52 protein-coding genes (1 of these 52 running past the window's edge) are annotated in these 57,671 nt (G+C 54.4%); 29 read left to right on the top strand and 23 right to left on the bottom strand.

Annotation, left to right across the window (positions count from 1 at the left end; translation table 11 throughout):
- Positions 1 to 167: the start of a glycerol-3-phosphate dehydrogenase gene (gene glpD, locus ACS603_RS18880; RefSeq protein ID WP_182062819.1), read on the bottom strand. Its footprint begins 1,342 nt before the window's first position; only the first 167 of its 1,509 coding nucleotides appear in the window; the start codon lies at positions 165 to 167; its stop codon lies beyond the left edge, outside the window.
- A gap of 249 nt (positions 168 to 416) precedes the next feature.
- On the opposite strand from glpD, the gene glpE reads away from it, so the two are divergent.
- Genes glpE through ACS603_RS18865 form a run of 3 tightly spaced genes read left to right on the top strand, consistent with a single transcriptional unit; the run spans position 417 to position 2,407 of the window.
- Positions 417 to 749, top strand: a complete 333-nt coding sequence (glpE, locus tag ACS603_RS18875) for a thiosulfate sulfurtransferase GlpE (RefSeq protein ID WP_014072135.1) — start codon at positions 417 to 419, stop codon at positions 747 to 749.
- A gap of 52 nt (positions 750 to 801) precedes the next feature.
- Complete coding sequence (gene glpG, locus ACS603_RS18870; RefSeq protein ID WP_182062818.1) at positions 802 to 1,632, top strand: rhomboid family intramembrane serine protease GlpG; 831 nt, start codon at positions 802 to 804, stop codon at positions 1,630 to 1,632.
- A 16-nt stretch (positions 1,633 to 1,648) separates the two neighbouring features.
- Entirely contained in the window at positions 1,649 to 2,407 is a 759-nt protein-coding gene (locus ACS603_RS18865) for a DeoR/GlpR family transcriptional regulator (RefSeq protein ID WP_182062817.1), read from the top strand.
- A 175-nt stretch (positions 2,408 to 2,582) separates the two neighbouring features.
- Here ACS603_RS18865 and malT read toward each other — a convergent pair whose 3' ends face one another.
- Positions 2,583 to 5,288 (bottom strand): HTH-type transcriptional regulator MalT, encoded by a 2,706-nt coding sequence (gene malT / locus ACS603_RS18860; RefSeq protein ID WP_182063486.1) that lies wholly within the window; start codon positions 5,286 to 5,288, stop codon positions 2,583 to 2,585.
- A 583-nt stretch (positions 5,289 to 5,871) separates the two neighbouring features.
- On the opposite strand from malT, the gene malP reads away from it, so the two are divergent.
- The gene (malP, locus tag ACS603_RS18855) at positions 5,872 to 8,265 is read left to right on the top strand and encodes a maltodextrin phosphorylase (protein WP_474944714.1); all 2,394 of its coding nucleotides are present in this window, start codon (positions 5,872 to 5,874) and stop codon (positions 8,263 to 8,265) included.
- Positions 8,266 to 8,274: 9 nt separating this feature from the next.
- Positions 8,275 to 10,362: a 4-alpha-glucanotransferase gene (gene malQ / locus ACS603_RS18850; RefSeq protein ID WP_474944713.1), complete on the top strand. Its 2,088-nt coding sequence runs from the start codon at positions 8,275 to 8,277 to the stop codon at positions 10,360 to 10,362.
- Between the two features lie 85 nt (positions 10,363 to 10,447).
- Here the strand turns inward: malQ and gntT are convergent, their stop codons facing one another.
- The 3 genes from gntT to gntX form a co-directional block, all read right to left on the bottom strand.
- Complete coding sequence (gene gntT, locus ACS603_RS18845; protein WP_182062814.1) at positions 10,448 to 11,764, bottom strand: gluconate transporter; 1,317 nt, start codon at positions 11,762 to 11,764, stop codon at positions 10,448 to 10,450.
- Positions 11,765 to 12,148: 384 nt separating this feature from the next.
- On the bottom strand, positions 12,149 to 12,724 hold the full coding sequence (gene nfuA / locus ACS603_RS18840; RefSeq protein ID WP_014072124.1) for a Fe-S biogenesis protein NfuA: 576 nt from the start codon (positions 12,722 to 12,724) through the stop codon (positions 12,149 to 12,151).
- A gap of 61 nt (positions 12,725 to 12,785) precedes the next feature.
- A complete protein-coding gene (gene gntX, locus ACS603_RS18835) occupies positions 12,786 to 13,469 on the bottom strand; it encodes a DNA utilization protein GntX (protein WP_474944712.1) in 684 nt (227 codons plus the stop codon).
- Positions 13,470 to 13,505: 36 nt separating this feature from the next.
- Here gntX and bioH point away from each other — a divergent pair, with 36 nt between their 5' ends.
- Both bioH and ACS603_RS18825 read left to right on the top strand, forming a co-directional pair.
- Complete coding sequence (bioH, locus tag ACS603_RS18830) at positions 13,506 to 14,279, top strand: pimeloyl-ACP methyl ester esterase BioH (RefSeq protein ID WP_474944711.1); 774 nt, start codon at positions 13,506 to 13,508, stop codon at positions 14,277 to 14,279.
- Between the two features lie 112 nt (positions 14,280 to 14,391).
- Positions 14,392 to 14,661 (top strand): YdgH/BhsA/McbA-like domain containing protein, encoded by a 270-nt coding sequence (locus ACS603_RS18825; RefSeq protein WP_014072121.1) that lies wholly within the window; start codon positions 14,392 to 14,394, stop codon positions 14,659 to 14,661.
- A 37-nt stretch (positions 14,662 to 14,698) separates the two neighbouring features.
- Here ACS603_RS18825 and feoC read toward each other — a convergent pair whose 3' ends face one another.
- The 5 genes from feoC to greB form a co-directional block, all read right to left on the bottom strand.
- Complete coding sequence (feoC, locus tag ACS603_RS18820) at positions 14,699 to 14,935, bottom strand: [Fe-S]-dependent transcriptional repressor FeoC (protein ID WP_474944710.1); 237 nt, start codon at positions 14,933 to 14,935, stop codon at positions 14,699 to 14,701.
- 11 nt (positions 14,936 to 14,946) lie between these two features.
- Complete coding sequence (feoB, locus tag ACS603_RS18815; RefSeq protein WP_474944709.1) at positions 14,947 to 17,265, bottom strand: Fe(2+) transporter permease subunit FeoB; 2,319 nt, start codon at positions 17,263 to 17,265, stop codon at positions 14,947 to 14,949.
- A 30-nt stretch (positions 17,266 to 17,295) separates the two neighbouring features.
- A complete protein-coding gene (gene feoA / locus ACS603_RS18810; protein WP_014072118.1) occupies positions 17,296 to 17,523 on the bottom strand; it encodes a ferrous iron transporter A in 228 nt (75 codons plus the stop codon).
- A gap of 319 nt (positions 17,524 to 17,842) precedes the next feature.
- A complete protein-coding gene (locus ACS603_RS18805) occupies positions 17,843 to 20,176 on the bottom strand; it encodes a Tex family protein (protein WP_474944708.1) in 2,334 nt (777 codons plus the stop codon).
- An 87-nt stretch (positions 20,177 to 20,263) separates the two neighbouring features.
- On the bottom strand, positions 20,264 to 20,737 hold the full coding sequence (gene greB / locus ACS603_RS18800; protein WP_474944707.1) for a transcription elongation factor GreB: 474 nt from the start codon (positions 20,735 to 20,737) through the stop codon (positions 20,264 to 20,266).
- Between the two features lie 233 nt (positions 20,738 to 20,970).
- Here greB and ompR point away from each other — a divergent pair, with 233 nt between their 5' ends.
- The gene (gene ompR, locus ACS603_RS18795; protein ID WP_001157751.1) at positions 20,971 to 21,690 is read left to right on the top strand and encodes an osmolarity response regulator transcription factor OmpR; all 720 of its coding nucleotides are present in this window, start codon (positions 20,971 to 20,973) and stop codon (positions 21,688 to 21,690) included.
- Positions 21,687 to 23,030 carry a two-component system sensor histidine kinase EnvZ gene (gene envZ, locus ACS603_RS18790; RefSeq protein WP_182062808.1) on the top strand — a complete coding sequence of 448 codons (1,344 nt, stop codon included), beginning with the start codon at positions 21,687 to 21,689 and terminating at the stop codon, positions 23,028 to 23,030. Before ompR ends, envZ begins: the two co-directional genes overlap by 4 nt.
- Positions 23,031 to 23,156: 126 nt before the next feature.
- Here the strand turns inward: envZ and pckA are convergent, their stop codons facing one another.
- From pckA to ACS603_RS18765, 5 genes are all read right to left on the bottom strand, one after another.
- On the bottom strand, positions 23,157 to 24,776 hold the full coding sequence (gene pckA, locus ACS603_RS18785) for a phosphoenolpyruvate carboxykinase (ATP) (RefSeq protein ID WP_315687098.1): 1,620 nt from the start codon (positions 24,774 to 24,776) through the stop codon (positions 23,157 to 23,159).
- A 362-nt stretch (positions 24,777 to 25,138) separates the two neighbouring features.
- Entirely contained in the window at positions 25,139 to 26,017 is an 879-nt protein-coding gene (hslO, locus tag ACS603_RS18780) for an Hsp33 family molecular chaperone HslO (RefSeq protein ID WP_182062806.1), read from the bottom strand.
- Between the two features lie 25 nt (positions 26,018 to 26,042).
- Positions 26,043 to 26,444, bottom strand: coding sequence for a ribosome-associated heat shock protein Hsp15 (gene hslR / locus ACS603_RS18775; protein ID WP_182062805.1), 402 nt, complete (start codon positions 26,442 to 26,444; stop codon positions 26,043 to 26,045).
- A 2-nt stretch (positions 26,445 to 26,446) separates the two neighbouring features.
- The gene (gene yrfG / locus ACS603_RS18770; RefSeq protein WP_474944706.1) at positions 26,447 to 27,124 is read right to left on the bottom strand and encodes a GMP/IMP nucleotidase; all 678 of its coding nucleotides are present in this window, start codon (positions 27,122 to 27,124) and stop codon (positions 26,447 to 26,449) included.
- A 65-nt stretch (positions 27,125 to 27,189) separates the two neighbouring features.
- Positions 27,190 to 29,328 carry an intracellular growth attenuator family protein gene (locus tag ACS603_RS18765; protein ID WP_315687097.1) on the bottom strand — a complete coding sequence of 713 codons (2,139 nt, stop codon included), beginning with the start codon at positions 29,326 to 29,328 and terminating at the stop codon, positions 27,190 to 27,192.
- 325 nt (positions 29,329 to 29,653) lie between these two features.
- Here ACS603_RS18765 and nudE point away from each other — a divergent pair, with 325 nt between their 5' ends.
- Entirely contained in the window at positions 29,654 to 30,214 is a 561-nt protein-coding gene (gene nudE / locus ACS603_RS18760; RefSeq protein WP_315687095.1) for an ADP compounds hydrolase NudE, read from the top strand.
- Positions 30,215 to 30,309: 95 nt separating this feature from the next.
- On the opposite strand, the gene mrcA is transcribed toward nudE, so the two are convergent.
- On the bottom strand, positions 30,310 to 32,862 hold the full coding sequence (mrcA, locus tag ACS603_RS18755) for a peptidoglycan glycosyltransferase/peptidoglycan DD-transpeptidase MrcA (protein ID WP_474944705.1): 2,553 nt from the start codon (positions 32,860 to 32,862) through the stop codon (positions 30,310 to 30,312).
- 120 nt (positions 32,863 to 32,982) lie between these two features.
- Between mrcA and ACS603_RS18750 the strand changes: the two genes are divergently transcribed.
- The 12 genes from ACS603_RS18750 to trpS all read left to right on the top strand — a co-directional run bounded on the left by ACS603_RS18750 (position 32,983) and on the right by trpS (position 42,953).
- Entirely contained in the window at positions 32,983 to 33,762 is a 780-nt protein-coding gene (locus tag ACS603_RS18750) for a type IV pilus biogenesis protein PilM (RefSeq protein ID WP_474944704.1), read from the top strand.
- Positions 33,759 to 34,256 (top strand): PilN domain-containing protein, encoded by a 498-nt coding sequence (locus ACS603_RS18745; protein ID WP_474944703.1) that lies wholly within the window; start codon positions 33,759 to 33,761, stop codon positions 34,254 to 34,256. Before ACS603_RS18750 ends, ACS603_RS18745 begins: the two co-directional genes overlap by 4 nt.
- A gap of 78 nt (positions 34,257 to 34,334) precedes the next feature.
- Positions 34,335 to 34,721, top strand: a complete 387-nt coding sequence (locus ACS603_RS18740) for a HofO family protein (protein ID WP_474944702.1) — start codon at positions 34,335 to 34,337, stop codon at positions 34,719 to 34,721.
- Complete coding sequence (locus ACS603_RS18735; RefSeq protein ID WP_182062798.1) at positions 34,711 to 35,115, top strand: HofP DNA utilization family protein; 405 nt, start codon at positions 34,711 to 34,713, stop codon at positions 35,113 to 35,115. Before ACS603_RS18740 ends, ACS603_RS18735 begins: the two co-directional genes overlap by 11 nt.
- Complete coding sequence (gene hofQ, locus ACS603_RS18730; protein WP_182062797.1) at positions 35,027 to 36,265, top strand: DNA uptake porin HofQ; 1,239 nt, start codon at positions 35,027 to 35,029, stop codon at positions 36,263 to 36,265. Before ACS603_RS18735 ends, hofQ begins: the two co-directional genes overlap by 89 nt.
- A 276-nt stretch (positions 36,266 to 36,541) precedes the next feature.
- A complete protein-coding gene (gene aroK / locus ACS603_RS18725) occupies positions 36,542 to 37,063 on the top strand; it encodes a shikimate kinase AroK (protein WP_010436374.1) in 522 nt (173 codons plus the stop codon).
- 57 nt (positions 37,064 to 37,120) lie between these two features.
- Entirely contained in the window at positions 37,121 to 38,209 is a 1,089-nt protein-coding gene (gene aroB, locus ACS603_RS18720) for a 3-dehydroquinate synthase (protein ID WP_014072102.1), read from the top strand.
- A gap of 92 nt (positions 38,210 to 38,301) precedes the next feature.
- A complete protein-coding gene (gene damX / locus ACS603_RS18715; protein WP_474944701.1) occupies positions 38,302 to 39,603 on the top strand; it encodes a cell division protein DamX in 1,302 nt (433 codons plus the stop codon).
- Between the two features lie 67 nt (positions 39,604 to 39,670).
- On the top strand, positions 39,671 to 40,483 hold the full coding sequence (dam, locus tag ACS603_RS18710; RefSeq protein ID WP_474944700.1) for an adenine-specific DNA-methyltransferase: 813 nt from the start codon (positions 39,671 to 39,673) through the stop codon (positions 40,481 to 40,483).
- A 41-nt stretch (positions 40,484 to 40,524) separates the two neighbouring features.
- Complete coding sequence (rpe, locus tag ACS603_RS18705) at positions 40,525 to 41,202, top strand: ribulose-phosphate 3-epimerase (RefSeq protein WP_014072099.1); 678 nt, start codon at positions 40,525 to 40,527, stop codon at positions 41,200 to 41,202.
- A complete protein-coding gene (gene gph / locus ACS603_RS18700) occupies positions 41,195 to 41,956 on the top strand; it encodes a phosphoglycolate phosphatase (RefSeq protein WP_182062795.1) in 762 nt (253 codons plus the stop codon). Before rpe ends, gph begins: the two co-directional genes overlap by 8 nt.
- On the top strand, positions 41,949 to 42,953 hold the full coding sequence (trpS, locus tag ACS603_RS18695) for a tryptophan--tRNA ligase (protein ID WP_182062794.1): 1,005 nt from the start codon (positions 41,949 to 41,951) through the stop codon (positions 42,951 to 42,953). Before gph ends, trpS begins: the two co-directional genes overlap by 8 nt.
- A gap of 108 nt (positions 42,954 to 43,061) precedes the next feature.
- Here trpS and ACS603_RS18690 read toward each other — a convergent pair whose 3' ends face one another.
- The 4 genes from ACS603_RS18690 to nirB form a co-directional block, all read right to left on the bottom strand.
- Positions 43,062 to 43,232, bottom strand: coding sequence for a DUF4223 family protein (locus ACS603_RS18690; protein WP_182062793.1), 171 nt, complete (start codon positions 43,230 to 43,232; stop codon positions 43,062 to 43,064).
- 142 nt (positions 43,233 to 43,374) lie between these two features.
- Positions 43,375 to 44,748: a siroheme synthase CysG gene (gene cysG / locus ACS603_RS18685; protein WP_474944699.1), complete on the bottom strand. Its 1,374-nt coding sequence runs from the start codon at positions 44,746 to 44,748 to the stop codon at positions 43,375 to 43,377.
- A 136-nt stretch (positions 44,749 to 44,884) separates the two neighbouring features.
- Complete coding sequence (nirD, locus tag ACS603_RS18680; RefSeq protein ID WP_182062791.1) at positions 44,885 to 45,211, bottom strand: nitrite reductase small subunit NirD; 327 nt, start codon at positions 45,209 to 45,211, stop codon at positions 44,885 to 44,887.
- Positions 45,208 to 47,751: a nitrite reductase large subunit NirB gene (gene nirB, locus ACS603_RS18675; RefSeq protein WP_474944698.1), complete on the bottom strand. Its 2,544-nt coding sequence runs from the start codon at positions 47,749 to 47,751 to the stop codon at positions 45,208 to 45,210. The genes nirD and nirB overlap by 4 nt, the downstream gene beginning before the upstream one ends.
- 241 nt (positions 47,752 to 47,992) lie before the next feature.
- On the opposite strand from nirB, the gene ACS603_RS18670 reads away from it, so the two are divergent.
- Positions 47,993 to 49,294, top strand: coding sequence for a cytosine deaminase (locus tag ACS603_RS18670; RefSeq protein WP_182062789.1), 1,302 nt, complete (start codon positions 47,993 to 47,995; stop codon positions 49,292 to 49,294).
- An 18-nt stretch (positions 49,295 to 49,312) separates the two neighbouring features.
- Here the strand turns inward: ACS603_RS18670 and tsgA are convergent, their stop codons facing one another.
- A complete protein-coding gene (tsgA, locus tag ACS603_RS18665) occupies positions 49,313 to 50,497 on the bottom strand; it encodes an MFS transporter TsgA (RefSeq protein ID WP_182062788.1) in 1,185 nt (394 codons plus the stop codon).
- A 278-nt stretch (positions 50,498 to 50,775) separates the two neighbouring features.
- On the opposite strand from tsgA, the gene ppiA reads away from it, so the two are divergent.
- From ppiA to argD, 5 genes are all read left to right on the top strand, one after another.
- Positions 50,776 to 51,348, top strand: coding sequence for a peptidylprolyl isomerase A (gene ppiA / locus ACS603_RS18660; RefSeq protein WP_182062787.1), 573 nt, complete (start codon positions 50,776 to 50,778; stop codon positions 51,346 to 51,348).
- A 105-nt stretch (positions 51,349 to 51,453) separates the two neighbouring features.
- Positions 51,454 to 51,621 carry a YhfG family protein gene (locus tag ACS603_RS18655; RefSeq protein WP_182062786.1) on the top strand — a complete coding sequence of 56 codons (168 nt, stop codon included), beginning with the start codon at positions 51,454 to 51,456 and terminating at the stop codon, positions 51,619 to 51,621.
- Positions 51,611 to 52,213, top strand: coding sequence for a putative adenosine monophosphate-protein transferase Fic (locus ACS603_RS18650; protein ID WP_014072087.1), 603 nt, complete (start codon positions 51,611 to 51,613; stop codon positions 52,211 to 52,213). Before ACS603_RS18655 ends, ACS603_RS18650 begins: the two co-directional genes overlap by 11 nt.
- Before the next feature lie 30 nt (positions 52,214 to 52,243).
- Positions 52,244 to 52,807: an aminodeoxychorismate synthase component 2 gene (gene pabA, locus ACS603_RS18645; RefSeq protein ID WP_182062785.1), complete on the top strand. Its 564-nt coding sequence runs from the start codon at positions 52,244 to 52,246 to the stop codon at positions 52,805 to 52,807.
- An 86-nt stretch (positions 52,808 to 52,893) separates the two neighbouring features.
- Positions 52,894 to 54,114, top strand: a complete 1,221-nt coding sequence (argD, locus tag ACS603_RS18640) for a bifunctional acetylornithine/succinyldiaminopimelate transaminase (protein WP_315687071.1) — start codon at positions 52,894 to 52,896, stop codon at positions 54,112 to 54,114.
- 14 nt (positions 54,115 to 54,128) lie between these two features.
- Here argD and ACS603_RS18635 read toward each other — a convergent pair whose 3' ends face one another.
- Together ACS603_RS18635 and crp are read right to left on the bottom strand one after the other, a co-directional pair.
- A complete protein-coding gene (locus ACS603_RS18635; protein WP_315688721.1) occupies positions 54,129 to 56,216 on the bottom strand; it encodes a YccS/YhfK family putative transporter in 2,088 nt (695 codons plus the stop codon).
- A gap of 57 nt (positions 56,217 to 56,273) precedes the next feature.
- On the bottom strand, positions 56,274 to 56,906 hold the full coding sequence (crp, locus tag ACS603_RS18630) for a cAMP-activated global transcriptional regulator CRP (protein ID WP_000242758.1): 633 nt from the start codon (positions 56,904 to 56,906) through the stop codon (positions 56,274 to 56,276).
- 310 nt (positions 56,907 to 57,216) lie between these two features.
- Here crp and ACS603_RS18625 point away from each other — a divergent pair, with 310 nt between their 5' ends.
- Positions 57,217 to 57,621: an OsmC family protein gene (locus ACS603_RS18625; protein ID WP_010436331.1), complete on the top strand. Its 405-nt coding sequence runs from the start codon at positions 57,217 to 57,219 to the stop codon at positions 57,619 to 57,621.
- The last annotated feature ends 50 nt before the right edge of the window (positions 57,622 to 57,671 follow it).

Below are 57,671 nucleotides of genomic sequence, written 5' to 3'. Positions count from 1 at the left end.
AGGTAGCGCAGGCCACCGTGGATCAGTTTTGAGCTGGCGGACGATGTCGCACACGCGAGATCGTTAGCTTCCAGCATCAGTACGGATAAACCGCGTCCTGCGGCATCGACCGCAATACCGGCACCGTTAATGCCACCGCCTATCACAATCAGATCTTTGGTTTCCATGTCACCCTCACACACTTTCGTTAAAGCTCAGAAATGTTCGATATCGCTCATAATAGCAAACGAACGCGCTTTTGGTAACATCAAAAAAACAATTTAGAGTGATATGGATAACATAATGGCGTTTACCCGCCGCCAGGACGTACACTACGGGGTAAAATAGTGCGACTAACTTTTCCCCCTCTCCCGTGGGAGAGGGTTGGGGTGAGGGCATCAGCGCGCACCCAACCTGAGCAACCGAAAGAGAACACCATGGATCACTTTGAATGTATTAACGTAGAAGAAGCCCATCAGAAGATGCACCAGGGAACGGCGGTGCTGGTGGATATCCGTGATCCGCAGAGTTTTGCAATGGGCCACACGCCAGGCGCGTTCCATCTGACCAATGACACGCTGGGTGCGTTTATGCGCGATAACGACTTTGAAACGCCAGTGATGGTCATGTGCTACCACGGCAACAGCAGTAAAGGTGCAGCGCAGTATCTGCTCCAGCAGGGTTACGACGCAGTATATAGCGTTGATGGTGGCTTCGATGCCTGGCATCGCCATTTCCCGGCAGAAGTTGAGCACGCGTTTGGCGGCTAATACCATTCGCTCTATACTGTCCCCTTTTGTGTGGAAATAAGCGACTGTTGCAATGCTGATGATTACCTCTTTTACCAACCCGCGCGTTGCCCAGGCGTTTGTCGATTACATGGCGACGCAGGGCGTTATCCTGACCATTCAGCAACATACGCAAACGGATGTCTGGCTGGCAGATGAAAGCCAGGCTGAACGTGTGAATGCCGAACTGGCACGCTTTCTTGAGAACCCTGGCGATCCGCGATATCTGGCCGCCAGCTGGCAATCCGGCCATACGGGCAGCGGATTGCACTATCGTCGCTTTCCTTTTCTTGCCACCGTGCGTGAGCGAGCGGGGCCATTTACCCTGCTGCTGATGGCCGCCTGTATTCTGGTGTTCATCATAATGAATGTGGTGGGCGACCAGAGTGTGATGATAGCCCTGGCATGGCCGTACGATCCCTCTCTGGAATTTGACGTCTGGCGTTACTTTACCCATGCGCTGATGCATTTCTCAGTGATGCATATCCTCTTTAACCTGCTGTGGTGGTGGTATCTTGGCGGTGCAGTGGAGAAGCGGCTTGGCAGCGGAAAACTGATTGTCATTACCCTGATTAGCGCCTTGTTAAGCGGGTATGTGCAGCACAAATTTAGCGGCCCGTGGTTTGGCGGGTTATCGGGTGTGGTCTATGCGCTGATGGGGTACGTCTGGCTCCGGGGAGAGCGTGACCCACAAAGCGGCATCTATCTGCAACGCGGTTTAATAACCTTTGCGTTAATATGGCTTATTGCCGGATGGTTTGATCTGTTTGGCATGTCTATCGCTAACGGTGCACACGTTACCGGGCTGGCCGTTGGGCTGGCGATGGCCTTTGCCGACACGCTCCATGCGCGTAAACGAACATAATTTCCAGGGATATTTCATGAAACAAACACAACGTCATGACGCTATTATCGAACTGGTTAAAAAACAGGGATACGTTAGCACCGAGGAGTTGGTAGAGCAGTTTGCCGTCAGCCCTCAGACCATTCGCCGTGACCTGAACGACCTTGCCGATCAAAGCCGTATCCTGCGCCACCACGGTGGAGCCGCGTTACCGTCCAGTTCCGTCAACACTTCGTGGCACGACCGTAAAGCGACGCAAACGGCAGAAAAAGAGCGTATTGCCCGTAAAGTTGCCAGCCAGATCCCGAACGGGGCCACGCTGTTTATTGACATCGGCACTACGCCTGAAGCGGTCGCGCACGCACTGCTGGATCACGAGAATCTGCGGGTAGTGACCAACAACCTGAACGTGGCCAACACGCTGATGCAAAAAGACGATTTCCGCATCATCCTGGCAGGCGGTGAATTGCGCAGCCGCGACGGTGGGATCATTGGCGAAGCGACGCTCGATTTTATCTCTCAGTTCCGTCTGGATTTCGGCATTCTGGGGATCAGTGGCATCGACACCGACGGCTCACTGCTGGAGTTTGATTACCACGAAGTGCGCACCAAGCGCGCGATTATTGAGAACTCCCGCCATGTGATGCTGGTGGTGGACCACTCTAAATTTGGCCGTAACGCGATGGTGAATATGGGCAGCATCAGCATGGTGGATGCGGTGTATACCGACGTGATGCCGCCAGCGGGTGTGATGCAGGTGATTAAAGATAATAACTTGCAGCTGGAACTGTGCTAACGGTTGTGTCGGGTGGCACTGCGCTTACCCGACCTACAAATTGTTCGCCCTCTCCCTGTGGGAAAGGCATCAGGCCAGGGTAAATGCAAAAAGGCAACGCAAGTTGCCTTTTTTAATGTTTTCTCCCTCTCCCTGTGGGAGAGGGCTGGGGTGAGGGCATCAGGCCACACAAAACCTACACACCATACCCCATCATCTTCAACAGCTGCTGCGCATGTTGCACTGCATCCTGACGATGTGCGACACCCAGTTTCTGATACAGATTTCGGATATGCGTTTTGATGGTGGTTGCCGCCACGGCCAGTTCACCGGCAATCTGCTCATTGCTGTAGCCTGAATAAATCAGTCCAAGCACCTGCCATTCACGCTGGGTGAGCGGGCTGGTGCGAATAAGCTCCGGCACTTCCGGGTGATTCAGCAGACGTTCAACAAAGTTCTCATCAAAGTGCGCAAACTTGTGGCGATGGTGCTGGTTAATTTCACGCAGAATACGCTGAGCGCGGTGCTGATCCAGCTCCGGCAGCGTATTCAGCTGAATGAGCTGGCGTAGCTGCTGTGCCATTACTTCGCCTTCAATCACAAAGTGACTGATAAAGCCGGTGCGGTTAGCAAGCTGTAATGCTTCCAGCAGCACACGCTGAGCATCGTTTTTACGCCCTGCCTGCCAGTAGAGCTGGTTAAGCAACAGCAGGTTGCGGTTCAGGTCGCTCATCAGGCGCAGGCTGCGCGCGTTCTCGTTCAACTCTTCCAGTACTATTTCGGCAGGTTCAAACTCGCCGAGCAGGATCTGCACACGGGCGATATTGCGCCACTGGCTTTGCAGGAAGTGGTTATTGGCAAATTCAGGTTTTGGCGTCTGGCGAAGCCAGTTGGCGGCGGATTTTTTGTCGCCGGTCATCTGCCAGTAAATCACCCGTACTTTATCGGCGTTCGATACCCAGTCGCTGTGGTACTGGCCATTACCGAGCAGGTTTTCCAGGCGGTTAAGGTGGTTGCGGGCGTTGTCCAAATCCCCGCGCGCCAGCGAGCATTGCACCAGCAGTGCCAGACACTGTAACTGCTGTTGCGGCTGGAAGCTGGAGAGAACATCCACGCCCTGACGAGCAGAACTTTCTGCCTCATCCAGACGCGACCACGCCCACAGAAGCTGGGCACGAATACGCAACAGGAACTCATGCATCGGCAGTTGTTCCAGATGCTGATCGCGAATGAGCTGGAAGGCTTTTTCCTGATTTTCCCAGGCAGCTTGCAGGAACCCCTGAGCAAACAGGATTTCACTTTGCTGAATCAGGCTCCACAACGCGTAATGCCAGACATCGTGGCGACGCGCCATTTGTTCGGTTTGCTGCATCAACGACAGCGAACGGGTGAGATCGCCTTTGCAGTGCAGCACTTCACCGTGAACCGATGTGGCCACAATGCGGCTGTAGAAGTTTGCCAGCGGCAGCTCGTCGAGCGCGACCATCGCCAGGCGTTCAGCTTCTTCTGGATCGCCATCGTTAATCGCCACCTGTGCACGTAGCGCGTTGAACTCGCCGTGCAGAGTGGTATCCATGTCGCTTTCCATCTCCTGCTCGGCGCGAGCCAGCAGGGTGTTTACTTCGCTGTAGCGGTGCTGGCTCTGCATCAGCCAGGCTTGTAACAACACCAGGCGCGGATTTTCCAGCAGGCTTTCCCACGGCAAAGCTTTCAGGGACTCTTCCAGCAGCGTCAGTTCGCTGTGATTAAACAGCCCCCACGCATGGTTGAGCAGAATATCGCGCAGCATGCTGGCATCACCGGCGGCAAGCGCGTGGTGAATGGCCTCACTCGGGAAACCTTGCGCCATCCAGCTTTCGGCGGCGGCGCGGTGGATTTCCGGCAATTCGACGGCAAGCTCCCACTGGCAACGCTGGCGCAGGAAACTGCCAAACAGCGGGTGATAGCTGAACCACTCGCCGGGGTCGTCCATGCGGGTCAGGAACAGGCCCTGACGTTCAATCTCTTCGAGCTGAAGCTGGCCGTTCTCGCTGCCGGTGACGCGCACAATCAACGCGTCGTTCATGGAGCGGAGCAGGGAGCTTTTCAGCAGGAAATTACGGGTAGCAGGATCGACGCTATCCAGCACTTCATCCACCAGATAATCCGACAGATGGCTGGCGTTGATCCCTGCCAGACGGCGTGCAGACTGATGTGTCGGGCTGTTGTTCTGGCGTGCTGATAAGGCGATCAGCTGTAGCGCGGTCGCCCAGCCAGCCACGTCATCACACAGGCGGCTGCTTTCGGAAGCCTCAATCGGGGACGTCAAACGGCAGTCGAAGAATTGTTTGGCTTCCTGGTGGGTAAAGGCAAGCTGTTGGCTGCCAACTTCCAGTAATTGGTCGCGCACGCGCAGGTTGGCAATGCCCAGTTGCGGCAGATTGCGCGACAACACCACCAGGGTCAGGTTTTCCGGCTGATGGCGCAGGAAGAAGCGCATCGACTCGTGAATAACCGGGTTGGTAATCAGATGATAATCATCAATCACCACATACAGCGGACGATGCCATTCGGCCAGTTCGATAAACAGCTGTGAGAAAAGGGAGGACAGGCTTGCGTACTGGCGCTTTTGCACCATCACTTCGCTGGTGACGCAGTGCCCGTTGGTTGCCTGCTGAATAGCGGCAATCAAATAGCTGGCAAAACGCTCCTGCTGATTATCGCCCTCATCAAGGGAGTACCAGCCCAGATCATTTTTTCCTGCGGCCCATTGCGAAATGAGCGTTGTTTTTCCATAGCCTGCCGGGCTCGTAACCAGCGCCAGTCGGAAATTATGCGCGCCGGAAAGTTTAGCCAACAGACGTTCGCGGACCACAGTATGGTCGAGACGAACCGGGCGACTTAATTTAGACGGAATCAACATAGTTTTCACTTCACTGTGGGAACGAGGAATTTTATTTTTTTTGCGCTTCGTAATTAATAGATATAAGGTCGGCCAGAAAGGGAACTATTGCAAGTTATGTCTGGGTTTTGTGCCTCTGAATTTGCACTCTGTCACAAAATATTCAGGCTAAGAGGGGAACTTTTTAAAATGGCTCACATGCCGCGTGGATGCTGGCTTGTATGCATGTAGTGCGAATAAACTGAAACTGGTTTCAGAAAGGTATAGTGACGTCAGAGTTAATAAAGTTTCGGTAAAGTTGAGCAAGCTAAATAGTGTTCTTAGAGATTCCCTAATTGCAGAAATATTATTCTACGTAAGTAATCATTTCTACGTGGAATAATTTTTTACGAAACTGCATTTCATTTTTTTGACATCCTTCCAGGTTATCTTTTCCCTATCCAGGCACACTCCGGCTATGCTCACTGAGTGGCCTTGATCACACTTTTATGCTCATCCCCACTACTCCTCCCTGTCTAATCCCCGACAGGATGAGGAAGAGGTGAAATGAGCCAGGCACACTAGCGCCAACATGTTTTTTCTCTCTACAGGATGCCGATTCCCTATGTCACAGCCTACTTTTAACAAAGCTCAATTCCAGGCTGCCCTGACGCGTCAGTGGCAGCGTTTTGGCCTACATGCTGCAAACGAGATGACGCCTCACCAGTGGTGGCAGGCGGTGAGCGGTGCGCTCGCAGAGCAGCTGGATGCTCAGCCGGTGGCGAAGCCCGTAAAAGGCCAGCGTCACGTGAACTACATTTCGATGGAATTCCTGATTGGCCGTCTGACCGGCAACAACCTGCTGAACCTTGGCTGGTATCAGGAAGTGGGTGATGTTCTGCAAGAGCACGACGTTAACCTCACCGACCTGCTGGAAGAAGAAATAGACCCGGCGCTGGGTAACGGTGGTCTTGGGCGTCTGGCAGCCTGTTTCCTGGATTCAATGGCAACCGTGGGCCAGTCGGCAATTGGTTATGGTTTGAACTATCAATACGGCCTGTTCCGCCAGTCTTTTGCTGACGGGCATCAGATGGAAGCGCCGGACGACTGGCATCGCAATACCTACCCATGGTTCCGCCACAACGCGCAGCTCGATGTGCAGGTGGGCATTGGCGGTAAAGTGTCGAAAGAGGGACACTGGGAACCGGGCTTTGTCATTAGCGGCGAAGCATGGGATCTGCCAGTGCTGGGTTACCGTAACGGCGTGGCGCAGCCACTACGTTTGTGGCAGGCGAAGCACGCGCATCCGTTCAACCTCACCAAATTCAACGATGGCGATTTCCTGCGTGCCGAGCAGCAGGGGATCGACGCCGAAAAACTGACCAAAGTGCTTTACCCGAACGACAACCATCTGGCGGGTAAAAAACTGCGCCTGATGCAGCAGTACTTCCAGTGCGCCTGCTCTGTGGCCGATATTCTGCGTCGTCACCATCTGGCGGGTCGCAAGCTGGCGCAACTGCCAGACTTCGAAGTTATCCAACTGAACGACACGCACCCGACCATTGCTATCCCTGAACTGCTGCGCGTGCTGATCGATGAGCATCAGCTGAGCTGGGATGACGCATGGGCGATAACCAGCCGCACCTTCGCTTACACCAACCACACCCTGATGCCAGAAGCGCTGGAGTGCTGGGACGAGAAGCTGGTGAAAGCACTGCTGCCGCGCCATATGCAGATAATCAACAAGATTAACGACAACTTTAAAGTGCTGGTGAAAAAGACCTGGCCGGGTGACAAAGAGGTTTGGGCGAAGCTGGCTGTGGTTCACGACAAGCAGGTCCGCATGGCGAACATGTGCGTGGTGAGCGGCTTTGCGGTTAACGGCGTTGCCGCGCTGCACTCCGATCTGGTGGTGAAAGATCTGTTCCCTGAATACCATCAGCTGTGGCCAACCAAATTCCACAACGTGACCAACGGCATCACGCCACGTCGCTGGATCAAGCAGTGCAACCCACTGCTGGCAGGGCTGCTGGATAAAACCCTGAAGAAAGAGTGGGCCAACGATCTTGACCAGCTCATGAACCTGGAAAAATACGCCGACGACGCGAAATTCCGCGAGCAGTACCGCGCCATCAAGCAAGAGAACAAAGTTCGCCTGGCGGCGTTTGTGAAAATGCGTACCGGGATTGAGATCAACCCGAATGCCATTTTCGACATCCAGATTAAACGCCTGCACGAATACAAACGTCAGCACCTGAACCTGCTGCACATTCTGGCGCTGTACAAAGAGATCCGCGAAAACCCGAAAGCCGATCGCGTTCCACGCGTGTTCCTCTTCGGTGCGAAAGCGGCGCCGGGCTACTACCTGGCGAAGAACATCATTCTGGCAATCAACAAGGTTGCTGAAGCCATCAACAACGATCCGAAAGTGGGCGATAAGCTGAAAGTGGTGTTCCTGCCGGATTACTGTGTCTCTGCGGCTGAAATGCTGATCCCGGCGGCGGATATCTCTGAGCAGATCTCCACGGCGGGGAAAGAGGCTTCCGGTACTGGCAACATGAAGCTGGCGCTCAATGGCGCGCTGACGGTGGGTACGCTGGACGGAGCAAACGTCGAAATCGCCGAAAAAGTGGGTGAAGAGAACATCTTTATCTTCGGCAATACCGTTGAGCAGGTGAAAGCCATCAAAGCCAAAGGCTACGATCCGGTGAAATGGCGTAAGAAAGACAAGGTGCTCGATGCAGTGCTGAAAGAGCTGGAGAGCGGTAAATACAGCGACGGCGACAAACATGCGTTTGACCAGATGCTGCACAGCATGAACAAACACGGCGGTGACCCGTATCTGGTGATGGCCGATTTCACAGCCTACGTTGAAGCGCAAAAACAGGTCGACGTGCTGTATCGCGACCAGGAAGCCTGGACCCGTGCGTGCATTCTGAACACTGCCCGTTGTGGGATGTTCAGCTCTGACCGCTCAATCCGCGATTATCAGTCTCGTATCTGGCAGGCAAAACGTTAAGGAAGCGCAATGGATAGCAAACGTCTGGACAGTGCCGCGCAGGCGGCGGGGATCAGCCTCAGTTACATCAATGCTCACGGCAAACCGCAATCTATTGGTGCGGACACCAAAAGACGTCTGCTGGATGCCATGCACAAAACCAAAACCGACGCGAAAGCGCCGGTTGCCCCGGTGCCGAATGTAAAGGTCTTTACCGCAGGCAAAAAGATGCCGCTGGCGGTGGAAGGGCGTGGCGAGTTTAGCTGGCTGCTCACGACTGAAGAAGGGCATCAGCATAAAGGTCACGCCACCGGTGGCAAACCATTTACCCTTCCGGCGAAGCTGCCGGAGGGCTACCACACCTTAACGCTCACCCAGGAAGACCAGCGTTTTCACTGCCGGGTGATCGTCGCGCCAAAGCGCTGCTATGAGCCGCAGGCACTGCTGGAAGGCAAGAAACTGTGGGGTGCCTGCGTGCAACTCTACACGCTGCGGTCCGACAGCAACTGGGGTATCGGCGATTTTGGCGATCTGAAGAAGATGCTGGCAGATGTGGGTGAACGCGGCGGCGCGTTTATCGGCCTCAACCCGATCCACGCGCTCTATCCGGCGAACCCGGAGAGCGCCAGCCCGTACAGCCCGTCGTCTCGCCGCTGGCTGAACGTGATTTACATCGACGTTAACGCCTTAGATGACTTCAAAAACAGCAAAGAGGCCCAGGACTGGTGGAAACTCAGCACCACTCAGCAGGCGCTAAAACAGGCGCGCAACGCTGATTGGGTGGATTACGCCACTGTCACCGCCCTGAAGATGGCTGCACTGCGTCTGACGTGGAAAGGTTTTGCGAAGCGCGATGACGAACAGATGGCAGCTTTCCGTCAGTTTGTGACCCAGGAAGGTGAGAGCCTTTACTGGCAGGCTGCTTTTGATGCCTTACATGCTTATCAGGTAAAAGAAGACGAAATGCGCTGGGGCTGGCCGGTATGGCCGGAAGCGTACCAAACCGTTGATACACCTGAAGTGAAAGCCTTCTGCAAAAAACATGCTGATGAAGTCGATTTCTTCCTGTGGCTGCAATGGCTGGCGTACAGCCAGTTCGCGGCCTGCTGGCAGGTAAGCCAGGGTTACAAGATGCCTATCGGTCTGTACCGTGACCTGGCGGTAGGCGTGGCAGAGGGTGGGGCGGAAACCTGGTGTGACCGCGAACTTTACTGCCTGAAAGCCTCTGTGGGTGCGCCACCGGATATTCTTGGTCCGCTTGGCCAGAACTGGGGGCTGCCGCCGATGGATCCGCACGTGATGGCTGCGCGTGCTTACGAGCCGTTTATCGACCTGCTGCGCGCCAACATGCAGAACTGCGGAGCGCTGCGTATTGACCATGTAATGTCCGTGCTGCGTCTGTGGTGGATCCCATATGGCGAAACGGCCGATCATGGGGCCTATGTTCAGTATCCGGTGGACGATCTGCTGTCGATCCTGGCGCTGGAGAGTAAACGTCATCAGTGCATGGTGATCGGCGAAGATCTGGGTACCGTACCGGTTGAGATTGTCAGCAAGCTGCGTGATAGCGGCGTGTATTCCTACAAAGTGCTCTATTTTGAAAACGACCATGAGAAAACCTTCCGTGCGCCAAAAGCGTATCCGGAGCAGTCAATGGCAGTCGCGACGACGCATGACCTTCCTACGCTTCGTGGCTATTGGGAAAGCGGCGATCTGACCCTTGGCAAAACGCTGGGACTGTATCCTGATGAAGAGGTGCTACGCGGTCTGTATCAGGATCGCGAGCTGGCGAAGCAGGGTCTGCTGGATGCGCTGCATAAGCATGGCTGCCTGCCGAAACGTGCCGGGCATAAAGCGTCGCTGATGGCGATGACCTCAACGCTCAACCGTGGCTTACAGCGCTATATTGCTGACAGCAACAGTGCCCTGCTGGGTCTGCAGCCGGAAGACTGGATAGACATGCCTGAGCCGGTGAACATTCCGGGCACCAGCTATCAGTACAAGAACTGGCGCCGTAAGTTGTCCGTAACGCTTGAGAAGATGTTTGCCGATGCTGGGGTGAACAAGCTGATTAAGGATTTGGATAAGCGCAGAAAGGCAGTGGGTAAGAAGCGGTAGTTTCCTCTCACCCTAACCCTCTCCCTGTAGGAGAGGGAATAGAATGTTGGCCGGGTAAGCGTCAGTGCCACCCGGCTTTTTTACATCAGATAACCATATTCAACAGCAGAACCCCGACCAGACCACACACCGAAATGATGGTTTCCAGCATCGACCAGGATTTGATGGTTTCACCGATAGTCAGGTTGAAGTACTCCTTGAACAGCCAGAAGCCTGGATCGTTTACGTGAGAGAAAATCACGCTACCGGAACCGACCGCAATCACCATCAGCTCCGGGCTGACGCCAGTAGTTGCAATCAACGGTGCAACAATACCACCGGCAGTGATTGCTGCGACGGTTGCAGAACCCAGCGCGATACGCAGAACCGCAGCGATAGACCAGGCCATAAACAGTGGAGAGACGTTGGTTTCATGCATCATTGCGGCGATGTACTTATCCACGCCACTGTCGACCAGAACTTGCTTGAACGCACCGCCACCGCCGATGATCAGGAGCATCATGGCAATAATTTTGATGGAAGAGGTCAGCGTGTCGTTGATCTGATCCATTGAACGACCACGGTTCAGACCGAAGGTGAACATCGCAATCAGGACTGCAATCAGCGTCGCCATGACCGGGTCACCCAGGAATTCGGCAACGGACAGGAACGCGTGACCTTTTGGCAGGATCATCTCTGCGACAGCACGCATCGCCATCAGAATTACCGGTACCAGAGAGGTCCAGACGCTGACACCGAAGCCTGGCATCTCTTCTTCCGTGAAGGTTTTCGCGCTGTACAGACCTTCCGGGATTGGCTTATCAATGCCTTTCAGGAAACGCGCAAATACCGGGCCTGCCAGAATCACGGTTGGGATCGCCAGAATCGTACCGAACAGCAGGGTTTTACCCATGTCGGCGTGGAAAATGGTCGCGATAGCAGTTGGGCCCGGGTGCGGCGGCAGGAAGCCGTGCGTCACGGACAGCGCTGCTGCCATTGGCACACCGACGAACAGCAGAGGAATGTTCGCCGCCGCGGCGATGGTGAACACCAGCGGCAGCATCAGCACGAAGCCGACTTCATAGAACAGCGCAAAACCGACGGTAAAACCGGTTAACACTACTGCCCACTGAATGTTTTTCTTACCGAATTTGGCGATAAGCGTGGTCGCAATACGCTGCGCACCGCCGCAATCCGCCAGCATTTTACCGAGCATGGCACCGAAGCCCATGATCAGCGCCAGGCCGCCGAGAGTACCACCGACACCGGCTTTAATGGAGCTGATGACTTTCACCAGCGGCATCCCTTGCATCAGACCGACTGCAAGTGCCACCAGAACCAGAGCGATAAATCCGTTCAGTTTGAAGCGGATCATCAAGAGCAGTAATAAGACTACACCGATAGCGACGATGACTAATGGCATGATTTACCTGGCCTTTGAATTGTTATGGGTAACGTCATTGTTTCAACGACAAGTTCCGATTGTCCCAACTGGGAACAGAGCGTTAACGGCACTAATACTGATGCCTGTGAAACTATTAAGTTTAGTCGGCTGTTATGAGGGTGTTTAGTGCCCACGAGAATGATACGGGTAACATGGTGTGATTGAGAATCACCCTGGGAGGCAAAATTTAAATTCTGGGACGCAGGTCAACATCTGGGGGGATAAACGCAAAACGGTAACCCAGAGGTTACCGTTTTTAATGCTTTCTCCCTCTCCCGTGGGAGAGGGGCGGGGTGAGGGCATCAAACCGCACATTTTGTAGGCCCGGTAAGCGCAGCGCCACCGGGCAAGCAGACGGGCAACTTAGTAGTAAGAGTGCTCGCCGCGTTGGTGCTCGGTCAGGTCACGCACGCCTTTCAGTTCAGGGAATTCGTTCAGCAACTGCTTCTCGATCCCTTCTTTCAGGGTCACATCGACCATGGAACAGCCGTTACAGCCGCCGCCAAACTGAAGGATCGCCAGACCATCTTCAGTGATTTCCATCAGCGAAACACGGCCGCCGTGGCCTGCCAGCTGAGGGTTAATCTGGGATTGCAGCAGGTACTCAACGCGTTCCATCAGTGGCGCATCGTCAGACACTTTACGCATTTTCGCGTTTGGCGCTTTCAGGGTCAGCTGAGAGCCCAATTGGTCTGTGACGAAGTCGATTTCCGCATCGTCAAGATACGGTGCGCTCAGCTCATCTACGTACGCGGTGAGCTGTTCAAATTTAAGGGCAGTGTCAGTTGCTTCCACAGCGTCCGGGGGACAATAAGAAACACCACATTCTGCATTCGGAGTGCCTGGATTGATCACAAACACGCGGATCTGCGTCCCTTCTTCCTGATTTGCCAGCAGTTTGGCAAAGTGCGCTTGTGCAGAATCGGAAATACGGATCATAGCTTTGGCCTAATAGTTGACTAAATTACCTGGGTATAATCATACGCCCATTGAAGAAGGGCTACAAGGTACGGCACAGACACCATACCTGAACAGACGCGGCACCGCTTCGCAAAAGCAGTCGGGAAAGTTCAGCAACGGTCCTGCCCGTAGTGACGACATCATCCACGATCGCGATATGGAGGCCTTTCACCGCGAATTCAAGGCGAAAGGCATTTTTAAGGTTCTTTTTGCGAAGCCGCGCAGTCAACTGGTGCTGTATCGCGGTGGCGTGGACGCGTTTGAGCGCAGACGCGGGGTAGCGACAACCCAGCCAGTGAGCGAGCGGCCGGCAGAGCAGGTCGCTCTGGTTATAGCCACGCCGCCAGTGGCGACGGGCGTGCAGGGGCACATTCACGATGCAGTCGGCATGTGGCAAGGTACGCGTGCGGCGCGCCTGTAAAATCGCGAGGAGCAACACGCGGGCAAGTGGGATGGCCAGGGTGCTCTGGCGGGAAAATTTAAACTGGTGAACAAGCCCACTCAGTGGCGGGATGTAATCCGTCACTGCCACTAACGCACACCACGGCGGTGGCTTTTGCAGGCAACGCCCGCAAGGGATGTTCGGGTTCATGGCAGGTAAACCGCACTGTGGGCACCCACAGGCAGGGCGCATGAGCGCGCGCGTACACACTGAGCAGATCCCCCATCGGCTCAGGGCAAGTGGCATTCGGCATAGCCAGCACAAGCCAGGCACTGTTAGCATGTGCAACCTCCTTGTGAAAAAAGAGAACAGTAACTGATGAAGACTCTGTGGTGGCAGACCGTAGGGACGGGAAATTGCCATCTTGTGCTGCTGCACGGATGGGGACTGAACGCCGAAGTATGGCATTGCGTAAGTGAGGAACTGGCCTCGCATTTTACGTTGCACCTGGTTGATCTTCCGGGTTTTGGCCGCAGCCACGGCTATCAGGCGATGTCGCTTGATGAGATGGCACAGCACGTTCTGGATGCGGCGCCGCAAAACGCCATCTGGCTCGGCTGGAGTCTGGGTGGGCTGGTGGCAAGCAAGATTGCGCTGACCCACCCGGAACGCGTGCAGGCGCTGGTGACAGTGGCCTCTTCGCCATGCTTTAGCGCACGCGACGCGTGGCCTGGTATTAAGCCTGACGTACTGGCCGGGTTCCAGCTGCAGTTGAGTGAAGATTTTCAGCGGACCGTGGAACGCTTCCTGGCGCTGCAAACAATGGGTACCGAAACGGCACGGCAAGACGCCCGCACGCTGAAAAACACCGTGTTGTCACTGCCGATGCCGGACGTTGATGTGCTGAACGGTGGGCTGGAGATTTTAAAAACGGTCGACCTGCGTGAGTCACTGGCAACGCTTGCCCTGCCGCATCTGCGGATCTACGGTTATCTGGACGGGCTGGTGCCACGTAAAGTGGTTCCGCTGCTGGATACGCTGTGGCCGCAAAGCGAATCACATGTGGTTGTGAAAGCCGCGCACGCGCCGTTTATCTCTCATCCCGCTGAATTTTGTTCCGCTCTCGTTGCGTTAAGTCAACGTTTAAACTGATTATTTTCCATCCATCCTGGCAAAAGTTACACACCGCAACAATACTCATCATATCGTTGCGGTCGAACTGCCTACGATAATCAAAATTACAATCCTATGGAGAGTCATGGTTATGAAACTTGTTACAGGTATTGTCACTTCTCTGGTTATTGGGTCACTGTCATTTGGTGTTTTTGCAGCTAAAGAGCTGGAAAAAGATAAGCTTGCCGGGATGAATCTGACCAAAATTGGTGAGATCACGACCTCTGACACCACCGCGCCAATGGACGCGAGAAAAGAGTTGTCTAAAAAGGCAGATGAGCTGGGCGGTACGTACTACGTCGTGACCAGTGCGGAAAAACAAACCAAAAACGTACGCGCAACCGCGGACGTGTATAAGTAATAAAAACGCCGGGAAGCGCTCTGCTTTCCCGGCATTTTTAACGAAGCGTCCACCACTCCCTGAGACAGGCCGTTCCTTCCGGGCAGCTTTTGCAACTGCCGGATAAACAACCGTCTGCATCTTCCTGAATTCGCATGGCTTTCCCCATCGCCTCCAGTTTTTCAAGCATGGCATCGATCATCGGTTGCGGCGTATGCAGGCTGAGGCTCAACTGCTTTGCCTCCATACGCCCTTGCAGCGCCAGTAAATCACGAACCTGAATCAACGATGCCATGGCGATTCTCCTTAGTGACAGTCGCCTGCCGGGCTGTCGCAGCAGGTGGCTGCGGTTTTGCGCGTTGCCAGCAGGTTGATGTCGACACGACTGCGCGCCCGGCGCAGCAGGCCCAGAACTATCACGTTGAACAAAATAACCGCCAGGATACAGACCAGGCTATAGCGTGGATGCTGGCTAAAGTTCGTTGCCTGATAGAAGAGCGTGGCCAGTGAGTAAGCAATGTTCAGCCCCCACAAAATCGAGAAGCCCATCCAGCCACGGCTGGACTCGCGGGAAATCGCACCCATCACGGAGATGCACGGGATGTAGAGCAGCACGAAGATCAGGTAGCTGTAGGCTGCGGATGCGCTGCCAAATTTCTCGCTCATGACACCCATTGCACCTGTCGCCATTTCGCCATCGCCTTTGCTGGCTTCGATTGGGTTCGCCAGCACGCTCAGGCTGAAGGTATCTTTCAGGCTCTGCCCGGTTTCTTTTACTGCGTTGAGCAGTTCGTCACCGAGGTGGAAATCTGCCGGATTGAACTCTTGTTCCTGAATGTTTTCCGCCGTAAAGAGTGTGTTCAGTGTACCGACCACCACCTCTTTTGCCATCGCGCCGGTGAACAGGCCGACGGTCGCCTGCCAGTTATCCTCATGCACGCCAATCGGTTTGAAGACTGGTGTGATGACGCGACTGACGGAGGCAAGGGCAGAATCGTTGATGTTATCCGCCGCCTGGCCGCTCAGCGTGAAGCTGTTCAGCGCGCTCAGGAAGATGCTGACGATGACAATCACTTTACCGGCGCGCAGTACAAAGCCTTTCAGGCGTTGCCAGGTCTGAATAACCAGGCTTTTCAGATGAGGAACGTGATATACCGGCAGTTCCATCACAAACGGCGAGGCTTCACCACGCATGATGGTGTGTTTGAGCATCAGCCCTGTAAGGATAGCCATTACGATGCCCAACACATACAGCGAGAACACCGCCAGTGCCCCTTGTTGGCCAAAGAAGGCTGCGGCAAAGACCGCGAAGATGGCCAGACGCGCGCCGCAGGACATAAACGGCGCCATCATGATGGTCATCAGGCGTTCACGCGGTGCATCCAGGGTGCGAGCCCCCATGACTGACGGCACGTTACAGCCGAAACCGACAATCAGTGGTACAAAGGATTTCCCCGGAAGACCCAGCGCCTGCATCAGGCGATCCATCACGAAGGCCGCACGCGCCATGTAGCCCGAATCCTCAAGGAAGGAGAGGAACAGGTACATCATGCCGATTTGCGGAACCAGCGGCAGAACGGTGTTGATACCGCCCCCAATCCCCTGAGCAAGGAAGATGGTCAGCCATTCCGGGAAGTGCAGGGTGTAACCAATCCACTGAATACCATGGACAAATACCGCCACCGAGCCGGCGTCAAAAATAGGCTGAAGCGCGCCCCCGATGTTGATAGCAAGCAGGAACATCAGGTACATCACCAGCAGGAACACAGGCAGGCCGAGGAAGCGGTTGAGGACGATTTTGTCTACGGCGGCGGTGAATTTGCTTGGCTCTGCGGTCAGGGCGTTACTCACGACATCGCAAATGGCGGCAATGGCCTGATAGCGGGCATCCGCAATGTGCAGCGCCGGATCGTCCAGCTCGTCGCTAAGACGCGCCAGCGCAACATCCAGTTTATCGGCGGCGTTGCCTGAGTAGGCGCGGCTATAGATATCCCCTTCCAGCATTTGCAGGCCGAGCCACATGCGCTGTTTAACCGGCATGTGTTGTTCCATTTCCTGCGCCAGCAGGCTGGCTTCGCGAAGCAGCGGTTGGGCATAGTGCACCAGCTCAACGCTGATGTTGCCCGCATGGCGGTCGATCGCCAGTTTCAGGGCATCAATGCCGCGCGCGCGGGTGGACACCAGCGGCACAACCGGGCAACCCAGACGGGCAGAGAGCGCATCGACATCAATGCGCAGGTGTTGTTTTTCCGCGATGTCGAGCATATTCAGCGCCACGATGCACGGGATGCCAAGCTCAAGCAGTTGCAGCGTCAGGTACAGGTTGCGCTCCAGATTGGAGGCGTCCACCACGTTAATTAATACATCGGCATCGCCGCTCAAAATATAGTGACAGGCAATCTGCTCATCGAGCGAGGTTTGCGACGAGATAGTGGTTAATGAATAGGTTCCGGGCAGATCAACCAGCGTGACCTGATGGTCTGTTGTGGAAAACTGACCTTCTTTTCGTTCAACTGTGACACCCGCCCAATTTCCCACACGCTGACGTGCGCCCGTTAACTGGTTAAATAAGGTTGTCTTGCCGGAATTAGGATTGCCAATTAAGCCAATAGTTAATTTTTTCATTGCATTAGACTCACTGAAACCGCTGGCTTGTTATCGGGATATCGCTTCGACTTCGATTAATGCGAGGTCTTTTTTACGCAGAACCAGGTTTACGCGTCGGGTTTCGATATGAACAGGATCACCCAGCGGTGCCACGCGCACGACCTGGAATGACGAGCCAGGTAACATGCCTAATGACAGCAGTTTTTGCCGATAAGCCGGGCTAATTTCACGGGTGAAGCCGGTAATTTTCCATGCACTGTCGGGAGTGAATTGCATAGTGCCTGATTCCATGAAAGGTTAAATTATCTACTATGGGATGATAATGAGAATAGTTTTTATCAGCAATATTAAAACTGTGACGGAATGTTGTTTGCAGTATTAATTTACGGCCTGTTTGACCTTGCTCAATATTTGCTGAAATGACGGGAAAACGAAAAGGGGAGTATTTGTTAACGGGGTGATAATTAGCGGTTTAAATATGGCTACATCATATTTGTTTTAATTCGCTGCGGTCTGCTTGCCGGGCGGCACTGCGTTTGCCCGGCCTACAAAACCGTAGGCCCGGTAAGCGTAGCGCCACCGGGCATTGACAACCTTAGCGCTTTTTACCCATTGCGGCTGCCAGCGCATCCATCATGGCACTGTTACCCGCAGGCTGAGCATCACGGCCACGCGGTTTTGCGGCCTTATTAGCCGCAGGACGCTGCTGCTCGCGAGCGCCACCGCCGTTGCCACGACGCGCATTGGTTTCACCCGGCTGCTCGTCCAGACGCATGGTCAGGGCAATACGCTTACGTTGCAGGTCAACTTCCAGCACTTTCACTTTCACGATATCGCCCGCTTTGACCACGGTATGTGGATCTTCAACGAACTTATCGGCCAGCGAAGAGATATGGACCAGGCCATCCTGATGCACGCCGATATCAACAAACGCACCAAAGTTGGTGACGTTAGTGACGGCACCTTCCAGTACCATGCCCGGCAGCAGGTCGTTCATGGTTTCGACGCCTTCAGCAAAGGTCGCGGTTTTAAACTCAGGACGCGGGTCGCGGCCTGGTTTTTCCAGCTCTTTGATGATGTCGGTCACCGTCGGTACACCGAACTGTTCATCGGTGAAATCAGCCGCTTTCAGGTTGCGCAGGGCGCTGTTGTCACCCATCAGGTCTTTCAGTGCCTGCTGCGTGGCCGCCAGAATGCGCTCGACAACCGGATAGGCTTCCGGGTGCACGGTTGAGGCATCCAGCGGGTTATCGCCGTGGTTGATACGCAGGAAGCCCGCGCACTGCTCAAACGCTTTCGGCCCCAGACGGCTCACCTTCAGCAGCTGCTGGCGGTTCTGGAACTGACCGTTTTCATCACGCCAGGCCACAATGTTCTGCGCCATCATGCGGGTTAAGCCCGCCACGCGGGTCAGCAGGGCAACGGAGGCAGTATTCAGGTCTACACCGACGGCGTTAACACAGTCTTCCACGACCGCATCCAGCTTACGCGCCAGCTGAGTCTGGCTGACGTCGTGCTGATACTGGCCCACACCGATGGATTTCGGATCGATTTTCACCAGTTCTGCCAGCGGATCTTGCAGGCGGCGGGCAATAGACACCGCGCCGCGCAGGGAAACGTCCAGATCCGGGAATTCCTGGGCTGCCAGTTCAGATGCGGAATAAACAGACGCCCCCGCTTCACTGACGATAACCTTCTGGGCAGTGACTTTCGGGAACTGTTTTTGTACATCAAGGAAGAAACGCTCGGTTTCACGGGATGCAGTCCCGTTACCGATAGCAACCAGTTCAACGTTGTACTTTTCGCACAGCGCCGCAACCGCGACGGCCGCTTTCGCAGCCTGGCCGGTGTGTGGGTAAATGGTGTCGGTAGCCACCAGTTTGCCGGTACCGTCAACCACTGCCACTTTCACGCCGGTACGCAGGCCAGGGTCGAGGCCCATGGTGGCACGCAGGCCCGCAGGTGCCGCCATCAGCAGATCGTGCAGGTTACGGGCAAAAACGTTAATCGCTTCGTCTTCGGCGCGCTCGCGCACGGTGCCCATCAGCTCGGTTTCGAGGTGCATCAGCACTTTGATACGCCACGTCCAGCTCACTACGCCTTTACGCCAACTGTCTGCCGGGGCGTTGTTCAGACGCAGTCCGAGGTGATCGATAATGATCTGCTCGCAGTGGCTCTCTTTTGGCGGCTCATCGAACTGCGGATCGGCATTCAGGGAAAGCTGCAACACACCTTCGTTGCGGCCACGGAACATCGCCAGCGCGCGGTGAGAAGGGGTAGTTGAAATGGGCTCGTGGTGATCGAAATAATCGCGGAATTTCGCACCTTCTTCCTCTTTGCCGCTCACCACGGTTGACACCAGGTGCGCGTTCTTCCACAGATAGTCACGCACTTTAGAGAGCAGCGCGGCGTCTTCGGCGAAGCGCTCCATCAGGATATAACGCGCGCCATCGAGGGCGGCTTTGGTGTCGGCCACGCCTTTATCGGCATCGATAAATTTCGCGGCTTCGGATTCCGGGTCGTGGGATGGGGTGTTCCACAGCAGCTCGGCCAGAGGTTCCAGACCGGCTTCAATCGCAATCTGCCCGCGCGTGCGACGCTTCGGTTTATACGGCAGATAGAGATCTTCTAATTCGGTTTTGCTCAGCGTGCCGTTAATGGCTTTTTCCAGGTCGCTGGTGAGCTTGCCCTGTTCGCCAATGGATTTGAGGATTGCCTGACGCCGGTCTTCCAGCTCACGCAGATAACCCAGGCGGGTTTCCAGATTACGCAGCTGAGTATCATCCAGACCGCCAGTGACTTCCTTACGATAACGTGCAATAAACGGCACGGTGTTCCCTTCATCAAGCAGGCGAACGGCAGCTTCTACCTGTTCGGCTCTGGCCTGAATATCACCCGCAATAATGCGGCAGAGCGAATCATTCATCATGGCTTTATCATCTGTTGAGTCGAAAAATCAGGGGATAGTTATACGGGCTGACACGGCAAAATGCCAGCCGTGGAGGGCGCTCTCGGACTATTTAACGTACTCTATCTCATTCACGTACCAGCTGGCCTCACCGGCAGGTGTCTGCACGACGGCCAAATCACCCACTTCCTTTTTCAGCAGCGCGCGGGCCATCGGTGAGTCGATAGAGATGTAATCCTTACGACCAAAAATTTCATCGTAGCCGACAATACGAAAACGAAGGGTGTTGCCGTTATCATTCTCAATTTCAACCCAAGCGCCGAAGAACACCTTGCCCTCCTGTTGCGGGGAGTAATCGACGATTTTGAGGTTCTCAAGGCATTTGGTCAGGTAACGTACCCGACGGTCTATCTCACGCAGGCGTTTTTTGTTGTACTGGTAGTCAGCATTTTCGCTGCGATCGCCAAGACTTGCCGCCCAGGTGACTTTTTTGGTCACTTCCGGGCGCTCTTCTCGCCACAGGTAATCCATCTCTTTTTTGAGTTTTTCGTACCCTTCGCGGGTGATCAGGGGCGTTTTCATGGTGTGACCTTCAGACTCGACTTCATTGCAGACGTTGCGCACATTACGTATCAAATATAGTAACAGACAGCGTTAATAATGATTTATGTGATGAAATGTGCAGATAAGCTGCTGTTAAATATGCTTTGTAACAATTTCGACTAGAATTTATACCAGAATTAGCTGGTCGAACACGTGCACTTTTTTAGAATACGCTGTTACAAAGACTATCCGAACCTTTGGGAGTACACATAATGCAAGAGAACTACAAAATTCTGGTCGTGGATGACGACATGCGCCTGCGCGCGCTGCTGGAACGTTATCTGACCGAGCAGGGCTTCCAGGTTCGTAGCGTTGCGAACGCTGAACAGATGGACCGTCTGCTGACCCGTGAATCTTTTCACCTGATGGTTCTCGACCTGATGCTGCCTGGCGAAGATGGGCTTTCTATCTGCCGCCGTCTGCGTAGCCAGAGCAACCCAATGCCGATCATTATGGTGACGGCGAAAGGTGAAGAAGTTGACCGTATCGTGGGCCTGGAAATCGGTGCCGACGACTACATTCCAAAACCGTTTAACCCGCGTGAGCTACTGGCGCGTATTCGCGCTGTGCTGCGTCGTCAGGCGAACGAACTGCCGGGTGCGCCGTCTCAGGAAGAAGCGGTTATCGCGTTCGGTAAGTTTAAGCTGAACCTCGGTACGCGTGAGATGTTCCGTGAAGATGAGCCAATGCCTCTCACCAGCGGCGAGTTCGCGGTTCTGAAAGCGCTGGTTAGCCACCCGCGTGAACCACTTTCCCGTGACAAGCTGATGAACCTGGCGCGTGGCCGCGAATACTCCGCAATGGAACGCTCAATCGACGTGCAGATCTCTCGTCTGCGCCGCATGGTGGAAGAAGATCCGGCGCATCCTCGTTATATTCAGACCGTCTGGGGTCTGGGCTACGTGTTCGTGCCGGACGGCTCTAAAGCATGAGGCGAATGCGCTTCTCGCCGCGAAGTTCGTTTGCCCGCACGCTGTTACTGATCGTCACCTTGCTGTTCGTCAGCCTGGTGACGACCTATCTGGTGGTGCTGAACTTTGCGATCCTGCCCAGTCTCCAGCAGTTTAATAAGGTCCTGGCGTATGAAGTTCGTATGCTGATGACCGATAAACTGCAACTGGAGGATGGCACACAGCTGGTGGTTCCTCCGGCGTTTCGCCGTGAGATTTACCGCGAGCTGGGTATTTCGCTTTATTCCAATGAAGCGGCAGAAGATGCAGGCCTGCGCTGGGCGCAACACTACGAATTCCTGAGTCAACAGATGGCGCAGCAGCTGGGTGGCCCGACGGAAGTCCGCGTTGAGGTCAACAAAAGCTCGCCGGTTGTCTGGCTAAAAACCTGGCTCTCACCCAATATCTGGGTGCGAGTCCCGCTGACCGAAATCCATCAGGGCGATTTTTCGCCACTGTTCCGCTATACCCTGGCCATTATGCTGCTGGCGATAGGGGGCGCGTGGCTGTTTATTCGCATACAGAACCGACCACTGGTCGACCTGGAGCACGCAGCGCTTCAGGTCGGTAAAGGGATTATTCCACCGCCGCTGCGCGAATATGGCGCGTCGGAAGTGCGTTCGGTTACGCGTGCCTTCAACCATATGGCGGCAGGCGTGAAACAGCTGGCGGATGACCGTACGCTGCTGATGGCCGGTGTCAGCCATGATCTGCGCACCCCGCTGACGCGTATTCGTCTGGCCACAGAGATGATGGGCGAAGAGGATGGTTATCTCGCGGAGTCTATTAACAAAGACATCGAAGAGTGTAATGCCATCATTGAGCAGTTCATTGATTACCTGCGCACCGGGCAGGAGATGCCGATGGAGATGGCGGATCTGAATGCGGTGCTGGGTGAAGTGGTGGCAGCGGAAAGCGGCTACGAGCGCGAAATTGACACCGACCTTCAGCTGGGAGAGATCCAGGTGCGAATGCATCCGCTCTCTATCAAACGTGCTGTCGCCAATATGGTGGTCAATGCGGCGCGTTACGGGAATGGCTGGATAAAGGTCAGCAGTGGATCTGAGCTTAACCGCGCCTGGTTCCAGGTTGAGGATGACGGCCCGGGCATCAAGCCCGAGCAGCGTAAGCATCTGTTCCAGCCGTTTGTGCGTGGCGATAGCGCGCGTAGCACCAGCGGCACGGGCTTAGGTCTGGCGATTGTGCAGCGTATTATCGATAACCATAACGGTTTGCTGGAAATTGGAACCAGCGAGCGGGGTGGTTTGAGTATTCGTGCGTGGTTGCCGGTACCTGTCACGCGACAGGTGAAAGAGAGTTAAAAAAGGGTGGCACTAGCCACCCTTTTTCGTAGGTCGGGTAAGGCGAAGCCGCCACCTGACTAAGGTACGGTCTCTGCGGCCTGATGCCCTCACCCCGACCCTCTCCCCGTGGGAGAGGGAGAAGGGTTACAGCTTCGGTCCCGCACTCACCAGCGCAACACCTGCTGGTGTATCGGTGTACTTCTCAAAGTTCTCAATAAACAGCTTCGCCAGCGATTCCGCTTTCTCACGCCACTGCTCCGGTGAGCCGTAGGTATTACGCGGGTCAAGGATATGCGTATCCACGCCCGGCAGTTCCGTTGGGATCGCCAGATCAAACATCGGCAGGGTGAAGGTTTCAGCGTTATCCAGCGATCCATCCAGAATGGCATCGATAATAGCGCGGGTATCTTTGATAGAGATACGTTTGCCCGTACCGTTCCAGCCAGTGTTGACCAGATACGCCTGTGCGCCGGATGCCTGCATACGCTTCACCAGCACTTCAGCGTACTGCGTTGGGTGCAGCGACAGGAATGCCGCGCCAAAGCAGGCGGAGAAGGTTGGGGTTGGTTCAGTCACACCGCGCTCTGTACCGGCCAGTTTAGCGGTAAAGCCAGAGAGGAAGTGGTACTGCGTCTGGTTGGCCGTCAGCCGTGATACCGGAGGCAGCACGCCGAACGCATCTGCCGTCAGGAAAATCACCTTCGTGGCATGACCCGCTTTCGACACCGGTTTCACAATGTTTTCGATGTGGTTGATCGGGTAGGAGACACGGGTATTTTCGGTTTTGGATGCATCATCGAAATCGATTGTGCCATCGGCACGCACGGTAACGTTTTCCAGCAATGCATCGCGACGGATGGCGTGGAAGATGTCCGGCTCAGCTTCCTCAGACAAACGAATGGTTTTGGCGTAGCAACCGCCTTCGAAGTTAAACACGCCATCGTCATCCCAGCCGTGCTCATCATCGCCAATCAGACGGCGTTTCGGATCGGTGGAAAGCGTGGTTTTCCCGGTGCCTGACAGGCCAAAGAACACGGCCACATCACCTTTCTCGCCAACGTTCGCGGAACAGTGCATGGAGGCAATGCCCTGCAATGGCAGAAGGTAGTTCATCACCGAGAACATCCCTTTCTTCATCTCGCCGCCGTACCAGGTACCGCCAATCAGCTGGATACGTTCGGTCAGGTTGAAGGCGATGAAATTCTCGGAATTCAGGCCTTGTTCTTTCCACTGTGGGTTAGTGCATTTTGCACCGTTCATAACGATGAAATCCGGGGTGAAATCCTTTAACTCTTCATCAGTCGGACGAATAAACATGTTTTTCACGAAATGCGCCTGCCAGGCCACTTCGGTGATAAAACGGACGGAAAGACGGGTGTCAGCGTTTGCGCCACAGAAGGCATCAATAATGAACAGACGCTTGCCGGAGAGTTGATGGGTGACGAGCCCTTTCAGATGCTGCCAGGTTTCAGGGGAGAGCGGTTTGTTGTCGTTCTTCCCTTTGCCTTTATCTGCCCACCACAGCGTATCGCGGGTGGTTTCGTCTCGGACGATATACTTATCTTTCGGCGAACGACCGGTAAAAATACCGGTATCGACGGCGATAGCACCAAGGTTTGTCAACACACCTCGCTCGTATCCTTCCAGTGCTGGATTGAGCTCTTCCTGATACAGCGTATCGTAATCGGGGTTGTAGACGACTTCCTGGACGTCGTGAATACCATAAGCCTTGAGATCTTGCGGGGTTAAACCAGTAACACGCATATCACTGCTCCTTAGCCAATATGTACTGCCTAAAATTGTAGGGTTTTTCTGTGTTTGTTAACCGCGACGGGGCTCATAGATTTACGTATCTGGACAAAACCCTTGCTAACGGAAAACGCTGCGACTCCAGTCACAGGGCAGGCGGATTATCGCAGGAATCGGTTTTTTGTTGGGGAAAATGTTCTGAAAAGGTTAAGCGGTGGTGATTTTAACGGAAGGAATGTGAATGTAATCGCATACATGTAGAAAAATTACGTAAGGGTTACATTCTGAAAACGATTCAGCTTATGGGGGGATTTTTGCCCCTCACCCCAGCCCTCTCCCCTTTGGGGAGAGGGTCAGGGTGAGGGGGAAAGAGAGGATCAGTGAACCTGCGGATCCGCCGGGGAGGCGTTGTTGCGGATCTCGGCAATATCCATTGAATTGAACACGTAGTGCGTACTGCAGTAGTCACAATGCATATCAATTTCACCGTCTTCCGCCATGATGCTGTCGATCTCTTCATCCGGCAGGGTTTTCAGCGCGTCCGCGCAACGCTCGCGGGAACAGGTACACTTGAACTCAACGGACTGCGGATCGTAAACCGTCACTTCTTCTTCGTGATACAGGCGCCACAGCACATCGGTTGCAGACAGGTTGAACAGCTCATCTGCCTTAATGGTTTCAGTCAGTGTTGCCAGATGTTCGAAGTCATTGGTCTGTGCATCCTGCGCTGGCAGAACCTGCAACAGCATCCCGCCCGCCACAGGCTGACCGTCTACTTCACCGGTGCGAATGAACAGACGGGTTGGCAACTGTTCGGAGCGCATGAAGTAATCTTCCAGACATGCCGCCAGTGTGTGGCCTTCCAGACCAACAACACCTTGATAACGTTCACCTTCTTCTGGAGAAATAGTGATAACCAGATAGCCATTGCCGACCAGCGTTTTCAGGTCAGCGCCTTCCGGTACGTCGCCCTGAACGCGCGCAACACCACGCATTTGCTGCTGGTTATTCCCGTTAATCACCGCCAGCGTCATTGGGCCATCGCCCTGTAACTGCACGGTGATATCGCCGGCAAATTTCAGCGTCGCGGTTAGCAGGCTGGTGGCAACCAGCAGTTCGCCCAGCAGGGTTTTTACTGGCAGCGGGTAGTTGTGGTTTTCCAGAATCTGTTTCCAGGTTTCGGATACGGTCACCAGCTCGCCGCGAACGGCAAATTGTTCAAACAGATAGCGGTGTAATTGGTCGTGTTGGGCCATAATAGTCTCTCGTGCAGGTGAGGGGTTACTCGCTCTCACCGTGTTTAAATTTCATCAGTTCACGGCGCTCTTTTTTATCCGGACGCCGATCCGGGTGCGGCATGGTCAGTGCATTCATTTTGCGAGCCAGCGCCGTCTTTTCGCGTTTCTCGATACTCTCCGCCGTTTCTTCGTAGAGCAAAACAGCTTCGGTTGCGGGTCTGCGCTGTTCGGTAATGGCTTTGATCACTACCGTTCGTTCATCGTTGCCCTGACGCAGCGTTAAGGTGGCATTCAGCTCAACCAGCTTGCTCGGTTTACCGCGCTGGCCGTTGTAATGCACCTTGCCGCCGTCAATCATCTCTCGGGCAAGTGCGCGGGTTTTATAAAAACGGGCTGCCCACAGCCATTTATCCAGTCTCACCCCTTCAGAGGGTTTTTCTTTCATGGCTACTCCTTCACGGTCAGTGAGGGGATCATCCGGCGATAGTCGTTCAGCCCCGGATGTCGCAGATAGCTTTTTTCAGCCAAGCCAGAATCAGGATTGGTCACGCCCAGGCAATAGCGAATGCCGAAGGTAGCGGCAGAATCCAGAATCGGTTCACTGTCATCTATGAACAGGGTTCTTTCAGGCTGCAAACCCGTCTCTTCTGCAACCGCGTGCCACAACCGCTGATCCTCTTTCGGATAACCAAATGTGTGGGTGGAAAGTAATAAATCAAGGTGTGAAGCAAGACCGGTATGCTCCAGCTTCACGGCCAGATTATGTGGGTGCGCATTGGTTAGCAAAATACGGCGCTTGCCGCTTGCTTTTAGCGCATCCAGGAAGGGTACTGTGTCCTCACGCAGCACGGCACGCGGGCCCTGGGCGGTGGTCATGGCACAGATATCCAAACCGAGGCGCTCGCTCCAGTAGTCCAGACAGTACCAGTTTAGCGTATGCTGCACGGCGCTATATTGCGAACGAATGAACTCCTGTGCTTCCGTCGGAGAGATGCCCTGCTGCTGTCCATAAGTTTCCGGCACCAGTTTTTGCCAGAAATAATTATCAAAGGCGAGATCGAGCAGCGTGCCGTCCATATCCAGCAGGACGGTATCAACGTCCTGCCAGGCGATATCAAGATGCATAAGGGGAACTCTCCAGCCAGAAGTTACGTGCGCGACAGGGTAGCACAACTTGTCGCGCAGTGACGTTATCCGATCAGGCTCTCAGGGGCAGGGATGAGTTTGGGATTGAGGCAATTTTCGTAGTATTGCTGAATTTCAGCCAGACGCGTGCGCGAACGCTGATAGCGGCGTACGGCCATAAAACCGTTCCAGAAAATAGACACCAGCATCGCTATCATCAGCAGGGATGTTCCAATATAACGCCACAGACCGGCGCTGTCCGGCATCCGGTGCAGGTCTATATGGCGCGTGCCGTTGGCATCGGTAAAGATACCCGTCACAATCCCCTCGGCGCTGAACGGCGTCTGCATCAGCATCTGTGCCAGACGTTGAAATTCACCCCATTGTTCCTGGGCTGGATAATCATAGAGTGTGATTTGTGGGTACGGCTGATCGACCAGGTCGCTGCCTTCATCGCTGACAATCAGGAAGCCCCCAGGGGCCGGGCTATTCAGTGACTGCGCGGCTCGGGACGTTTCACGAATGACGAACGGCGCGGTAGAGGTTGCCACCAGGTTATCCAGCGATTCAGCGCTAACCGGGCGTAGCAGAACGTTAACACCGTCCAGCCGACCTGCTTCGGCACGTTTAACCAGCGATTCCCAGTCTTTACTGTTGCCGAGGTTCACGAGGGCATTCTTAAGGCGTACGCACTCATCGGGTGCGGAACATAAATCCTGTGTTTTCATCACGATTTCGCCAAAGTCATCCAGCAATACCATGCCGGATTTCTGAATGGCGGAGCGCAGCGCAGGGCTGACGCGTGAATCATCGTCCGCTTTAGGATGCAACTGACGGCTTACCGTCTGGGTGAGCGCCGTCGCTTTGCCCACCACATCGGATTCCGGCAGAGGCAGCGGAGCGGCATCGTTCCAGATGATTTGCGAGCAATCAAACGGGGTAAACGGAGAGTTTTGCCGTGTATTCCAGGTGCCCGGGGTATGAATATTACACATCCCGGTTCCTTTCAGTCGCAGTGTATCGCCCACCCGCACACCGGCTTCTTCCAGCTGATTTACGCTGGTGGCCTCCACGGTTTGCGCCCCTTTAATCCACGACAGGGTAAATTTGATGGGCATATCGAGTGGCACGAAGAAAATCAGCATCATAAGCACCGCCGCAGCTCCACCCGCGATAACGGTACTCCGCAACCAGTGCTGGAGCGGGAAGTTCTTCACCTCGTCATGCAGGGATAAATACCGACCCTGACGCACGACATGGCGATCGAGATAGATATCGATGTCGGTTTTATGCCCTAAATCCTGGGCAATCCACGGCTGCCAGTGGCGCGGATAGATAAGGTCGATAATGCCAAGCGAGATGTTGTTGAGGTGTTCCTGGTCGTTCTCACCGAACAACCCCCAGCGTTTTGGCGTGCCGCGCAGGCAGTGAATTTCTCGTAAGGTAGTTTTGGCCGGAGGCGCAAACAGTCCCCACAGACCCGCAGCCAGCAGCAGTACCGCGCTGCCAGCCAGCCAGGGCGCAAACACATCTGGCGTAAGCAGGCAGATGAAGAACAGCAGGAAAGAGGCAACGATGAGCACTGCTTCCCGAATGCCATCCGGGCGGTTCAGGGCAAATTCTTCATGCGTCTCCTGACGAATATTGAGCAGCTCAATTTGTTCTGTCTCTTCACCGCGAATGGAGGCCTGGGTTGAACTGGCGCGTTCCAGCGCAAAGCGAGGCACTTCCTGAACGTATTCGCTCAGGGTGTGGCCGTTAAGGGCGATGACCAGCGGTAAGGCGTCGGTATGGATAAGCTCAACGCTGTTTTCATCATTGATATATTGCTCCCAGAAGGGGGGCAGATGAACTTCAACGGAGTCGAGATAGTAACGCCATTTGTTGGGATCGTCGGTGGTAATACCGTAGCGGGTAATCGAACGTGTTACGCAGATAACGGTATCACTCTGTCCGTTAAGTTTGAGCGATACAGGCGCTGCACTGGCACCCGTCGGCCCAGGTGTCAGCTGCGAGCGGTTAAGCGTTTCAAGATAGCTTTCAGCAGCGCTGCGTTCTTCCGGCGAGAGCTTACGCGTATTCGCACCGGCAAATGCAGTTAAAAATGGCAGCCGATATCGGCGCTGTATGCGACGCCTGTATACCCACCCTGCAATCAAAGCGCCGGCCAGCATAGCAGCGATAAAAATCAAAATGGTGCTCATGCTTTCCCCATCTTACTTATCTTCTTACAGGTGTAGTCAGTAGCACCTTTAACAATGAATGAGAGTCTGTGGCTGGCTATCGGCAAGTATGGAGTCGAACTTGAGCATTTTGAAGCGCATCCCAGTGATCGATGATGATAGCAAAGCCTGCCATGGGGCGATATCAGCAAATTCCTGGAATTATTTCAACCTCTTGACTTTTGTTTTGAAATAAGGATTGATTCTCATTAGGTTGCACAAATGTAAATAAAGAACGATTGACATTGCCGAAACCGTGCGGCGTATCGCACAATAAACCCAGTTCTCACAGCAAAGACCCATCAAGATGAGCAAACCATTACAAAAACCCACCATTCTGAATGTTGAAACTGTCGCCAAATCGCGCCTGTTTAATGTCGAAAGTGTGGACCTGGAGTTCAGCAACGGTGTGCGTCGCGTTTATGAACGTATGCGCCCCTCTGCGCGCGAAGCGGTGATGATTATCCCCATCATCGACGATCATCTGATTTTAATCCGTGAATATGCAGTGGGGACAGAATCTTACGAACTTGGATTCTCTAAAGGGCTGATTGACCCGGGTGAAACCGTGTTTGAAGCGGCAAACCGCGAGCTGAAAGAAGAGGTCGGTTTTGGCGCGAAGGAACTGTCGTTCCTGAAAAAGCTCAGCATGGCACCCTCCTATTTCTCCAGCAAAATGAATATCGTGGTGGCAGAAGAACTGTACCCCGAGTCGCTGGAAGGGGACGAACCCGAGCCGCTGCCGCAGGTGCGTTGGCCGCTGGCGCATCTTCTGGATTTACTGGAAGACCCAGATTTTAACGAGGCCCGTAACGTGAGCGCGCTGTTCCTGGTGCGTGAGTGGCTGAAAGGGCAGGGGCGGTTGTAGTGCAACAAGTAAAAACGGCCACCATCAGGTTGCCGTTTTGCAAGGAAATGTAGGCCGGGTAAGGCGTAGCCGCCACCCGGCTTTTTTTATTGGCGTCAGAACAACTCGTGCGTTTCGCCGTTATCAATCATTTCTGTACCCACTTCATGCACCGCCTGCGTGGTTGGCTGTGTGCCTTCGATGAAATACTCTTCACGGCTGCTACCGCCATTGGCGAGCTGCCCGGTGCCCCGGTCGATATTCACCGTCACCACGCCAGGAGGCGGGTTTAGCGGTTGTTCCGGCACACCATCCAGGACGGATTTCATGTAAGCATCCCATGCCGGTTGCGCACTCTTCGCGCCACCTTCATAACCGGAGATTTGATCTTTAATGGCGCCTGATGCCGCCGTACGACCCAAATCACGACGGTGATCGTCAAAGCCGATCCAGACCGATGTCACCACGCCCGGGCCATAACCAGAGAACCAGGCGTCTTTCGAGCTGTTAGTGGTCCCTGTTTTGCCGCCAATGTCGTGACGTTGCAAATCACGTCCGGCACGCCAGCCTGTACCCTGCCAGCCTGGTTCACCAAAGATGTTGGTATTCAGCGCGCTCTTAATCAGGAACGACAGCGGCGTGTTGATCACGTGCGGGGCGTACTCTTGCGCGCCACTTTGCGCGACCAGCGCCTGATTCGCCTGCTCCAGCTGAGGCTGTGGCACGGTGGAATTCTGCTGCTCCTGAGAAATCGCAACGTCTTCCATGTCCTTGTTCTCAAGCACATTGGATTTAGGCGTGTCGCCGTAAATCACCGGAATATCGCACTCGGCGCAAGCAATTTTCGGCCTTGCTTCGAACAGCACGCCGCCCTGATCGTTCTCGATTTTACTGATGTAATACGGATCGACCAGGAACCCACCGTTTGCCATGACAGAATAGCCGCGAGCCACCTGAAGCGGGGTAAAGGAAGCAGAACCCAACGCCAGCGATTCGGTATGCACGATGTTCTGCGCAGGGAAGCCAAAGCGTTGCAGGTATTCCGCTGCATAATCAACGCCCATCGCACGCATCGCACGGACCATCACTACGTTTTTCGACTGCCCCAGACCCTGACGAAGACGAATCGGGCCTGCATATTCCGCCGGGGAGTTCTTCGGCTGCCAGTCAGAACCCGCACCTGCATCCCAGCGAGAAATTGGCACGTCGTTGAGGATACTGGCGAGCGTCAGCCCTTTATCCATCGCTGCGGTATACAGGAATGGCTTGATGTTAGAACCCACCTGACGCAGCGCCTGCGTGGCGCGGTTAAATTTGCTCTGGTTGAAATCGAATCCGCCGACCAGCGCCATCACTGCGCCGTTTTGCGGGTTGATGGACACCAGCGCGGAGTTCACGTCTGGCACCTGCGCCAGCCACCAGGCATCGCCAACCTTGCGAACCCAGATTTGCTCCCCGGTCTGAATGGCATCGGTCACTTTGCGTGGCGTTGCGCCTTGCAGAGTGTCAGAGCGGTATGGGCGCGCCCAGCGAACGCCGTCCATGCGCAGGGAGACCGACGTACCATCTGCCAGCATTACTACGGCTTCCTGCGGATCGGCCTGAGTTACCACGGCAGGCAGTAACGGACCATACGTTGGCAGCGCTTTCAGCGAATGGGTGATTTTTTTGCTGTCCCATGCGCTTTCGCCCACTTTCCACAGCACGTTTGACGGGCCGCGATAGCCGTGACGCATGTCATAGTCCATCACGTTATTGCGCACTGCGTCCTGTGCCGCCTGCTGCACTTTACGGGTGATTGTAGTGTAAACGCGATAGCCATCTTCATAAGCGTTCTCACCGTAGCGGCTCACCATATCCTGACGAACCATTTCCGTGAGATATGGCGCAGAGAACGCAATTTCCGGTGCGTGGTAGTTGGCGTCGATCACATCATTACGCGCCTGATCATACTCGTTCTGGCTGATGTAGCCTTCGCTCAGCATACGCGACAGCACGACGTTACGTCGCGCAGTGGCACGATCAAGAGAGTAGAGCGGGTTGAACGTGGACGGCGCTTTTGGCAGGCCGGCAATCGTGGCCATTTCGCTCAGCGTGAGCTGATCAACCGGTTTACCGAAGTACACCTGTGCAGCAGCGCCCACGCCGTAGGCGCGGTAGCCCAGATAGATCTTGTTAAGGTAAAGCTCAAGGATCTCATCTTTGCTCAGCAGCTGCTCAATGCGGATCGCGAGGAACACTTCTTTGATCTTACGCATCAGCGTCTTTTCAGGGCTGAGGAAGAAGTTACGCGCCAGCTGCTGCGTAATGGTACTTGCCCCCTGAGACGCATGGCCTGAGAACAACGCAACGCTTGCAGCACGGAAAATCCCCACTGGATCGACACCGTGGTGCTCGTAAAAACGGCTGTCCTCGGTCGCAATAAAGGCTTTCACCATAACGGGTGGGACTTGTTTTAAGGTCAGCGGGATACGACGCTTTTCGCCGTATTGCGCCATGAGCTCGCCATCGGCGCTATAGACCTGCATAGGGATCTGGAGTCGAACATCGCGAAGCGTGGCGACATCAGGTAGCTGCGGCTCAATGTACTTGTACAAACCATAAATCGAGCCTGCTCCCAGCAGAATGCAACAGACTGCAAGGATCAATAAATACTTTACGAACTTCACCGGAGATTTCCCATTTGGTTTCACTTGGGCAGTTTATAAACAATCGCGCGGTAGTATAAAGGCAAGCCTGATGCATTGATATAGCCGTCAACCTGATGGTCGATAAGGAGATCGTGAAATATGGCTTTCAAAACATGGCATACGGGCGTTCATATTCAACAAGATAAGGTACGGATTGTTGCGCTGGCGAAGGAGAAATCAGCCTGGAGCTTGCGCCGTTGGTGGGCCATCCCGCTGGCGGACGATATTATTCGCGACGGGAAAATTATTAAGCCAGAACAACTGGTTGCGTCACTACGTGGCTGGCGGAGAATGCTACCGTTTTATCATCGGATCTATCTTGCTTTCCCTGCGGCCCGGACCCTGCAAAAGACACTTCCTCGGCCGACTATTGCACTGCGTGACAGTGAACAGGCTACCTGGGTGAGCTCTGCGCTGGCGCGCGAACTTGAAATGCCGCCTGATTCGTTATGCTTTGATTATGCGCAAGATACCTTCAGCAGCACTTTCCATGTGACTGCGGCGCAAAACAAAGAGGTCGCAACCCTTCTGTCACTGGCGACAACCCTGCGCCTGCGAGTGGCAACCGTAACGCCTGATGCCGGGGCGCTGGTCAGCCTGCTTCCTTTGGCCGCACCCGCTCAGTGTGTTGCCTGGCGCGAAGAACATCAGTGGCTGTGGGCTATGCGCCACCAGTGGGGACGCCGTTTATGCCACGAGGCAGCAAATGTGACTGAACTGGCCGCATTGCTGGCGCTTTCCCCCGACGATATTGCCCTGTTTGATGCCCAGGCTCGTGACCCGTGGGACGCCGTATCACGTTGCCAGCCTCCACTGCCTGAATGTGGGGCTGAATTTACAGTGGCGCTGGCGCTGGCCATGAACGAGATGCCCGTATGAGCAGGGTGAATCTGCTGCCCTGGAGGCAACAACGGCAGACGCGATGCATTCGGCTCTGGGGCTTGCTGTTGGTGGGCTGGTTGCTGATGGTGTTGACCGTCACGCTCTGCCTGCGGGCGCATCACTTTATCGGCATCCGCGCGCTACAGCAGGACATAGCAGGTCTGTCGGCTGTGCAGCACGCGCTCGAAGCGCGGCAGAAGCTGGTCTTACAGATTCCGCAGGCGGCTGTGCAACCTTCCGCGAATCAGCCGTGGCAACCAGTGCTGCTGTCACTGGCACAGGAGATCCCGTCTCAGGCATGGCTAACGCAGCTACGTTATCAGCCGCCTTCTCTGACGCTGACAGGCTATGCCGCATCGCTTTCGGCGCTCACCGCGATGGCTGACGCGCTCACAAGGGTGAAGGGGATGAGTCCGGGGGCCGCTGGCGAGTTACAACAGGATAACCAGGGGCGGTGGATGTTTACTTTCAGGCTGGTAAGTCAGGGATAGCCCGTGCACAACTTTTATGAACGCTGGTGTGCGTACCCTTTGCGGATACGGGTGCTCCTGGGGTGTTCAGGAGTCGCAATGTTAACGCTTGTCGCCTGGGGAGCGGTGGTGAAGCCGCTGCATTCCCGGCAGGTGGCACTGAATGTTCAGCTTGCCGATACCCTGCGAACCCGCGCAACCCTCTGGACAATGGCCATGCGCTATTCACCTGCGGCAGAACAGGGTAACGCGCAAATACGGCTGGGCTTTTCACCCCTGGATTTTCAACATGGTGGCACGAAGCTCGTCCACTGGAAGCCCTCGCGGAATGGAGGCGAGTTGACGCTCGATGCTGACTGGGCGCAGATCCCTGACGTGTTTACCCGGCTGGCGCAGCGGGATGTCAATGTGGAGGCTTTCGACATGAGTCCACAGGGGTCACAGCTTCGTCTGAGCATCCAACTGGAGCGACTTCATGCAGAGTAACGTGCGTTTTCTGCTCCTGTGTTCCTTGCTGTTGTTAACCGGGATGCGCGATCCCTTTCATCCACCAGAAGACCGCTGTGCGGTGGGGCAGTTAGCGCTGTGGCGATATCAGGGGATCGTCAGCGGTATCAGCAGCATTGGTATTTTGCAGGATGGGCAAAAACGCTGGCATCGCGTCAGGGAAGATGATCGTTTGTCGGTGGGATGGCGGGTGATCGCTATGGATGAAAAGGAACTGGTCATTGCCCTGGGCGATGCGTGCGAGCCAAAGCAATGGCAGTGGCAACGAGAAGGAACGGGAAAAAATGAAAATCAGGATAATGCTCTTGCTGATGATACTCAGCCATCCGGTGTGGGCGGGCACCCCAAAGCCGGTCACTCTGGTCGTCGATGATGTTCCTGTGGTGCAGGTGCTACAGGCACTGGCCGCACAGGAGGATCGTAATCTTGTGGTGTCACCCGATGTGAGCGGTACGTTGTCGCTGAATCTGACGCGTATTCCCTGGCGGCAAGCGCTTAACACCGTTGTCGCCAGTGCCGGACTTGTCTTACGGGAAGAACGTGGGATTTTTTACGTTCACACCGCAGCCTGGCAACGTGAACAACAGACGCTTAAAGAGCAGGAACAGATCAAGCGGCAGCTTGATGCCCCGCTGCTATCGCGCAGTATTTCACTTTCATATGCGGATGCCGGGGAGTTGCAAAAGGCGGCTGAAAAACTTCTCAGCCCAAAGGGCAGTTTGTCGGTGGATAAACGCACCAACCGCCTGCTGGCGCGTGACAACCAGGCCGTGCTGGATTCGCTACAGCTCTGGGCTGAACAGATGGATATGCCCGTCGAACAGGTAGAGTTGGCTGCACACATTGTGACAATCACAGAAAAAAGTCTGCGTGAGTTAGGGGTGAAATGGAATCTTGCTGAATCCACGGGGGCTGGAAGCGTCGGGCAAGCGACCACGTTGAGTGCCGATCTTTCCGTGTCCCAGGCAACAACGCATGTGGGTTTTAACATTGGGCGGATCAACGGCAGGTTGCTGGATCTTGAGCTGTCGGCGCTGGAGCAAAAGCAACAGGTCGAGATTATCGCCAGCCCACGATTGCTTGCATCGCATATGCAGCCGGCCAGCATTAAGCAGGGCAGTGAAATACCTTATCAGGTGTCCAGCGGAGAAAGCGGAGCCACTTCCGTAGAGTTCAAAGAGGCCGTATTAGGCATGGAGGTGACCCCCGTCGTGTTACCCGGCGGGCGGGTGCGGTTGAAATTGCACATCAGTGAAAACATGCCGGGGCAGGTGTTGCAGCAGGAAAATGGCGAAACACTCGCTATCGATAAGCAGGAGATTGAAACTCAGGTTGAGGTCAAAAGTGGGGAAACGCTGACGCTGGGCGGTATTTTCTCGCAAAAGAATAAAACAGGGAGTGATAGTGTGCCCGGTCTTGGAAGAATCCCCTGGTTTGGGCAGTTTTTTCGCCATGATGGTAAGGACAATGAACGACGTGAGTTAGTGGTGTTTATTACGCCACGCCTGGTAGGTATCCACTAATGGGAAACGATCCCCGCAATGATTTTGCATTCAGTTTGTTGCAGATGTTTGACGTGGGGCATGAATTAGCATACAAGGAGTACCGATTTGAGTTGGACTTGTCTTATGCGTCTGGTGCGGTGATTTAATCAGTTGCCAAACAAGCCGTAGTATTGAGATAATTTTTAGTCTGACTCTCGCTCTATTGCATATGAGGTTTCAGTTCATGTCCTGCTACGCGAGGTGTCTGCGAAGCGGGGATTACCATTAACGAATAGTCTTAGTAGTACCGAAAAAATGGCAGAGAAACGCAATATCTTTCTGGTTGGGCCTATGGGTGCCGGCAAAAGCACTATTGGGCGTCAGTTAGCTCAACAACTCAATATGGAATTTTACGATTCTGATCAAGAGATTGAGAAACGAACCGGAGCTGATGTGGGCTGGGTCTTCGACGTAGAAGGCGAAGAAGGTTTCCGTGACCGAGAAGAAAAAGTGATCAACGAACTCACGGAAAAACAGGGCATCGTTCTGGCGACAGGCGGCGGTTCTGTGAAATCTCGCGAAACCCGCAACCGTCTCTCCGCCCGTGGCGTTGTGGTCTATCTTGAGACGACCATTGAAAAACAGCTGGCACGTACGCAGCGTGATAAAAAGCGCCCGTTGCTGCAAGTTGAAACGCCGCCACGCGAAGTTCTGGAAGCCCTGGCCGGTGAACGCAATCCTCTGTACGAAGAGATTGCTGATGTGACCATTCGTACTGACGATCAGAGCGCTAAAGTGGTTGCAAACCAGATTATTCATATGCTGGAAAGCAACTGATTCTGGCTTTATATACACTCGCCTGCGGGTAAAAGCATTTAAGGTGGATGTCGCGTCATGGAGAGGATTACAGTTACTCTCGGGGAACGTAGTTACCCTATCACCATCGCGGCTGGTTTGTTTAACGACCCAGCTTCCTTCTTACCACTGAAAGCGGGTGATCAGGCGATGCTGGTCACCAATGAGACTCTGGCTCCGCTTTATCTCGACCGTGTACGCCATCTGCTTGAACAAGCGGGCGTGAAGGTCGACAGTGTGATTCTGCCCGATGGCGAGCAGTATAAGAGCCTGACGGTACTGGATACCGTCTTTACCGCATTACTGCAAAAACCCCATGGTCGCGATACGACACTGCTTGCTCTTGGCGGCGGTGTTGTTGGCGATCTGACGGGTTTTGCCGCCGCAAGTTATCAACGCGGCGTACGCTTTATTCAGATCCCAACCACATTGTTGTCACAGGTCGACTCTTCTGTTGGCGGCAAAACGGCAGTCAACCATCCACTCGGTAAAAACATGATCGGCGCGTTCTATCAGCCGGCATCGGTCGTGGTGGATCTCGATTGCCTGTCAACGTTGCCAAAACGCGAGCTGGCCTCTGGTCTTGCTGAAGTGATCAAATACGGCATCATTCTTGACGGCGAGTTTTTCACCTGGCTTGAAGAGAATATGGATGCCCTGCTGCGTCTGGATGGGGCTGCTCTGGCCTACTGCATCCGTCGTTGTTGTGAGCTGAAAGCGGAAGTTGTAGCCGCAGACGAGCGTGAAACCGGCTTACGTGCTTTACTGAATCTGGGGCATACGTTTGGTCACGCTATTGAAGCCGAAATGGGTTATGGCAACTGGCTTCACGGCGAAGCGGTTGCAGCCGGTATGGTGATGGCTGCCCGCACCTCTGAACGTCTCGGTCAGTTCAAACCGGAAGAGACTCAGCGCATTATTACGCTGCTTGAGCGCGCTGGCTTGCCGGTGACTGGGCCGCAGGAAATGTCTGCACAAGCGTATTTACCCCACATGATGCGCGATAAAAAAGTATTGGCAGGTGAGATGCGTCTGGTACTCCCACTTGCAATAGGGAAGAGTGAAGTGCGCGGCGGAGTGCCGCATGATGTTGTTCTTGGCGCTATCGCTGATTGTCAGCAAGCGTAACAATTAGAAAGGTCAGGCCACTGTCAAAAGTGGTCGTTTAGCTTCAGGTGAAATGCAAAGTCGTTGGCATAAGCCTTTGAGTGGGGTGTTAAATGGATGAATTCAAACCAGAAGACGAGCTGAAACCCGATCCCAGCGATCGTCGTACTGGTCGTTCTCGTCAATCTTCAGAACGTGATAACGAGCCGCAGATCAACTTTGACGAGGTTGATCTGGATGCAGACGATCGTCGCCCTTCACGCAGCCGTAACGCGCGTGATGAGCGAGAAGAAGAGGATTATGAGCCTGAAGAAGATTCAATGGACGAAGAGCCGGTAGAGCGTCGCCCGCGTAAACGTAAAAAAGCTGCGGCAAGCAAACCGGCTTCCCGCCAGTACATCATGATGGGCCTGGGCGTCCTGGTTCTGTTGCTGCTGATTGTTGGCATCGGTTCCGCGCTAAAAGCACCATCAACTGACTCAAATTCACAGACCGCTTCGACTGAGAAGAGCATCAACCTGTCTGATAATGATGCGTCCAATCAGGCGAATGGCGCGCAACCAGCGCCGGGCGCAACCTCTACAGAGCAGACCGCCGCAAACACAACGACCCCGCAGGATGTTTCTCTGCCGCCAGTCTCTTCTACCCCGACTCAGGGTCAGGCACCTGCTACGCCAGAAGGCCAGCAGCGTGTAGAAGTTCAGGGCGATCTGAACAACGCACTGACACAGCCTCAGAATCAGGAACAGGTAAACAACGTAGTGGCGAACTCTACGCTGCCAACTGAACCTGCCACTGTGGCTCCGATTCGTGGTGGTAACGCACAGCCGCAAACCGCTGTAACGGAAACTAAGCCGCGTCAGACGCAAACGGCAACGCATCAGGAACGTAAGCAGGTTGTCATTGAGCCGAAGCGTGAAGTTAAACCGCAGGCCATTGTAAAAGCGCCAGAATCAAAAGTTGAAACGCCGCCAAAACGTACTGAAACAGTCGCTGTTAGCGAGCCTGTAAAAGCACCAGTAACGGCAACACCTAAAGCAACGGCTACCACAACCGCGCCAGCGGCGACTCCGGCACCAGCGGCGAGTGCGGCAGCGACAGCGTCCAGTGCAGCGACAGGCAAAACCACAGGTAACGTTGGTTCCCTGAAGTCAGCACCGTCCAACAACTACACGCTGCAACTGAGCAGTTCGTCTAGCTATGACAACCTCAACGGTTGGGCGAAGAAGTCGAATCTGAAAAACTACGTGGTTTATCAGACGACCCGCAACGGGCAACCGTGGTACGTGTTGGTGAGCGGTGTTTATTCGTCTAAAGACGAAGCAAAACGCGCGGTAGCCTCATTGCCAGCTGATGTTCAGGCGAAAAACCCGTGGGCGAAGCCGATTCATCAGGTCCAGGCCGATCTTAAGTAATGTATAAAGCGCAGGATGCTGTCGGAGCTTTCTCCACAGCCGGAGAAGGTGTAATCAGTTAGTCAGCATGAAAAAAAATCGCGCTTTTCTGAAATGGGCAGGGGGGAAATACCCCCTGCTCGACGATATTAAAAAACACCTGCCGAAAGGCGAGTGCCTTATCGAGCCCTTCGTGGGTGCTGGATCGGTATTCCTGAATACCGATTTTTCGCGTTATATTCTGGCGGATATTAACAGCGACCTCATCAGCCTCTACACCATCGTCAAACTGCGTACCGATGAGTACGTGGGCGAGGCACGTAAGCTGTTTACCCCAGAGCACAACAATCCAGACATTTACTATCAACTTCGCGCAGAGTTTAATCAAAGCCAGGATCCGTTCCGCCGCGCGTTGTTGTTCCTGTACCTCAACCGTCATGGCTACAATGGCCTGTGCCGGTATAACCTGCGTGGTGAATTTAACGTGCCGTTTGGCCGCTATAAGCGCCCTTATTTCCCACAGGCTGAGCTGTACCACTTTGCTGAAAAAGCGCAGAACGCAGAGTTTTATTGCCTCTCGTATGAAGAGTGCATGGAGCAGGCTGAGGCGAATTCGGTGGTCTATTGTGACCCACCTTATGCGCCACTTTCTGCGACGGCGAACTTCACTGCTTATCACACCAACAGCTTCAGCCCGGCTGAGCAGGCGCGTCTGGCGGAGATGGCAGAAAAGCTGGTCAGTAAAAGAATTCCAGTGTTAATTTCGAATCACGATACGCCGGATACACGCGAATGGTACAAAGCCGCGAAGCAATTCCAGGTTAAGGTACGACGCAGTATTAGCAGCAACGGCGGTACACGTAAAAAGGTGGACGAACTGCTGGCTCTTTATCGACCCTGAGCCGTTTTGCCTGCCGGTAAACACATTTCAAGGAGATGCGGATGAAACAGTTTTTGATTGCCCCCTCAATTCTGTCGGCCGATTTTGCCCGCCTGGGTGAGGACACCGCCAAAGCGCTTGCTGCGGGTGCGGATGTCGTCCATTTCGACGTTATGGATAACCACTATGTTCCCAATCTGACCATCGGCCCGATGGTCCTGAAAGCGCTGCGTAATTATGGTATTACCGCGCCGATTGACGTGCATCTGATGGTTAAACCGGTCGATCGCCTTGTTCCCGATTTTGCCGCTGCGGGTGCCAGCATCATCACTTTCCACCCTGAAGCTTCCGAGCACGTCGACCGCACGCTGCAACTGATCAAAGAGAACGGCTGTAAAGCAGGCCTGGTCTTTAACCCGGCGACACCACTGACTTATCTCGATTACGTTATGGATAAACTGGACGTGATCTTACTGATGTCCGTCAACCCGGGCTTTGGTGGTCAGTCGTTCATTCCTCATACGCTGGATAAACTGCGTGAAGTACGCCGCCGTATTGATGAGTCAGGCTATGACATTCGTCTGGAAGTGGATGGTGGTGTTAAGGTGAATAACATTGGTGAGATTGCGGCTGCGGGTGCAGATATGTTCGTCGCGGGCTCAGCTATCTTCGACCAACCGGATTACAAGAAAGTCATTGATGAAATGCGCCGTGAACTGGCAAAGGTAAGTCATGGATAAATTGCAGGCAACCCGGGGTGTAGCATTTGACCTCGACGGCACGCTGGTAGACAGCGCGCCGGGCTTAAGTAGCGCAGTCGATCAGGCGCTGTACGCGCTTGAATTGCCCGTTGCGGGTGAAGAGCGCGTGGTGACGTGGATTGGTAACGGAGCCGATGTGCTGATGGAACGCGCCCTGACCTGGGCGCGCCAGGAGCGTGCCGTACTGCGTGCCGCACAGGGGAAACCCGGTGTTGATCATGCGGATATTCCTCAGGAAGAGCAGCAGCGTATTCTGCGTAAACTGTTCGACCGTTTCTATGAAGAAACAGTCGAGGAAGGGAGCTTCCTGTTCCCGGATGTGGCTGAAACGCTGAGTACCCTCCACGCGCAAGGCATTCCGCTGGGCCTGGTGACAAACAAACCCACGCCATTCGTTGCACCGCTGCTGGAAGCGCTGGATATCGCGAAATATTTTTCCGTGATTGTGGGTGGCGATGATGTGCAGAACAAAAAGCCACATCCTGAACCGCTATTACTGGTGGCAGGAAAATTATCCTTAACGCCTGAGCAGCTGCTCTTTGTCGGTGATTCACGCAATGATATTCTGGCTGCCAGAGCGGCAGGCTGTCCTTCCGTGGGATTAACCTATGGCTACAACTACGGTGAAGCCATCACGCTAAGTGAGCCGGACGTGGTGTTCGATCACTTCAAAGATATATTGCCCGCACTCGGGCTCTCGCACAGTGAAAATCAGGAATTGAAAAATGACTAAGCCCATCGTTTTTAGTGGCGCACAGCCGTCAGGTGAATTGACCATTGGTAACTACATGGGTGCGCTGCGTCAGTGGGTCAACATGCAAGATGACTACCATTGCATCTATTGCATCGTGGATCTTCATGCCATTACCGCGCGTCAGGATCCTGAGAAGCTGCGTAAAGCCACTCTCGATACGCTGGCACTCTATCTGGCATGTGGTATTGATCCAGAGAAAAGCACCATCTTCGTTCAGTCTCACGTGCCAGAGCACGCGCAGCTGGGCTGGGCGCTGAACTGCTACACCTATTTCGGTGAGCTGAGCCGTATGACCCAGTTCAAGGACAAATCCGCTCGCTATTCTGAAAACATCAACGCAGGTCTGTTTGATTACCCGGTACTGATGGCGGCAGACATTCTGCTGTACCAGACCAACCAGGTTCCCGTTGGTGAAGACCAGAAGCAGCACCTGGAGCTGAGCCGCGATATCGCCCAGCGTTTCAACGCCATTTATGGTGATGTTTTCAAAGTGCCTGAGCCGTTTATTCCGAAATCCGGTGCGCGCGTGATGTCGCTGCTGGAGCCAACCAAGAAGATGTCCAAGTCTGACGATAACCGCAACAACGTTATCGGCCTGCTGGAAGACCCGAAATCGGTGGTTAAAAAGCTTAAACGTGCAGTGACCGACTCCGAAGAGCCGCCTGTAGTACGTTACGACGTGCAGAACAAAGCGGGTGTTTCTAACCTGCTGGATATTCTCTCTGGCGTGACGGGTCGTACGATCCCTGAGCTGGAGCAGCACTTCGAAGGCAAGATGTATGGCCACCTGAAAGGCGAAGTGGCGGACGCAGTATCCGGGATGCTGACCGAGTTGCAGGAGCGTTATAACCGCTACCGCAACGACGAAGCTTTCCTGCAAAAAGTGATGAAAGATGGCGCGGAAAAAGCCAGTGCTCGCGCGTCCGAAACCCTGAAAGCGGTATACGAAGCGATTGGGTTTGTCGCGAAGCCATGATGCACTTTTCCCTCTCCCTGTGGGAGAGGGTCAGGGTGAGGGCATCAGACCGCGTCCTTCCAAATAAAAAAACCGGGAAATCCCGGTTTTTTTATGCCTGAAAAACGCTTACTGCTGTGCCGCCGGACCGCAACCACCGATGATCTTCGAAATGGAGATCGCCGGGTGTAGCAGGTAATCATAGCTACAGTTATTTTTGGTGTTTTCAACGTGACCCGTACAGGCTGTAAGAGTCGATAACACGGCGACCAGAGCGGCTGCCTTTGCCAGTTTGAACATACGCATTCCTTGTCTAAAAACGAATTTTTGATGTAACACGAGGGAATAAATGGAAAAGTTCCACTTCGGGGCGGTATGTTAGCGGCGGCGACAAGAAGCGAGTAGTCCGGTTAAGGACTACCCGAAGAAGGGATGTTATGCGTTAGTGGTTAGAGAACCAGTTCAGTTTTTCGCGCAGTTCAACCACGCGACCTACCACAATCAGCGCCGGGCTTTCTACCTGCTGCGCCAGTTCACCTAACTGCGTTAATACGCCGTTCACCACGCGCTGAGTAATCGATGTACCATTCTCTACCAGGGCAACAGGCATATCTTCTTGCATTCCGTGCTCCAGCAGTTTCGCCTGAATGGTTGCGGCCTGGTTCAGCCCCATATAAAACACCAGCGTCTGTTTTTCGGCGGCCAGGTTGTACCAGTCCAGTTCACTGCCGGTTTTCAGGTGGCCCGTCACCAGACGCACGCTTTGCGCATAGTCGCGATGGGTTAACGGAATGCCGGAATAGGCCGAACAGCCGGAAGCTGCCGTGATCCCAGGTACGACAGAGAACGGAATGCCCGCATTACACAGGGTTTCCAGCTCCTCGCCGCCGCGACCAAAGATAAACGGATCACCGCCTTTCAGGCGCACCACGCGTTTACCTTTTTGCGCTTCACGTAGCAGGATCTGGTTAATCTCTTCCTGTGGAACGCAGTGGTAACCCGCGCGTTTACCCACGAATACGCGGTCAGCATCGCGGCGCACCAGGTTCATAATGTCATCGGAGACCAGACGGTCGTAAACCACGATGTCTGCCTGCTGGATCTGCTGCAAACCCTTAAGCGTCAACAATCCGGCATCACCTGGCCCAGCGCCCACCAGCACCACTTCACCACGATTATCCAGCGGTTCGCTGAGTAACTTTCCGGTTATCTCTTCAACTGCTTTCTGATCCTGATTCGCCAGCGATTGCGCCAGCCTGTCATTTACAAAAAATTTTTCCCAGAAGCGACGGCGCTCACCAACGGTCGCGAAGGTTTGCTTCACGCGTGAACGCAGTTGCCCTGCGTAGTGGGCAATCTGACCGAGGTGTTGTGGCAATATGGCTTCCAGCTTTTCCCGCAGCAGGCGCGCCAGAACGGGCGAGCGGCCGCCCGACGACACCGCGATTATCAACGGCGAACGGTCGATAATCGACGGCATGATAAAGCTGGCTTCTTTCGGCGCATCCACCACGTTACAGAAGATACGACGTGTTTCGCAGGCATCGCTTACGCGCTGGTTCACTTCATCGTCATCCGTTGCGGCAATGGTCAGCCAGCAGGTATCCAGCAGAGATTCGTTAAACTCCCCCTGTTCCAGCGTAAGCATCCCTTCCTGCGCCCAGACGTCAAACTGTGGGGCGAAGTTAATGGCGTTGACGGTCAGTCGGGCGCCAGCCTCTAGCAGCAGGCGAGCTTTGCGCTCAGCCACGTCGCCGCCGCCCACAAGCAGGCAGTCGCGGTGGCGTAATTGACAAAAAATCGGCAGGTGATCCACGACAATACCTCACAGCATTCAAGGAGGGGATAAGAGTTGCTGTCAGGATAACAGCAGGATTCGTACAGAACATACGGTTTTTCCTGCCGTTACCCATAAGGGGTCATAAGCTTTTCATATTGAAAAGGCGAGAGAATTAGCCTTTCAGCTGCACTTTTCCGTCCTTCACCCGGGCATCGTAATGCTTCACAGAGTGGCTCTCATCTTCCATGCAGTGCCCGTCGCTTAAGCGGAAACGCTGCTTTTTCAGCGGGCTTGCGACCCACAGTTCGCCCTGATGCTCCGCAATCAACCCACGGGACAGCACGCTGGCCTCAAAGAACGGGTCGATATTGCTGATGGCAAAAACCTGTTCGTCGTGGCGTGGGCGGAAAATCGCGACCTGCTCTTTACCCAGCAGCGCGCAGACGCCGGTGGCAGGCAGGATGTCGTTAATGTTGCAGATGTTTACCCACTGGCTCATGCGTTTTCCTCCACCAGAGTCACCGGAATACGTTCATAAGGTGTCGCCGGACGATGCTGTTCGCGCTCTGCCACAACCTGTACGTTCGGGTCGCGCTGGGTGCTGTTGATAAAGTGTTTGAAGCGCGTCTGCGCCGCCGGGGTATTCACGGTTTCAGTCCACTCGCAAATCACCGCGTCGCGCAGGCGAGCCATTTCGGCTTCAAGCTGCTCGTTCAGGCCCAGCTTGTCATCGATGATGACTGACTTCAGGTAGTCGATGCCGCCTTCCAGGTTGTCCAGCCAGGATGCGGTACGGGTCAGTTTGTCGGCGGTACGGATGTAGAACATCATGAAGCGGTCGAGATACTGAATCAGCGTATCGTGGTCGAGATCCGCCGCCAGCAGATCGGCGTGACGTGGTTTCATCCCGCCGTTACCGCACACGTACAGGTTCCAGCCTTTTTCGGTGGCGATAATACCCACGTCTTTACCCTGTGCTTCGGCACATTCACGGGTACAGCCGGAGACGCCAAACTTCATTTTGTGCGGTGTACGAATGCCTTTGTAGCGGTTTTCCAGCTCAACGCCAAAGCCCACGCTGTCGCCCACGCCATAGCGGCACCAGGTGCTGCCCACGCAGGTTTTTGCCATACGCAGCGCTTTGGCATACGCGTGGCCGGTTTCAAAGCCCGCTTCAATCAGCTGACGCCAGATTTCTGGCAGGTCATCTTTCTGCGCACCAAACAGGCCGATACGCTGGGAACCGGTAATTTTGGTATACAGGTTAAATTCACGCGCGATACGGCCGACCGCCACCAGACCTTCTGGAGTGATTTCGCCACCGGCAGAGCGTGGGATAACAGAATAGGTCCCGTCTTTCTGGATGTTTGCCAGGAAGTTGTCGTTGGTGTCCTGAAGCGGCGTATGTTCTGGTTTGAGTACGTACTCATTCCAGCAGGAGGCCAGCAGAGAACCGACGGTAGGTTTACACACTTCGCAGCCATAACCCTGGCCGTGTTTCTCAAGCATTTCGTCGAAGGACTTGATGCCTTCTACGCGGATCAGGTGGTAAAGCTCCTGGCGAGAATAAGAGAAGTGTTCGCACAGGTTATTGTTCACTTCGATGCCCTGTTTCGCCAGTTCGGCGTTCAGCACCTGAGTCACCAGTGGAATACAGCCCCCGCAGCCAGTACCGGCTTTGGTTTCGGCTTTCAGTGCTGCAACGGTGTGGCAGCCTTTGTTGATAGCGGAAATCAACATGCCTTTCGTGACGTCGAAGCAGGAGCAAATCTGCGCGCTGTCTGGCAATTTATCGACGCCGATAGACGGTTTGCCGCTCGAGGCGTGAGCAGGCAGGATCAGGGCGTCCGGGTTTTCTGGCAGTTCGATGGCATTCAGAACCAGTTGCAGCAGGTTGCCGTAGTCGCTGGTGTCGCCCACCAGAACTGCGCCGAGCAGGGTTTTGTTGTCCTGGCTCACGATCAGGCGTTTATAGACTTCTTTGCTTTCGTCCAGGTAAACGTAGCTGCGGGAGTTCGGGGTGCGGCCGTGGGCATCGCCGATACCGCCAACGTCCACGCCGAGCAGTTTCAGCTTGGCGCTCATGTCTGCGCCTTCGAAGGCGTTTTCACTGCCAAGGATGTGGTCAACGGCAACCTGCGCCATTTTATAGCCAGGCGCTACCAGCCCGTACACGCGGTTATTCCAGCTGGCACATTCGCCGATAGCGTAGATATCCGGGTCAGAGGTCTGGCAGGCATCATTAATCATGATCCCACCGCGCTGCGCCACGGCCAGACCGCACTGGTTAGCCAGTTTGTCGCGTGGGCGAATACCGGTGGAGAAGACGATAAAGTCCACTTCCAGCTCGCTGCCGTCGGCAAAGCGCATGGTTTTGCGTGCTTCACTGCCTTCCTGGACGATCTCTTTGGTATTTTTGCTGGCGTGAACTTTTACGCCCATGCTTTCGATTTTACGGCGCAGCTGGTCACCACCCATGTGGTCAAGCTGCTCTGCCATCAGCATTGGGGCAAATTCGATAACGTGGGTTTCAACGCCGAGGTTTTTCAGTGCGCCAGCGGCTTCCAGACCCAGCAGGCCGCCGCCGACAACCGCACCGCGTTTGCTGCGGCGTGCACAGTTTTCAATGGCTTTGAGGTCTTCAATGGTGCGGTAAACGAAGCAATCCTGGGTTTCTGAGCCTTTGATAGGCGGGATCCAAGGATAAGAGCCAGTCGCCATGATCAGCTTGTCGTAAAAAACCGTACGTCCGGCGCTGGAGTGGATTACTTTTTCCTGGCGATTGATGGTGATAGCGCGTTCGCCCACCAGCACTTTTACGCCATGCTTCTCGTAGAAACCTTCACGCACCAGAGAAAGCTCTTCGGCGGTGTGGTGGGAGAAGTAGGAAGAAAGGTGCACACGGTCGTACGCCTTGCGGGGTTCTTCACAGAACACGGTAATATCGAACTGGGCTGCGTCAGCTTTATCGAGAAGATCCTCAATAAAGCGATGGCCGACCATGCCGTTACCGATGATAGCGAGTCTGACTTTGCTCATTTTTGCCTCGATTTCTTTTCTATTACTGCCTACCTTAACGATTCAGCTACGGCGCTTATTGATGCAAATCAAATACGCTTTCAACTACTCCTTAGGTGGTATATAGTTGATTTGTCAGGATTTTTATAAGTTGTGGAAATCGTTCGCTTTTCGTCTGAGACGATTTTGTGTACAAAATAGGTAGCTAATTTTAATAAACGCGTACTCCTGAATTTCAGTCGCGTTTTCCGGGGGGATAGGTATGTCTACAGCACCACTTTGGCTGGTCCAGAATGTTCGGTTACCAGATCGTGAAGGGTTATGGCAGGTCGCCATTGAGAACGGGCGATTTGGCGAGATCACCCCGATGGGGGAGGCCAGCAGTGAAAGCTACGAGATCTTAAACGGCCGTGGAGGGCTCGCTATCCCGCCGTTTATTGAGCCGCATATTCACCTGGATACCACTCAGACGGCAGGTGAGCCGAACTGGAACCAGTCCGGCACGTTGTTTGAAGGTATCGAGCGCTGGGCGGAGCGCAAGGCGCTGCTCAGCCACGAAGATGTGAAAGCGCGGGCCTGGAAAACGCTGAAATGGCAAATCGCCAACGGTATTCAGTTTGTCCGCACGCATGTGGATGTGTCCGACCCAACGCTCACGGCGCTGAAAGCCATGCTGGAAGTCAAAAAGGAGGTCGCTCCGTGGATAACGCTGCAAATCGTGGCCTTCCCGCAGGAGGGGATCCTGTCTTACCCGAACGGCGCGGCACTGCTGGAAGAAGCCTTAAAGCTGGGCGCCGATGTGGTGGGCGCGATCCCGCACTTCGAATTTACCCGCGAATACGGCGTGCAGTCGCTGCATATTGCCTTCGAACTGGCGAAGAAATATGACCGTCTGCTGGATATCCACTGCGATGAAATCGACGACGAGCAGTCACGGTTTGTTGAGACGGTTGCGACTCTGGCGTATGAGGCCGGTATTGGCGCGCGTGTAACCGCCAGCCACACTACAGCCATGCACTCCTATAACGGCGCATATACCTCGCGGCTGTTCCGCCTGTTGAAGATGTCGGGGATTAACTTCGTCGCCAACCCGCTGGTGAATATCCATCTTCAGGGGCGTTTTGACGATTACCCTAAACGCCGGGGGATCACGCGCGTGAAGGAGCTTCAGGAGGCGGGCATCAACGTCTGCTTTGGCCATGATGATGTCTTTGACCCGTGGTACCCGCTCGGCACCGGTAATATGTTGCAGGTGCTGCATATGGGGCTGCATGTGTGTCAGATGATGGGGTATCCGCAGATTGACAGCGGGCTGAACCTGATTACCCACAACAGCGCCCGAACCTTTGGTTTGAGCGATTACGGCATTGCAAAGGGGAACCCGGCAAACCTGATCATTCTGCCAGCAGAGAGCGGATTTGAAGCGGTACGCTGCCAGGTGCCGGTACGCTGGTCGATTCGTCAGGGGCGGATTATTGCCACCACGCAACTGGCGCAGACGTGGATCCAGATGGACAACGGTGGGGAAGAGGTGAGTTTTGCCAGAAACAGCCCCTCTGCATAACACAAAGGGGCAAGGCGATTAGTGAGACGCTGCCGCCACGTTATGCTGGCGGTGGCGGGTCACGAAGCCCAGGATAAAGCACATGATGAACACCACGGCATACAGAACGTTAGCCGTATGCAGTGCAGCCAGTGGGCCGCTGTGAGCCACAATCGGACCTGTTACCACAAAGGTCAGCATGGTGCCGATGGTGCCGCAGGTCAGAACGAAGTTCACTAGTTTCGGGGACGCCACTTTAGTTTGCAGTGAGCCCAGGGTGATGATCGAGGTGTAAATCGCGCTGGAGAAGAAGCCCAGGGTCAGAATGAACCACGGTAAATGTTCCGGTGAACCGTTGATGAACAGATACATCAGGACGGTCGCCATACCTGCCAGTACGGTCAGAATGCGTTGCAGGTCGAAGAAGCGCAGGATGAAGCTAAACGCCCACATGCCAAACATGTAAGACATCCAGAAATCGCTCACCAGTTTGCCCGCGTCGTTCAGGCTCATGCCCAGACCTTTAGCGTATTCCGGCACCCAGGAGATAAAGCCCAGCTGGCCCAGGATGTAGCACAGTGCGGCGATGGAGAGGAACAGCACGCCGATCCCCCATTTCTCTTTCGCGACAGGCTCTGCCACGGTTTGCGCTTTTTTACCCAGCGCCGGGAATTCACAGCCGAAGGTCAGAATAAAGATGGCCACGTAGACCAGGCCAATACAGGCATAAACCCAGTACCACTCAATGCTGCGCGCCAGCAGAACGGCGGCCACCATTGGGAAGATCATGCCTGCCATACTGAAGAAGGAGTCGGTAAACAGCAGGCGTGCGCCGCGCTGACGGCCTTCATACATGTGAGTAATCAGGAACGTACCGATAGACATCGTAATACCGCTCACCAGGCCAAGTACAAACATGGCCGCAGAGAACAGGGCGATGCTGTGGCTCAGCATCAGGCCCGCCACGGCGGCGACCATCAGCACAAAACCAAAACGCAACTGCGTTTTCAGCGGGACGATTTCCATCAGCCAGGCATTCAGGAAGATAGAGATCAAAATACCTGCGTTCAGGAAGGTGAAGGTGTTACTCATGCTGGAAACGGGCAGCTGGAAGTAGTCTGCGATGTTCCCCATCACCATCCCGGTGACGATCACCAACGCGCCGGTCAGGGCGTAGGAGAAGAAGCTGATCCATGTGAGCTTGATGCGATTGCTGTTAGTCATGTCTGGCCTGTTCAAAGTAAAGTAAAACGCATTGACTGCGTTTGAGCGGGCAGATTTTAGTCGCGAAAGTGATCTATTTAAATCTTTTAGGAAACTTTTGATCCAAGTTGCAGGCTTTAGTGTGATCGCGATCACGTTAATTGGCGCTATAACCAATCGTTTGCGCAGTAACAACTGTTTCAATTTCGTAAAATTAGGTAAAAGGCTGGCCTCCGTTCATACTGCTCTTTAGAATCAAGCCACTCGCTCTCTTTACTGCGCTTTGTTAAGGAATTCTCATGCTCAAATCAACGCTGGCGGCTGTTGTAGCTGTGTTTGCTCTTTCTGCCGTTACCCCTGCTGCACTGGCAGCAAAAGGTGACCCTCACGTTCTGCTGACAACCTCTGCCGGAAATATTGAGCTGGAACTGAATAGCCAGAAAGCACCTGTTTCTGTGAAAAACTTCCTCGACTACGTGAACAGCGGTTTCTATAACAACACCACTTTTCACCGCGTGATCCCGGGCTTTATGGTGCAGGGCGGCGGTTTTACAGAGCAGATGCAGCAAAAGCAGCCTAACCCGCCAATCAAAAACGAAGCGGACAATGGCCTGCTGAATACCCGTGGCACCATCTCTATGGCCCGTACTGCAGATAAAGACAGCGCAACCAGCCAGTTCTTCCTCAACGTTGCGGATAACGCCTTCCTCGACCACGGTCAGCGTGATTTCGGGTATGCGGTATTTGGTAAAATTGTGAAAGGGATGGATGTGGCGGACAAAATTTCTCAGGTGCCAACCCACGATGTCGGCCCATATCAGAATGTGCCGTCCAAACCGGTTGTGATCCTTTCTGCAAAAGTTCTGCCGTAATCTTCCTTGCGCGGGCATTCTTTGCCCGCGTTGCTGACCCTCCCTGCGAAAGCGCGTTTTGCTGCTTATACTTGTGGCAAGCGGACACATTCAGGGAGGCGTTAAGTGAAAAAACTCACCGACAAGCAAAAATCCCGACTTTGGGAGCAGCAGCGAAATGCGAATTTCCAGGCCAGCCGCCGCCTGGAGGGTGTCGACAGCCCACTCGTCACGCTTAATGCCCTGGATGCACAGCGCCGCCTTGAAGAACTGAGGAGGCACTATGAGCGATAAATACGGCGACGACCGCGATCCCTACCTCTATCCTGGTCTGAATGTGATGCGTAATCTGCTGAACATCCATCAGGCAGACCGGCTTGCCCATGCTTCTTATGAACTCACCGCTCTGCGTGCGGCCACGCTCGGTTTAGGGCCGCCCGCGCGCGGGTTACCGCATCTGTGTGCTATCCACCGTCATCTGTATCAGGACATTTTCGACTGGGCTGGTGATATTCGCGAAGTGGATATTTATCAGGGCGATACCCGTTTTTGTCATTTCGCCTACATCGAAAAAGAGGGCAACAGCCTGATGCAGGATCTCGAAGAAGAGGGCTATCTGGCCGGTCTTGAGAAAAGCGAGTTTGTTGCCCGTCTGAGCCACTACTACTGCGAAATTAACGTGCTGCATCCGTTTCGCATCGGTAACGGCATTGCCCAGCGGGTCTTCTTTGAGCAGCTCGCGCTCCACGCAGGCTATCAGCTGAGCTGGCAAAATATCGACTCGCAGGCCTGGGCGGCGGCAAACCAGAGTGGTGCGATGGGCGATTTAAGCGCGTTGACTGCCATCTTTAGTAAAGTGGTGAGCGAAGCGCGCGAAACTGAGTAGAATAGGGCGCCTTTTTGCTGTGGAGCCGCCATGATCCTGCTGATAGATAACTACGATTCCTTTACCTGGAATCTGTACCAGTATTTCTGCGAACTGGGCGCGGAGGTGGTTGTCCGCCGCAATGACGACATCACCCTTGCCGATATTGAGACGCTTGCTCCGCAGAAAATCGTTATCTCACCGGGGCCGTGTACGCCGTCGGAATCCGGTATCTCTCTGGACGTTATAAAACAGTTTGCCGGTAAGCTGCCTATTCTGGGTGTCTGTCTTGGCCATCAGGCTATTGCTCAGGTGTTTGGCGCAACCATTGTGCGTGCGGCGAAAGTGATGCATGGCAAAACCTCCCCCGTTACCCACAATGGCGCAGGCGTGTTCAGCGGATTAAATAATCCGTTAACCGTTACGCGCTATCACTCCCTGGTGATTGATCCCCCTACGCTGCCAGCGTGCTTTGACGTCACCGCCTGGAGCGACACCAACGAAATTATGGGCATTCGTCATAAGGAATGGGATCTCGAAGGGGTGCAGTTCCATCCTGAAAGCATCCTGAGCGAGCAGGGACATCAGCTGCTGGCGAATTTCCTCAATCGCTGAATTTTTATTGCCTTATTGTGATTTTTTATGCATATTTTGTGATTATATTTTCACAATCAATGTGACATAAAATGGATGGGCATGACATGGCAACTGAACAATCAGCAATTACCCGCGCGACATTCGATGAAGTGATCCTGCCGATTTATGCACCGGCTGAGTTTATCCCGGTTAAAGGGAAGGGCAGCCGCGTCTGGGATCAGCAGGGTAAAGAGTACGTTGATTTCGCGGGGGGGATTGCGGTGACGGCGCTGGGTCATTGTCATCCTGCTCTGGTAGACGCGTTAAAAACCCAGGGCGAAACCCTGTGGCACACCAGTAACGTCTTTACCAACGAACCCGCGCTGCGCCTGGGACGTAAAATCATCGACGCGACCTTTGCTGAACGTGTGCTGTTCATGAACTCCGGTACTGAAGCCAACGAAACGGCCTTTAAGCTGGCACGCTACTATGCTTCAACCCGTCATAGCCCGTATAAAACCAAAATCATTGCCTTCCATAACGCCTTCCACGGCCGTTCGCTGTTTACCGTGTCCGTTGGCGGGCAGCCAAAGTATTCCGATGGCTTTGGCCCGAAACCGGCCGATATCATCCACGTGCCGTTTAACGACCTTCATGCGGTAAAAGCGGTGATGGACGACCATACCTGCGCGGTAGTGGTCGAGCCGATTCAGGGCGAAGGCGGCGTAATGGCGGCAACGCCTGAGTTCCTGCAAGGCCTGCGTGAACTGTGCGATGCGCACCAGGCGCTGCTGGTGTTTGATGAAGTGCAGAGCGGCATGGGGCGTACCGGCGATCTCTTTGCCTATATGCACTACGGCGTGACGCCAGATATCCTGACCAGCGCCAAAGCGCTCGGCGGCGGTTTCCCGGTAAGTGCGGTGCTCACCACGCAGGATATCGCTTCCGCGTTCCACGTGGGTTCTCACGGTTCGACCTACGGCGGCAACCCGCTGGCCTGCGCCATTGCTGGTGCGGCGTTCGATATCATCAACACGGCAGAGGTGCTGAACGGCGTTAATGCGAAGCGCGAGCTGTTCGTGAAACACCTTCAGCAGATTGATGAGCAGTACAACGTGTTCAGCGAGATCCGTGGTATGGGGCTGTTAATTGGCGCTGAGCTGAAGCCACAGTACAAAGGTCGCGCACGCGATTTCCTGCACGCCGCAGCTCATGAAGGGGTGATGGTGCTGAATGCCGGGCCGGACGTGATGCGTTTCGCGCCGTCGCTGGTGATTGAAGACAAAGACATAGAAGACGGCTTAAACCGTTTTGCTGCCGCGGTGGCGAAGATCGTACGCGGATAAACTGGCCGGCAAAATTAGTACGGCGTGCGCTTTAATACCCGCGTTAACCAAATCCCGTGATGCGGACGCTGACGCCATGCCACCGACGAAATGGTGTGCATGGTGTTCAGATGCCCCAGGATGCGCTGCAAATGCTGCTCCAGGGTGCTCATTGGGCCAAGCGTCAGTGTTTCCGGTGCTTCAAGAATATTCGAATCTCCTGCTTCTCCCGGCGCGTCGTACTCCAGGCGCTGCTGACATCGCTGCAAGGCAATCTCACAGGACTGCAAATAGCGCTGCGCCAGATCGGGCGTCAGCATCGTGTGCTCGCGTGCAAGCGTGGTCATGGCGTTAATGTGCTCGACGATAAACTGGCTGTGCGTCACCCACAGTTTCATGTCTGCAAGATAGTGGGAATTAAAGCCCGGCTCCTGCATCGCCTGGTTCAGTGAGTTAAACAGGGCGTTATGTGCCTGGTTAACCTTCATGCGCTGATACGCCAGCGGCGAAGGCTGTGGATCATCGCTCAGGATCAGGCGTATCGCCTGTTGATCTGCTTCCAGCGCATCATGGGCGTTCTGGCGCAACAACCCGCTTTGCCACTGGGGCCAGAGCCAGACCAGGCCGCCAAAGGCAATCAGGCAGCCAATCAGGGTGTCGACCAGGCGGGCGAGAATAAACTGTTCGCCATTGAGCGTGAGCAGTTGCAGGGTGTATACCGCAGTGACCGTAAAGCCCACCATCGCCCAGCCATAGTTCTTGCGAATAATCAGGTAGCTCACCATGGTGACAGCCAGCATCCCCAGCAGCGTATAGCCTTCCGGTACGTGGAAGTGCAGCGTCACCCCGGCAATGATAAGCCCCGCGATTGTGCCACCTGCCCGGTGCAGAATGCGCACCCGCGTAGCACCGTAACCGTTCTGCGTAACAAACAGCACGGTCATTAAGATCCAGTACGGTTTCGGTAAGTGCAGCGCTACGCCCATCAGACTGGCGGTGCTAAGCATCACGCTGATACGCGCGGCATTACGCAGCGCGGCAGATTTCAGTGACAGATAGCTTTTCAGGGCTGGCAGCAGCGGCAGACGCTTTTGTTTATCGGCCATCAGGTCACGGGGGTAAAGTGGCCGCTGAGTCCGCAGGACACGGGCGATGCGGCTGAAGTGCCACGCCGCAAATTGGCCCACCGGGTTTTCCGCGTGTTGATGGGCAATTTTCTCCAGCGCCCCCAGCTGTTTGTCCATGTTAAAACGCGTGGGATAGCGGTGATACAGGATATCGTCAGCGAGAATGCGCAGGCGCGCTGCCACGGTTTGGGCGTTCCAGCGGATCACCGCCTCGGCGTGGCTACGTTCGACCAGCTTTTGCACCTCCTGCGGATGATGCAGGCTCACAGAGATATGCTCCTGTAAATCCAGACCGACCTGGAAGATACGCAGCAGTCGCTTATAGTCATGATTTTTATTGGCGGCGAGCATGTGCAACTGCTGATAACACTGGCTAATCAGATCGACGACTTTTTGCTGGCGCGCCAGCAGAGGCGGCAGCGATTTTTCCGGATCCGTATGCTGAGTGAGCAGGGTGTACTTGGCTTCGCAGTAGTCGGCAAGCTGCACGTAGAGCAGGCTGAGCGATTCGCGCAGCGGTTGTTCGCGCCACAGGCGGAACCAGATCCAGTTGAACACGCCGTACCACAGGGTTCCCAGCGCGTAGATGAGTAGCGGCTCCCACACCGGCATATTCCCGGCGAGGCTCAGCGTGAAGATGGCGGCAATCAACGACGCGGGCAGCAACCGGGCATGTAGCGCGCTGATTTCAGCGGTCACGCCAAGCGTCATGGCCAGTACGGTCAGGATCAGGGGAAGCGGAATATCACGGGCAAGCAGCAGTTGTACAGCGAGGCTACAGCCTGCAAACAGACAGCCGCCAATAATCAGGCGCTTGAAGAAACGTTTATGCGGTGTGTCCAGACCTGCAATGTTGCAGCAGGCAGGAACCAGGGAGAACAACAGACCCTGTTGCAGATGGCCCAGCAGCAAACCCACGGCCACAGGAAGGCACAACACCAGCGTTTGTCGCAGTGCGTAGTTAACTTCCGGGTGATAAATTAGCCTGCGCCACATGGGGAGTAGAGACAAAAACGGCGTGACACCTTGCGATGGCACGCCGTTTGACCGGAATTAACGTGTTCCGTAAACCACGATGGTTTTACCGTGGGCGGAGATCAGGTTCTGGTCTTCGAGCATTTTCAGAATACGGCCCACTGTTTCACGGGAGCAACCCACGATCTGACCAATTTCCTGACGGGTAATTTTAATTTGCATTCCGTCCGGGTGGGTCATCGCGTCTGGTTGTTTCGCCAGGTTCAGCAGAGTCTGAGCGATACGGCCCGTTACGTCCAGGAAGGCGAGGTTACCCACTTTCTCAGACGTGACTTGCAGGCGGCGAGCCATCTGCGAAGAAAGACGCATCAGGATGTCAGGGTTAACCTGAATCAGCTGACGGAATTTCTTGTAGGAGATTTCGGCCACTTCACACGCGGTTTTTGCACGAACCCAGGCGCTACGTTCCTGGCCTTCTTCAAACAGGCCCAGTTCACCGATGAAATCGCCCTGGTTCAGATAAGAAAGGATCATTTCTTTCCCTTCCTCATCTTTGATCAGCACTGCCACCGAGCCTTTGACGATGTAATACAACGTTTCCGCTTTTTCACCCTGGTGAATCAGCGTGCTCTTCGATGGGTACTTATGAATGTGGCAATGAGACAAGAACCATTCGAGAGTCGGGTCTGTTTGCGGTTTGCCAAGCACCATGCGCTGTTATCCTCTGTTATAAGCTGTCACCAGAGTCATAAGATGCATCCAGACTCTGGGGTTGCAATCGAATTCTTACCCATACCCTGGGAAGTCGGCTGTCGTAATAGTCGCAGCCAGTAAAGTTTGATGTCCTCTGCATACATGTGTAACGTCAATGTATTACTGTAGCATCCAGAGTGTTTTAGCATAGCTTTTGTCGCGTGTCTCCTGGTGTCTCGCTTCAGCATGATGCAGGTCGCCTTCCGTTGCGAGAAATGTAACGTACGCGTAATCTGTCACCAAAAATGCAACGTTGGAGTTAATGAATATGCAAGCGCGTGTGAAATGGGTTGAAGGTTTAACGTTCCTGGGCGAATCCGCTTCCGGACACCAGATTTTAATGGATGGGAACTCCGGCGATAAAGCACCAAGCCCAATGGAGATGGTGCTGATGGCGGCGGGTGGTTGCAGCGCAATTGACGTGGTGTCGATTTTGCAAAAAGGTCGTCATGACGTGACGGATTGCGAAGTAAAACTCACTTCTGAACGCCGTGAAGAAGCGCCACGCCTGTTTACGCACATCAATTTGCATTTTATTGTGACCGGCAAAGAGCTGAAAGACGCTGCGGTATCACGCGCGGTGGACCTTTCTGCGGAGAAATACTGCTCCGTGGCGTTAATGCTGGAGAAAGCGGTAAAAATCACGCATTCGTATGAAGTGATCGAGGCTTAATGCAAGGGGCATCATACGCGTTGATGCCCTCACCCTAACCCTCTCCCACG

This window comes from Enterobacter sp. Li2LvB3 (assembly GCF_056156645.1).
Note: the sequence above shows the minus strand (reverse complement) of the source record. Positions and strands in the feature narration are given on the sequence as shown.

Excerpts from the sequence above, each read along its gene's own strand:
- bioH (WP_474944711.1), top strand. The coding sequence starts at position 13,506 with ATGAAGACTCTGTGGTGGCAGACCGTAGGGACGGGAAATTGCCATCTT.
- hslR (WP_182062805.1), bottom strand. The coding sequence starts at position 26,444 with ATGAAAGAAAAACCCTCTGAAGGGGTGAGACTGGATAAATGGCTGTGG.
- pabA (WP_182062785.1), top strand. The coding sequence starts at position 52,244 with ATGATCCTGCTGATAGATAACTACGATTCCTTTACCTGGAATCTGTAC.
- hofQ (WP_182062797.1), top strand. The coding sequence starts at position 35,027 with ATGAAAATCAGGATAATGCTCTTGCTGATGATACTCAGCCATCCGGTG.
- ompR (WP_001157751.1), top strand. The coding sequence starts at position 20,971 with ATGCAAGAGAACTACAAAATTCTGGTCGTGGATGACGACATGCGCCTG.
- aroB (WP_014072102.1), top strand. The coding sequence starts at position 37,121 with ATGGAGAGGATTACAGTTACTCTCGGGGAACGTAGTTACCCTATCACC.
- hslO (WP_182062806.1), bottom strand. The coding sequence starts at position 26,017 with ATGGCCCAACACGACCAATTACACCGCTATCTGTTTGAACAATTTGCC.
- envZ (WP_182062808.1), top strand. The coding sequence starts at position 21,687 with ATGAGGCGAATGCGCTTCTCGCCGCGAAGTTCGTTTGCCCGCACGCTG.
- gntT (WP_182062814.1), bottom strand. The coding sequence starts at position 11,764 with ATGCCATTAGTCATCGTCGCTATCGGTGTAGTCTTATTACTGCTCTTG.
- nudE (WP_315687095.1), top strand. The coding sequence starts at position 29,654 with ATGAGCAAACCATTACAAAAACCCACCATTCTGAATGTTGAAACTGTC.
- gph (WP_182062795.1), top strand. The coding sequence starts at position 41,195 with ATGGATAAATTGCAGGCAACCCGGGGTGTAGCATTTGACCTCGACGGC.
- ACS603_RS18735 (WP_182062798.1), top strand. The coding sequence starts at position 34,711 with ATGCAGAGTAACGTGCGTTTTCTGCTCCTGTGTTCCTTGCTGTTGTTA.
- ACS603_RS18825 (WP_014072121.1), top strand. The coding sequence starts at position 14,392 with ATGAAACTTGTTACAGGTATTGTCACTTCTCTGGTTATTGGGTCACTG.
- dam (WP_474944700.1), top strand. The coding sequence starts at position 39,671 with ATGAAAAAAAATCGCGCTTTTCTGAAATGGGCAGGGGGGAAATACCCC.
- malP (WP_474944714.1), top strand. The coding sequence starts at position 5,872 with ATGTCACAGCCTACTTTTAACAAAGCTCAATTCCAGGCTGCCCTGACG.
- feoC (WP_474944710.1), bottom strand. The coding sequence starts at position 14,935 with ATGGCATCGTTGATTCAGGTTCGTGATTTACTGGCGCTGCAAGGGCGT.
- ACS603_RS18765 (WP_315687097.1), bottom strand. The coding sequence starts at position 29,328 with ATGAGCACCATTTTGATTTTTATCGCTGCTATGCTGGCCGGCGCTTTG.
- feoB (WP_474944709.1), bottom strand. The coding sequence starts at position 17,265 with ATGAAAAAATTAACTATTGGCTTAATTGGCAATCCTAATTCCGGCAAG.
- glpG (WP_182062818.1), top strand. The coding sequence starts at position 802 with ATGCTGATGATTACCTCTTTTACCAACCCGCGCGTTGCCCAGGCGTTT.
- ACS603_RS18865 (WP_182062817.1), top strand. The coding sequence starts at position 1,649 with ATGAAACAAACACAACGTCATGACGCTATTATCGAACTGGTTAAAAAA.
- ACS603_RS18740 (WP_474944702.1), top strand. The coding sequence starts at position 34,335 with ATGTTAACGCTTGTCGCCTGGGGAGCGGTGGTGAAGCCGCTGCATTCC.
- crp (WP_000242758.1), bottom strand. The coding sequence starts at position 56,906 with ATGGTGCTTGGCAAACCGCAAACAGACCCGACTCTCGAATGGTTCTTG.
- nirD (WP_182062791.1), bottom strand. The coding sequence starts at position 45,211 with ATGAGCCAGTGGGTAAACATCTGCAACATTAACGACATCCTGCCTGCC.
- aroK (WP_010436374.1), top strand. The coding sequence starts at position 36,542 with ATGGCAGAGAAACGCAATATCTTTCTGGTTGGGCCTATGGGTGCCGGC.
- feoA (WP_014072118.1), bottom strand. The coding sequence starts at position 17,523 with ATGCAATTCACTCCCGACAGTGCATGGAAAATTACCGGCTTCACCCGT.
- ACS603_RS18635 (WP_315688721.1), bottom strand. The coding sequence starts at position 56,216 with ATGTGGCGCAGGCTAATTTATCACCCGGAAGTTAACTACGCACTGCGA.
- damX (WP_474944701.1), top strand. The coding sequence starts at position 38,302 with ATGGATGAATTCAAACCAGAAGACGAGCTGAAACCCGATCCCAGCGAT.
- ppiA (WP_182062787.1), top strand. The coding sequence starts at position 50,776 with ATGCTCAAATCAACGCTGGCGGCTGTTGTAGCTGTGTTTGCTCTTTCT.
- greB (WP_474944707.1), bottom strand. The coding sequence starts at position 20,737 with ATGAAAACGCCCCTGATCACCCGCGAAGGGTACGAAAAACTCAAAAAA.
- gntX (WP_474944712.1), bottom strand. The coding sequence starts at position 13,469 with ATGCTAACAGTGCCTGGCTTGTGCTGGCTATGCCGAATGCCACTTGCC.
- ACS603_RS18805 (WP_474944708.1), bottom strand. The coding sequence starts at position 20,176 with ATGATGAATGATTCGCTCTGCCGCATTATTGCGGGTGATATTCAGGCC.
- nirB (WP_474944698.1), bottom strand. The coding sequence starts at position 47,751 with ATGAGCAAAGTCAGACTCGCTATCATCGGTAACGGCATGGTCGGCCAT.
- nfuA (WP_014072124.1), bottom strand. The coding sequence starts at position 12,724 with ATGATCCGTATTTCCGATTCTGCACAAGCGCACTTTGCCAAACTGCTG.
- ACS603_RS18745 (WP_474944703.1), top strand. The coding sequence starts at position 33,759 with ATGAGCAGGGTGAATCTGCTGCCCTGGAGGCAACAACGGCAGACGCGA.
- tsgA (WP_182062788.1), bottom strand. The coding sequence starts at position 50,497 with ATGACTAACAGCAATCGCATCAAGCTCACATGGATCAGCTTCTTCTCC.
- glpE (WP_014072135.1), top strand. The coding sequence starts at position 417 with ATGGATCACTTTGAATGTATTAACGTAGAAGAAGCCCATCAGAAGATG.
- ACS603_RS18670 (WP_182062789.1), top strand. The coding sequence starts at position 47,993 with ATGTCTACAGCACCACTTTGGCTGGTCCAGAATGTTCGGTTACCAGAT.
- ACS603_RS18750 (WP_474944704.1), top strand. The coding sequence starts at position 32,983 with ATGGCTTTCAAAACATGGCATACGGGCGTTCATATTCAACAAGATAAG.
- ACS603_RS18650 (WP_014072087.1), top strand. The coding sequence starts at position 51,611 with ATGAGCGATAAATACGGCGACGACCGCGATCCCTACCTCTATCCTGGT.
- malT (WP_182063486.1), bottom strand. The coding sequence starts at position 5,288 with ATGTTGATTCCGTCTAAATTAAGTCGCCCGGTTCGTCTCGACCATACT.
- argD (WP_315687071.1), top strand. The coding sequence starts at position 52,894 with ATGGCAACTGAACAATCAGCAATTACCCGCGCGACATTCGATGAAGTG.
- ACS603_RS18625 (WP_010436331.1), top strand. The coding sequence starts at position 57,217 with ATGCAAGCGCGTGTGAAATGGGTTGAAGGTTTAACGTTCCTGGGCGAA.
- pckA (WP_315687098.1), bottom strand. The coding sequence starts at position 24,776 with ATGCGTGTTACTGGTTTAACCCCGCAAGATCTCAAGGCTTATGGTATT.
- malQ (WP_474944713.1), top strand. The coding sequence starts at position 8,275 with ATGGATAGCAAACGTCTGGACAGTGCCGCGCAGGCGGCGGGGATCAGC.
- rpe (WP_014072099.1), top strand. The coding sequence starts at position 40,525 with ATGAAACAGTTTTTGATTGCCCCCTCAATTCTGTCGGCCGATTTTGCC.
- yrfG (WP_474944706.1), bottom strand. The coding sequence starts at position 27,124 with ATGCATCTTGATATCGCCTGGCAGGACGTTGATACCGTCCTGCTGGAT.
- ACS603_RS18690 (WP_182062793.1), bottom strand. The coding sequence starts at position 43,232 with ATGTTCAAACTGGCAAAGGCAGCCGCTCTGGTCGCCGTGTTATCGACT.
- trpS (WP_182062794.1), top strand. The coding sequence starts at position 41,949 with ATGACTAAGCCCATCGTTTTTAGTGGCGCACAGCCGTCAGGTGAATTG.